At 72.5% G+C, this 57,053-nt stretch carries 52 protein-coding genes, 1 tRNA gene and 1 riboswitch (2 of these 54 only partly in view); of the genes, 17 read left to right on the top strand and 36 right to left on the bottom strand.

Annotated features, from left to right (window positions below):
* A protein-coding gene (locus O7597_RS03270; protein ID WP_281581975.1) for a redoxin family protein crosses the window boundary here: on the top strand, window positions 1–454 show its 3' portion. It extends 134 nt beyond the left edge of the window; the window shows 454 of its 588 coding nt (coding positions 135–588); its start codon lies beyond the left edge, outside the window; it ends in the stop codon at window positions 452–454.
* A 106-nt stretch (window positions 455–560) separates the two neighbouring features.
* Here the strand turns inward: O7597_RS03270 and serS are convergent, their stop codons facing one another.
* From serS to O7597_RS03245, 5 genes are all read right to left on the bottom strand, one after another.
* Window positions 561–1,838 carry a serine--tRNA ligase gene (gene serS, locus O7597_RS03265; RefSeq protein WP_281581974.1) on the bottom strand — a complete coding sequence of 426 codons (1,278 nt, stop codon included), beginning with the start codon at window positions 1,836–1,838 and terminating at the stop codon, window positions 561–563.
* Window positions 1,839–1,939: 101 nt separating this feature from the next.
* Window positions 1,940–3,019, bottom strand: coding sequence for a MerR family transcriptional regulator (locus O7597_RS03260; RefSeq protein ID WP_281583177.1), 1,080 nt, complete (start codon window positions 3,017–3,019; stop codon window positions 1,940–1,942).
* Window positions 3,020–3,086: 67 nt separating this feature from the next.
* Window positions 3,087–4,277 (bottom strand): saccharopine dehydrogenase NADP-binding domain-containing protein, encoded by a 1,191-nt coding sequence (locus O7597_RS03255; protein ID WP_281581973.1) that lies wholly within the window; start codon window positions 4,275–4,277, stop codon window positions 3,087–3,089.
* Window positions 4,278–4,320: 43 nt separating this feature from the next.
* Window positions 4,321–5,475, bottom strand: coding sequence for an alcohol dehydrogenase catalytic domain-containing protein (locus O7597_RS03250; RefSeq protein WP_281581972.1), 1,155 nt, complete (start codon window positions 5,473–5,475; stop codon window positions 4,321–4,323).
* A complete protein-coding gene (locus tag O7597_RS03245; protein ID WP_269737667.1) occupies window positions 5,472–5,975 on the bottom strand; it encodes a hypothetical protein in 504 nt (167 codons plus the stop codon). The genes O7597_RS03250 and O7597_RS03245 overlap by 4 nt, the downstream gene beginning before the upstream one ends.
* A gap of 181 nt (window positions 5,976–6,156) precedes the next feature.
* Between O7597_RS03245 and O7597_RS03240 the strand changes: the two genes are divergently transcribed.
* A complete protein-coding gene (locus tag O7597_RS03240; protein ID WP_281581971.1) occupies window positions 6,157–8,946 on the top strand; it encodes a LuxR C-terminal-related transcriptional regulator in 2,790 nt (929 codons plus the stop codon).
* 105 nt (window positions 8,947–9,051) lie between these two features.
* Here O7597_RS03240 and O7597_RS03235 read toward each other — a convergent pair whose 3' ends face one another.
* The 4 genes from O7597_RS03235 to O7597_RS03220 all read right to left on the bottom strand — a co-directional run bounded on the left by O7597_RS03235 (window position 9,052) and on the right by O7597_RS03220 (window position 11,557).
* Window positions 9,052–9,600: a thioredoxin domain-containing protein gene (locus O7597_RS03235; RefSeq protein WP_281583176.1), complete on the bottom strand. Its 549-nt coding sequence runs from the start codon at window positions 9,598–9,600 to the stop codon at window positions 9,052–9,054.
* A gap of 77 nt (window positions 9,601–9,677) precedes the next feature.
* Window positions 9,678–10,367, bottom strand: coding sequence for a BON domain-containing protein (locus O7597_RS03230; RefSeq protein WP_164449347.1), 690 nt, complete (start codon window positions 10,365–10,367; stop codon window positions 9,678–9,680).
* 433 nt (window positions 10,368–10,800) lie between these two features.
* Entirely contained in the window at window positions 10,801–11,214 is a 414-nt protein-coding gene (locus O7597_RS03225; protein ID WP_164449346.1) for a hypothetical protein, read from the bottom strand.
* Window positions 11,215–11,410: 196 nt separating this feature from the next.
* Window positions 11,411–11,557, bottom strand: a complete 147-nt coding sequence (locus O7597_RS03220) for a hypothetical protein (protein WP_281581970.1) — start codon at window positions 11,555–11,557, stop codon at window positions 11,411–11,413.
* A 335-nt stretch (window positions 11,558–11,892) separates the two neighbouring features.
* Here O7597_RS03220 and O7597_RS03215 point away from each other — a divergent pair, with 335 nt between their 5' ends.
* Window positions 11,893–12,258 carry an STAS domain-containing protein gene (locus O7597_RS03215; protein ID WP_164449344.1) on the top strand — a complete coding sequence of 122 codons (366 nt, stop codon included), beginning with the start codon at window positions 11,893–11,895 and terminating at the stop codon, window positions 12,256–12,258.
* A gap of 28 nt (window positions 12,259–12,286) precedes the next feature.
* Here the strand turns inward: O7597_RS03215 and O7597_RS03210 are convergent, their stop codons facing one another.
* The 6 genes from O7597_RS03210 to O7597_RS03185 all read right to left on the bottom strand — a co-directional run bounded on the left by O7597_RS03210 (window position 12,287) and on the right by O7597_RS03185 (window position 19,829).
* Window positions 12,287–13,111 (bottom strand): 5'/3'-nucleotidase SurE, encoded by an 825-nt coding sequence (locus O7597_RS03210; protein WP_281581969.1) that lies wholly within the window; start codon window positions 13,109–13,111, stop codon window positions 12,287–12,289.
* On the bottom strand, window positions 13,108–14,088 hold the full coding sequence (locus tag O7597_RS03205; protein ID WP_208021003.1) for a PfkB family carbohydrate kinase: 981 nt from the start codon (window positions 14,086–14,088) through the stop codon (window positions 13,108–13,110). The genes O7597_RS03210 and O7597_RS03205 overlap by 4 nt, the downstream gene beginning before the upstream one ends.
* 216 nt (window positions 14,089–14,304) lie before the next feature.
* Entirely contained in the window at window positions 14,305–15,408 is a 1,104-nt protein-coding gene (locus tag O7597_RS03200; RefSeq protein ID WP_164449342.1) for a hypothetical protein, read from the bottom strand.
* 4 nt (window positions 15,409–15,412) lie between these two features.
* Window positions 15,413–15,544, bottom strand: a riboswitch (cyclic di-AMP (ydaO/yuaA leader).
* A 152-nt stretch (window positions 15,545–15,696) separates the two neighbouring features.
* Complete coding sequence (locus O7597_RS03195; RefSeq protein ID WP_281581968.1) at window positions 15,697–16,614, bottom strand: cation diffusion facilitator family transporter; 918 nt, start codon at window positions 16,612–16,614, stop codon at window positions 15,697–15,699.
* Window positions 16,615–16,693: 79 nt separating this feature from the next.
* Entirely contained in the window at window positions 16,694–18,808 is a 2,115-nt protein-coding gene (locus tag O7597_RS03190) for an AAA family ATPase (RefSeq protein WP_281581967.1), read from the bottom strand.
* Window positions 18,809–18,905: 97 nt separating this feature from the next.
* Entirely contained in the window at window positions 18,906–19,829 is a 924-nt protein-coding gene (locus O7597_RS03185; RefSeq protein ID WP_269737658.1) for an alpha/beta hydrolase, read from the bottom strand.
* A gap of 149 nt (window positions 19,830–19,978) precedes the next feature.
* Between O7597_RS03185 and O7597_RS03180 the strand changes: the two genes are divergently transcribed.
* Complete coding sequence (locus O7597_RS03180; protein WP_269737657.1) at window positions 19,979–20,635, top strand: carbonic anhydrase; 657 nt, start codon at window positions 19,979–19,981, stop codon at window positions 20,633–20,635.
* Between the two features lie 76 nt (window positions 20,636–20,711).
* Here O7597_RS03180 and O7597_RS03175 read toward each other — a convergent pair whose 3' ends face one another.
* Window positions 20,712–21,041, bottom strand: a complete 330-nt coding sequence (locus O7597_RS03175; RefSeq protein ID WP_269737656.1) for a hypothetical protein — start codon at window positions 21,039–21,041, stop codon at window positions 20,712–20,714.
* Between the two features lie 304 nt (window positions 21,042–21,345).
* Between O7597_RS03175 and O7597_RS03170 the strand changes: the two genes are divergently transcribed.
* Entirely contained in the window at window positions 21,346–21,837 is a 492-nt protein-coding gene (locus O7597_RS03170; protein ID WP_164449338.1) for a DUF3145 domain-containing protein, read from the top strand.
* A gap of 51 nt (window positions 21,838–21,888) precedes the next feature.
* A complete protein-coding gene (locus tag O7597_RS03165) occupies window positions 21,889–23,622 on the top strand; it encodes a glycoside hydrolase family 3 N-terminal domain-containing protein (RefSeq protein WP_281581966.1) in 1,734 nt (577 codons plus the stop codon).
* 6 nt (window positions 23,623–23,628) lie between these two features.
* Here O7597_RS03165 and O7597_RS03160 read toward each other — a convergent pair whose 3' ends face one another.
* From O7597_RS03160 to O7597_RS03135, 6 genes are all read right to left on the bottom strand, one after another.
* Window positions 23,629–24,264: a lipoprotein gene (locus tag O7597_RS03160; RefSeq protein ID WP_281581965.1), complete on the bottom strand. Its 636-nt coding sequence runs from the start codon at window positions 24,262–24,264 to the stop codon at window positions 23,629–23,631.
* A gap of 135 nt (window positions 24,265–24,399) precedes the next feature.
* On the bottom strand, window positions 24,400–25,626 hold the full coding sequence (gene fabF, locus O7597_RS03155) for a beta-ketoacyl-ACP synthase II (protein WP_281581964.1): 1,227 nt from the start codon (window positions 25,624–25,626) through the stop codon (window positions 24,400–24,402).
* A gap of 2 nt (window positions 25,627–25,628) precedes the next feature.
* Complete coding sequence (locus tag O7597_RS03150; protein ID WP_007072348.1) at window positions 25,629–25,868, bottom strand: acyl carrier protein; 240 nt, start codon at window positions 25,866–25,868, stop codon at window positions 25,629–25,631.
* 83 nt (window positions 25,869–25,951) lie between these two features.
* Window positions 25,952–26,896, bottom strand: coding sequence for a beta-ketoacyl-ACP synthase III (locus tag O7597_RS03145; RefSeq protein ID WP_281581963.1), 945 nt, complete (start codon window positions 26,894–26,896; stop codon window positions 25,952–25,954).
* The gene (locus tag O7597_RS03140) at window positions 26,893–27,873 is read right to left on the bottom strand and encodes an ACP S-malonyltransferase (protein WP_281581962.1); all 981 of its coding nucleotides are present in this window, start codon (window positions 27,871–27,873) and stop codon (window positions 26,893–26,895) included. Before O7597_RS03140 ends, O7597_RS03145 begins: the two co-directional genes overlap by 4 nt.
* Before the next feature lie 78 nt (window positions 27,874–27,951).
* Entirely contained in the window at window positions 27,952–29,286 is a 1,335-nt protein-coding gene (locus O7597_RS03135; protein ID WP_281583175.1) for a helix-turn-helix domain-containing protein, read from the bottom strand.
* 71 nt (window positions 29,287–29,357) lie between these two features.
* Here O7597_RS03135 and O7597_RS03130 point away from each other — a divergent pair, with 71 nt between their 5' ends.
* Window positions 29,358–29,723 carry a hypothetical protein gene (locus O7597_RS03130; RefSeq protein ID WP_281581961.1) on the top strand — a complete coding sequence of 122 codons (366 nt, stop codon included), beginning with the start codon at window positions 29,358–29,360 and terminating at the stop codon, window positions 29,721–29,723.
* 66 nt (window positions 29,724–29,789) lie between these two features.
* Here the strand turns inward: O7597_RS03130 and O7597_RS03125 are convergent, their stop codons facing one another.
* From O7597_RS03125 to O7597_RS03110, 4 genes are all read right to left on the bottom strand, one after another.
* The gene (locus O7597_RS03125; protein ID WP_269737649.1) at window positions 29,790–30,437 is read right to left on the bottom strand and encodes a hypothetical protein; all 648 of its coding nucleotides are present in this window, start codon (window positions 30,435–30,437) and stop codon (window positions 29,790–29,792) included.
* A gap of 311 nt (window positions 30,438–30,748) precedes the next feature.
* Window positions 30,749–32,158, bottom strand: coding sequence for a glutamate--tRNA ligase (gltX, locus tag O7597_RS03120; RefSeq protein WP_281581960.1), 1,410 nt, complete (start codon window positions 32,156–32,158; stop codon window positions 30,749–30,751).
* 50 nt (window positions 32,159–32,208) lie between these two features.
* Window positions 32,209–33,480 carry an MFS transporter gene (locus O7597_RS03115; RefSeq protein ID WP_269737647.1) on the bottom strand — a complete coding sequence of 424 codons (1,272 nt, stop codon included), beginning with the start codon at window positions 33,478–33,480 and terminating at the stop codon, window positions 32,209–32,211.
* Entirely contained in the window at window positions 33,477–34,823 is a 1,347-nt protein-coding gene (locus O7597_RS03110; protein WP_281581959.1) for a GH1 family beta-glucosidase, read from the bottom strand. Before O7597_RS03110 ends, O7597_RS03115 begins: the two co-directional genes overlap by 4 nt.
* Before the next feature lie 185 nt (window positions 34,824–35,008).
* Between O7597_RS03110 and O7597_RS03105 the strand changes: the two genes are divergently transcribed.
* Window positions 35,009–35,455, top strand: coding sequence for an SRPBCC family protein (locus tag O7597_RS03105; RefSeq protein WP_093401307.1), 447 nt, complete (start codon window positions 35,009–35,011; stop codon window positions 35,453–35,455).
* Between the two features lie 102 nt (window positions 35,456–35,557).
* Here the strand turns inward: O7597_RS03105 and O7597_RS03100 are convergent, their stop codons facing one another.
* The 3 genes from O7597_RS03100 to aceE all read right to left on the bottom strand — a co-directional run bounded on the left by O7597_RS03100 (window position 35,558) and on the right by aceE (window position 40,821).
* The gene (locus O7597_RS03100; protein ID WP_269737645.1) at window positions 35,558–36,493 is read right to left on the bottom strand and encodes a hypothetical protein; all 936 of its coding nucleotides are present in this window, start codon (window positions 36,491–36,493) and stop codon (window positions 35,558–35,560) included.
* A complete protein-coding gene (locus tag O7597_RS03095) occupies window positions 36,490–37,779 on the bottom strand; it encodes a choice-of-anchor B family protein (RefSeq protein ID WP_281581958.1) in 1,290 nt (429 codons plus the stop codon). The genes O7597_RS03100 and O7597_RS03095 overlap by 4 nt, the downstream gene beginning before the upstream one ends.
* 297 nt (window positions 37,780–38,076) lie before the next feature.
* Window positions 38,077–40,821, bottom strand: a complete 2,745-nt coding sequence (aceE, locus tag O7597_RS03090) for a pyruvate dehydrogenase (acetyl-transferring), homodimeric type (protein WP_348650786.1) — start codon at window positions 40,819–40,821, stop codon at window positions 38,077–38,079.
* Between the two features lie 175 nt (window positions 40,822–40,996).
* Here aceE and O7597_RS03085 point away from each other — a divergent pair, with 175 nt between their 5' ends.
* Entirely contained in the window at window positions 40,997–41,401 is a 405-nt protein-coding gene (locus O7597_RS03085; RefSeq protein ID WP_269737643.1) for a YjbQ family protein, read from the top strand.
* Between the two features lie 95 nt (window positions 41,402–41,496).
* Here the strand turns inward: O7597_RS03085 and O7597_RS03080 are convergent, their stop codons facing one another.
* The gene (locus tag O7597_RS03080) at window positions 41,497–43,164 is read right to left on the bottom strand and encodes an alkaline phosphatase D family protein (protein WP_269737642.1); all 1,668 of its coding nucleotides are present in this window, start codon (window positions 43,162–43,164) and stop codon (window positions 41,497–41,499) included.
* A 193-nt stretch (window positions 43,165–43,357) separates the two neighbouring features.
* Between O7597_RS03080 and O7597_RS03075 the strand changes: the two genes are divergently transcribed.
* From O7597_RS03075 to O7597_RS03050, 6 genes are all read left to right on the top strand, one after another.
* Window positions 43,358–43,849, top strand: coding sequence for a MarR family winged helix-turn-helix transcriptional regulator (locus O7597_RS03075; protein WP_269737641.1), 492 nt, complete (start codon window positions 43,358–43,360; stop codon window positions 43,847–43,849).
* Between the two features lie 37 nt (window positions 43,850–43,886).
* The gene (locus O7597_RS03070; protein ID WP_281583173.1) at window positions 43,887–46,724 is read left to right on the top strand and encodes a thiamine pyrophosphate-dependent enzyme; all 2,838 of its coding nucleotides are present in this window, start codon (window positions 43,887–43,889) and stop codon (window positions 46,722–46,724) included.
* Window positions 46,725–46,833: 109 nt separating this feature from the next.
* On the top strand, window positions 46,834–47,271 hold the full coding sequence (locus O7597_RS03065; protein ID WP_164449321.1) for a DUF3052 domain-containing protein: 438 nt from the start codon (window positions 46,834–46,836) through the stop codon (window positions 47,269–47,271).
* Window positions 47,272–47,324: 53 nt separating this feature from the next.
* Window positions 47,325–47,789, top strand: a complete 465-nt coding sequence (locus O7597_RS03060; RefSeq protein WP_281581957.1) for a peroxiredoxin — start codon at window positions 47,325–47,327, stop codon at window positions 47,787–47,789.
* Window positions 47,790–47,875: 86 nt separating this feature from the next.
* Window positions 47,876–47,950, top strand: a tRNA-Val gene (locus O7597_RS03055).
* A gap of 438 nt (window positions 47,951–48,388) precedes the next feature.
* Window positions 48,389–49,120 carry an HAD-IA family hydrolase gene (locus O7597_RS03050; RefSeq protein WP_281581956.1) on the top strand — a complete coding sequence of 244 codons (732 nt, stop codon included), beginning with the start codon at window positions 48,389–48,391 and terminating at the stop codon, window positions 49,118–49,120.
* Between the two features lie 510 nt (window positions 49,121–49,630).
* On the opposite strand, the gene O7597_RS03045 is transcribed toward O7597_RS03050, so the two are convergent.
* Window positions 49,631–50,491 (bottom strand): hypothetical protein, encoded by an 861-nt coding sequence (locus O7597_RS03045; RefSeq protein ID WP_281581955.1) that lies wholly within the window; start codon window positions 50,489–50,491, stop codon window positions 49,631–49,633.
* Between the two features lie 144 nt (window positions 50,492–50,635).
* On the opposite strand from O7597_RS03045, the gene O7597_RS03040 reads away from it, so the two are divergent.
* Entirely contained in the window at window positions 50,636–51,433 is a 798-nt protein-coding gene (locus tag O7597_RS03040) for an alpha/beta hydrolase (protein ID WP_281581954.1), read from the top strand.
* Between the two features lie 190 nt (window positions 51,434–51,623).
* On the opposite strand, the gene O7597_RS03035 is transcribed toward O7597_RS03040, so the two are convergent.
* The 4 genes from O7597_RS03035 to O7597_RS03020 all read right to left on the bottom strand — a co-directional run bounded on the left by O7597_RS03035 (window position 51,624) and on the right by O7597_RS03020 (window position 55,373).
* Entirely contained in the window at window positions 51,624–52,505 is an 882-nt protein-coding gene (locus tag O7597_RS03035) for a transposase family protein (protein ID WP_281581953.1), read from the bottom strand.
* Between the two features lie 259 nt (window positions 52,506–52,764).
* Complete coding sequence (locus O7597_RS03030; protein ID WP_281581952.1) at window positions 52,765–53,703, bottom strand: aminoglycoside phosphotransferase family protein; 939 nt, start codon at window positions 53,701–53,703, stop codon at window positions 52,765–52,767.
* 141 nt (window positions 53,704–53,844) lie between these two features.
* Complete coding sequence (locus tag O7597_RS03025; RefSeq protein ID WP_281581951.1) at window positions 53,845–55,191, bottom strand: glycosyltransferase; 1,347 nt, start codon at window positions 55,189–55,191, stop codon at window positions 53,845–53,847.
* Window positions 55,188–55,373 (bottom strand): hypothetical protein, encoded by a 186-nt coding sequence (locus O7597_RS03020; RefSeq protein WP_269737634.1) that lies wholly within the window; start codon window positions 55,371–55,373, stop codon window positions 55,188–55,190. Before O7597_RS03020 ends, O7597_RS03025 begins: the two co-directional genes overlap by 4 nt.
* 372 nt (window positions 55,374–55,745) lie before the next feature.
* On the opposite strand from O7597_RS03020, the gene O7597_RS03015 reads away from it, so the two are divergent.
* Window positions 55,746–56,891 carry a polysaccharide pyruvyl transferase family protein gene (locus tag O7597_RS03015; protein WP_269737633.1) on the top strand — a complete coding sequence of 382 codons (1,146 nt, stop codon included), beginning with the start codon at window positions 55,746–55,748 and terminating at the stop codon, window positions 56,889–56,891.
* An 18-nt stretch (window positions 56,892–56,909) separates the two neighbouring features.
* Here O7597_RS03015 and O7597_RS03010 read toward each other — a convergent pair whose 3' ends face one another.
* A protein-coding gene (locus O7597_RS03010; protein WP_093401294.1) for a hypothetical protein crosses the window boundary here: on the bottom strand, window positions 56,910–57,053 show its 3' portion. Its footprint extends 63 nt past the window's final position; the window shows 144 of its 207 coding nt (coding positions 64–207); the start codon falls outside the window, past its right edge; it ends in the stop codon at window positions 56,910–56,912.

Below are 57,053 nucleotides of genomic sequence, written 5' to 3'. Positions count from 1 at the left end.
CACCGCCGTCGACACCGCGTCCCCGTCGGCCGGGCCGACCGTCTCGGTGCCGGACACCCTGCGGTTCACCGGCACCACCCTGGATGGCGCGGCCTTCGACGCCGCCACCCTGGCCGGCCGACCGGTGGTGCTCTGGTTCTGGGCACCCTGGTGTGCCACCTGCGCCAGCCAGGCGTGGACGATCGCCGAGATCGAGCCCGGTTTCCGGGAGACCGTGCCGATCATCGGTGTCGCGGGGCTCGGCGAACGCAAGGCGATGACCGACTTCGTCACCGAGTTCGAACTGGGCCCGATGCCGCAGATCGAGGACCGTGCGGGAGCGATCTGGCGCCGCTTCGAGGTGGTCGAGCAGAGCACCTTCGTCATCATCGACCGCGACGGCCGGATCATCCACCAGGGCTGGCTCGACGGCGAAGACCTCACCCGCCGAGTAACCGCCCTAGCCACCCCCTGACCCGCCCCACCCCACCCACCGCCCTGTTGATCATGACGTTAGCGGCGCTGTTGATCTCCAGGACTGCCGCTAACCTCATGATCAACACGAGTGGGTGGGGGCGGGGTCAGGGGGTCAGGCGGTCGGTGTTGAGGCGGGGGCGGAGGACTTCGGGGACCAGGACCGAGCCGTCGGGCTGCTGGAACTGTTCCAGGATGGCCGGGAGGAGGCGGCTGGTGGCCAGGGCCGAGCCGTTGAGGGTGTGCACGAAGCGGGTCTGCTTGCCCCCCGGCTCGCGGTAGCGGATCGCCGCCCGGCGAGCCTGGTAGTCACCGCCCCAGGAGACCGACGAGACCTCCTTGTACTTCCCGGTGCTCGGCATCCACACTTCGATGTCCAGCGTCTTGCGCATCGAGGCGCTGGAATCGCCGGCCGCGAGCAGGCTGCGCTGGTAGTGCAGGCCCAGCCCCTCGACCAGGCTTTCCGCGTGGCTGACCATCTGCTCCAGCGCCGCGTCGGCCTGCTCGGGCAGGGTGAACTGGAAGATCTCCACCTTGTTGAACTGGTGGCCCCGTACGGTGCCCCGCTCGTCGGAGTGTGAGCCGGCCGCCTCGCGCCGGTAGCACGGGGTGTACGCGAAAACCTTCAGCGGCAGCTTCGCGGTCTCCAGGATCTCGTCCTGGTACGCACCGAGGATCGCCGTCTCCGCCGTCGGCAGCAGGAACTGCCCGCGCGGCGCGGACTGCTTGTCCAGGTGGTAGACGTCGTCATAGAACTTGGGGAACTGGCCGGCGGCGAAACCGGCGCTGTCCAGCAGCAAATGCGGCGGCAGGAGGAACTCGTACCCGGCCTCGATGTTCCGCTCGATCAGCCAGTTGATCAGCGCCCACTCCAGCCGGGCACCCAGCCCGGTGTACATCCAGAAGCCGGAGCCGCCGAGCTTGACCCCGCGTTCGTGGTCGACCAGACCCAGCATCCGGCTCAACTCGACATGGTCACGGACCTTCTCGATGGCCGGTGGCGCACCGAAGGTCTTCACCACCCGGTTGGCCTCCTTACCGCCGGGCACCACGTCCTCGGCGGGCAGGTTGGGCAGCTCGCTCATGGTGGTGCGCAGCCGCGCCTGCACCTCGTCGAGTTCCGCCTCCAGTTCGGCGACCTGCTTCCGACCGGCCTCCGAGGTGACCTGCGGCTCGACACCGGCCCGTTTCGCCTGCGCGTACGCCCGGGCCTCGGCCTTGCGGCGCTGGCGTTCCCCGTCGATCTCCGTGATCAGCCGGCGGCGCTCCCGGTCGAGCTGCTGGATCTCCTCCAGCGCCCGGTCGACCTCGGCGGCGTCCAGCCGCTTCGCCAGCGCGGTCGCCACCGCGTCGCGATCCTTCCGGATCAACTCCATGTCGAGCATGCTGCTCCGTACGCCTCCGTCCGGGCTCGGGTGGACCTCCAGATGCTACCGTCGCGCCCGAATCGCCCCGCCTCCCGCACCCGCCACCCCGGATCCGGCGGTCAGAGCCGGATCGGCATCAGGACGGAGAAGGCGGCCGGGTCGTCGGGGCGGCGGATGGCCAGCGGGGTGACCGGGCCGTCCAGTTCCAGCACCAGGCGCGGGCCACCCGCCGCGTGCAGGGCGTCGAGCAGGTACTCCCCGTTGACGCCGACCCGCAGCTCGACCTCGGCCCGACCGGTACCGCTGTCGGCCAACTCGTCCGGGCCGAGCAGGCGTAGCGGGTCCCGGCCACCCAGCCCCAGCACGGTCACCGGCAGCGGACCGCCCCCATATTCACGGGTCACCGTGGGGGCGCCGGAGCGCAGCGCGGCGACCAGCCACGGCGCGTCGACCGGCACCCGGCGGGCCGGCGGACCCGTCGTCCCCGGCAACAGGGCGTGGTAGTCGGGGAAGTCGTACGGCAGGGTCGTCACCCGTAACCGACGCCGGGCGACGTCGGCGACGACCTGCCGGCCGACGAGCGTCAGTCGCACCTCGCCGGTGGCCGCCTCGCCGGACAGCCGGCGCAACCGGTCGACGGCGGCCACCGGCAGCAGCGCCCGCACCGCCGGACCGCGTACCGCCGCACCGGCCGTCGCCACCGCCATCCGGTGCCGGTCGGTCGCCACCAGCCGGACACCCTCGTCGGTCACGTCGAGCAGCACACCGGCCAGCCCGGGCAGCGCCGGGTCGGTGCCGACCGCGAACCGGACGGCGTCCACGGCGGCGGACAGCTCCTGCCCGGCCAGGACGAGCCGGGTGACGGGCGGTGCCTGGTCGGCGGCGAGCAGGCGACGGATCCGGGCGGCCTCGGCACGCGCCTCGGCCAGCCCGTCCGCCAGCCGTCCGAGGTGCGCGTCGAGCAGGCGGTGCACCACCGGAGGTTCCGCGCGTACCGCCCGGGCGATCTCGGCGACCGGCAGGCCGATCCGACGCAGCCCGGCCACCAGCTGGGCCGGGGCCAGCTGGGCGTCGGCGTACCAGCGGTACCCGGTGACCGGATCGACCCGGGCCGGGACCAGCACCCCGGCGGCGTCGTAGAACCGCAGTGCGCTCACCGTCAGCCCGCTGGCCCGGGCCAGCTCTCCGATGCTGCGCAGGTCACTGTCCACGACCCGATCCTGCCCCCTCGACCTGGTCGAGGGTCAAGCCCGACCGGCACGGGGGTCAGGACGGCGCCGTTCCTTCGGCCAACGTCCGGAAGGTGATGCCGGCGGCGGTGAGTCGGTGCAGCAGCGCGTCGCCCATCGCGGTGACCGGCGTGACCTGACCGGCGGTGACCGGCAGGTCGTCGCGGGCCAGGCAGAGCGCCGACTCGGCGAGCATCTTCGCGGTCTCGTCGTAGCCGGGGTCACCGCCGGCCACCTCCGTCACCACGCGTCGACCGCCGCCGACGCCGACGAACCGCACCGTGAACCACGACTTCGCCCGCTGCTCGGCGCTCGGACCCTGCCCGGAGGCGAGCCGGCCGAGCAGCCAGCGTCGGGTCGGCGGCAGCTTCACCAGCCCGACCACGGCACCGAGCCCCGCGCCGGCGGCCAGCACCGTCGGCAGCCGCCGCACCGCGGCGAAGTGCCGGTAGCGGAAATCCGGACCGTACTCGGGGCGGGCCGCCGCCGAGCGGCGGACCACCTGCGGGTCGATCGTCGGCAGCGGCACCGCCCAGACCGGCAGGTCCCGCGAACGGGCCAGCCGCCCCGGCACGGCCCGGACCCGGCGGTCGGTGGGGCGAGGCTCGGCGGCGAGGCGTTCGCGGGCCGCCCGCGACGCCTCGGCGGTACGGGAGAAGGCGGTCAGCGCCGAGTGGTACGTACCGGCGGAGAACCGTCCGCCCGCACGTACGTAGCCGTCCACGGTGATCGCGGCGTCGGCGGGGAGCTGTTTGACGGTGAACCAGACACCGAGGTCGTGCGGGATCGAGTCGAAGCCGCAGGCGTGCACCAGCCGGGCGCCGGTGCGTACCGCCTCGGCGTGGTGGCGCAGGTACATCCGGTCGACGAACTCCGGCTCGCCGGTGATGTCGAGGTAGTCGGTGCCGGCGGCGGCGCAGGCGGCCACCAGCGGTTCACCGTGCTGGACGTACGGGCCGACGGTGCTGGCCACCACCCGGGCGTCGGTGGCCACGGCACGCAGCGAGGCGGGGTCGGTGACGTCGGCGGTGAGCAGCGGCAACCCGGCCAGCGACGGATCGATCGTGGCCAGCTGGTCCCGGACCGTGGCCAGCTTGTCGGGGTTGCGCCCGGCGATCGCCCAGCGCAATCCCGGCGGCGCGTGCCGGGCCAGATAGCGTGCGGTGAGCCCGCCGGTGAACCCGGTCGCCCCGAACAGCACCACGTCGTACGACCGTTGGGCAGCCATCCCGCGATCATGCCATCGTCGGCGTCGGTCCGCCCGTCGCCGGTCACTGCGGGGTGAACACCGCGCGCACGCACTCCTGCGGCCGGTCCCGGAACAGGGCGTACCCCTCGGCGGCCCGGTCCAGCGGGAAATGGTGCGTGGCCAGGTACTCGGTACGCAGCTCGTCGCGCGCCATCCGGTCCAGCAGCATCGGGATGTGCTGCTGGCCGTGCTGGCGTCCGCCACGCACGGCCAGTCCCTTGTGCACCACGGCACCGGCCGGGAACGCGTCGACATGACGGACACCGCCGTTGAGCACGAAGACGCGGCCACCCTTGCGGCAGGCGTACACCGCCTCCCGGACCGCCTCCGGCAGCCGGGCGCGGCCGGTGAACCGGTCGGCGAGCGACCGGTGTTCCCCGGCGGGACCGCCGACCGCCTCGACGCACACGTCCGGCCCGCGACCACCGCTGAGATCCCGCAGCTGTGCCGCGACGTCGGCGTTCCGCCGGTCGATGGTCTCGGCGCCGACGTGCTGCCGCGCCATCAGCAGCCGCGCGGGGTGCCGGTCCACGACGACCACCCGTTCGGCGCCCAGCAGCCAGGCCGCCCGGGCGGCGAGCTGACCGACCGCGCCCGCTCCCCACACCGCCACCACGTCACCGGGCCGCACCTCGCCCGCCTCGGCACCCAACCAGCCGGCCGGTGCGGCGTCCGAGGCGAACAGGGCCCGGTCGTCACCGACGGACTCCGGCACCGGGAACGCTCCGACATCGGCGTAGGGCACCCGTACGTACTCGGCGTGGCCGCCGGCGAAGCCACCCGCGGCGCGGGGCTGGCCGAAACAGCCCGCCACCGGATGACCCCACTCCGCCTCGCTCGTGCTCGGATCGGTGCTGCCGTTGTCGCAGCACGACGGCAGCCCCTGCCGGCAGTACCAGCAGGCACCACAGGCCACCGACGCGCAGACCACCACCCGGTCGCCGATCCGGTGCCGGCGTACCGCGGCACCCACCTCGACCACGTCGCCGAGGAACTCGTGGCCGAGCACGTCGCCGGCGGCCAGACCCGGCGCCTGACCGGTGAGCAGCGGCAGGTCGGCGCCGCAGGTGGCGCTGCGCCGCACCCGGACGATCACGTCGTGGTCGTTGCGCAGCTCCGGATCGGGGACCTGGCCTACGGCCAACCCGCCGTCGGCGGTCCAGCACAGCGCTCTCACGGTGACCGCCCGTCCGTCGGCGGTGGGAAGGTGCCGACCGGCACCACGGGCCCGCGCTCGCCCGGCACACGGTCGGCACGCAGCACCTCACCGGTCTCGGCGAGCTGCTTGACCTGCCACAGCGTCCGCCGTACCAGCAGGCCGGGATCGTCGCCCACCAGGTGCGCGGCGAGCCCGGGCCAGGCCGCGTGCGGCCGTGGCCGAGCCGCCAGTTCGGTGCCCCGGCCGCCCGGCGCCCGCCGCACCGCGACCTCGACGGCACCGTCGAGGCGGCGCAGCGGCTCCGGCCAGACCGCGGCGGGCAGCACCTGCTCCGGTGGCCGGTCGATCGTCACCACCTGCCAGCCCGGGGCGCGCCGGGCGGGCCGGGCCCGCCGCCGAAGGACGGCGGTACGCGCGGCCCGGACCGCCGCCACGCCGAGAGTGCCGGCCACCGCGACAACTGTCCCGACCCGTCCCACTCGTACCTCCAGCCCCCGCTCCCGACCGTGTCGTCCCATGACACCGAGCGGCGTCGGCGGTTGATTCGGTGGGATCCGCGACGCGTCCGCCCAGCTCATCGCCAGTGTCGCCACGTTCCGGGTGAACCCGGTTCCCCCGGAAGGGGTGAACCGACGCGGGTCGGGTAACCGCCCGCCGCAGGACCGGGGGAGGAAACACGCGTCCGTGGGGGTGGGCCGGATGCCGGATGACCGCAGCACCGTCCGGGTCGACACGGCGGTCCGAGCACCGGGCGGCCCACCCCTGCTGGCCTCCCGGCTGGCACCCGCCGTGCCGGGAGAACCGATGGTCCTGCGGCCCCGGCTGGCCCGGTTGCTCGACGACGCGGTGAGCCGCCCGGTCACCCTGCTCCGGGCACCCGCCGGCTGGGGCAAGACCACGCTGCTGGCCACCTGGCGGGGGACCCGGCAGGAGGCTGACCCGGGCACCCCGATGCCGGCCTGGGTGTCGGTCGAGGCGGGTGACGACCCGGACCGCCTCTGGTCGTACCTCGGTGCCGCGCTGCGTTCCGTCGTGGACCCGGCGGAAACGCCGCTGCCCGACCGGGCGCCGCGCCCGGACGAGTTGGAGATCCTCGCCGCCGCCCTGGCCGCCCGGGACCGGTCGGTGGTGCTGATCGTGGACGACCTGCACCGGATCACCGAACCGGCGGCGCTGGCCGGTCTGGAGTTCCTGCTGCGCCACAGCGAGCAGCGGCTGCGGCTGGTGGCGGCCGGACGGAGCGGTCCGCCGCTGGCGGTGCACCGGTTGCGGCTGGCCGGGGAACTGACCGAGATCGGTCCGGACGACCTGGCTTTCACCGGCGACGAGATCGCCGACCTGCTCACCGCACACGGGGTGGCGGTACCGGCCGCCGCCGTGGCCCGGCTGCGGCAGCGGACCGGGGGCTGGGCGGCCGTGCTGCGGATCGCCGCACTCGCCCTGCGCGAACGACCGGACCCGGAGCGGTGGATCAGCGAGCTCGGCGCCGACCAGCCGGAGATCGCGGGTTATCTGCGGGCGGAGCCGTTGGCCGGGTTGGCGCCGGGGGACCGGGAGTTGCTGCGCCGAGCGGCGATTGTCGACGCCGTCTGCGCGGATCTGGCCGCCGCGCTCAGCGGTGCCACGGACGCCGAGGAACGCCTGAGCACGCTGGCCGCCGACAGCGGGCTGCTGCACCATGACGGCGGCCGGCCGCTCTGGTACCGGTGTCATCCGCTCGTGGCCGACCTGCTGCACCGCGAACTGACCCGGTTGCCCGTGGACGAGCTGCACGACCTGCACCTGCGGGCGGCCGGCTGGTACGCCGGCAACGGCCGGCCCGCCGCCGCGTTGCGCCACGCGCTCGCCGCCGGTGACTGGACGGCAGCCACCGACCTGTTCGTGATCCAGTGGCCGGAACTGATGCCCTACGAGCGGCCGGCCGGCGTCGGACCGGCGCCCTCGCCACCCCCGCCGGAAGCGGTGGAGCGCGACCCCGAACTCGCGCTGGCCTGCGCCGCCGAACGCGCCCTCGACGGCGACGTCGCAGCGGCCGTGGCCTACCTTCGGCAGGCCGGCGGACACACCCGACGGTTGCCACAACCGCGTCGGGCCCGGTTCGGTCGGCTGGTCGCCGCGGTCGAACTCACCCTGGCCCGGTTGGCCGACGACCCGCAGACCGTACGCGCCGCAGCCGCCGACCTGCTCGCCACGGACGGCGCACATCCGACCGGCGACCGGCAGGTCGGTGGTGCCGTCGTCGGCTCCGACGCGCCGCCAACCGGCGGCGGTGTCGCCGGGATGCGCGGCCACGCCGGTGAGGACGCCGACGTGCGGGCCGTCAGCGGTGCCGCGTTGGCCCTGCTGGCGCTGGACGACGGCGACCTGACCGGCGCGGCGAGCGGTTTCGCCGAAGCTCTGGTGGCCGCCCGTGCGGCGGGACGTCCACGCACCGAGCTGGTCTGCGCCAGCCGATGGTCGCTGGTCGCGGCACTGCGTGGGCACCTGCGCGCCGCGGAGGAGGCGGCCCGGGCGGCGCTCGCCCTGCCGTCCGGGCAGGGCTGGGCGGCGTTGCGCGACTGCGGGTACGCGCAGTTGGCGCTGGCGGTCGTGGCGCTGCACCGGGACCAGCCGGTGGAGGCCGACGCCCACCTGGGGCTGGCCGCACCTGCCGATGGCGATCCGGTGCCCGGCGCGGTCGCCGGTTGGTGCCGCGCGTGGCTGCGTCACGACGAGGGTGAGCTGAGCGTCGGTCACCGGCTGCTGGTGGAGGCCCGCGCCGGGTGGGGTGCGCGCGGTGGTGAGCTGGGCTCGTTGTTGCGCGCGGCCGAACTGGATCTGCACAGCGCGCGGGGTGACGTGCAGACCGCCCGGGAACTGGCCGGCGACCGGACGACCGAGCCGGCGACCGGCGCGTCAGCGGCGCTGGCCGTCGCCGCGGCCCGGACCGAGCTGCGGGCCGGCGACCCACGTGCCGCCGACCGGCTGCTGCCGGACTGGACCGCCGCACCGGCGGCCGACTGGCCGCTGCCGGTGCGCCTCGACGCCGCGCTGCTGGCCACGGTGCTGGCCGTCCGGGCCGGTGACGACCGTCGGGCGGGTCGGATGTTGGAGCAGGCGCTGGACCTGGCCGCACCGGACGATCACCGTCGCCCGTTCCTGCGGGCCGAGCCGGGAGTGCGGGAGCTGCTCGCCGTCCATCTCGACTCCGGCACCGCCCACTGGTCTCTGGTGAGCGACCTGGTACGCGCCGCCGACACCCCGGCCGCGCCGACGGGCGGCGGCGGCACCGCCGACGCGGTGGTGGCACCGCTGGACGAGCCGCTCACCGAGCGGGAGCTGACGATCCTGCGTTACCTGCAGAGCATCCTCTCCAACGTGGAGATCGCGGCGGAGCTGTCGGTCTCGGTCAACACCGTCAAGACCCACGTCCGCAACATCTACCGCAAGCTCGACGCGACCCGCCGCCGCGACGCCGTCCGCCGCGCCCGCCAACTCCATCTCATCTGACCCGCCCCACCCTGACCCGCCCCACCCCGCGACCGTCTCGTCGATCATGAGGTTGTTGTCCCGCCGTTCGGCGTGGCGCGACAACAACCTCATGATCAACCTGGGTCAGGGGGCGGCGGCGGCGTCGACGGCGGCGAGCAGGGTGGTCGGGGCGAAGTCGGCGTCGTGGCGGATGTCGTTGATGAAGAGGGTGGGGGTGGCGTCCACGCCGCTGCGAATGGCGCCGACGAAGTCGTGCCGGATCCGGTCGCCGTGTGCGTGGCGTCCGATCTCCGCCTCCACCTCGTCGACGGGCAGGCCGAGCTGCTCGACGCCGAGCGTCAGGTGCACCGGATCCAACTGGTCCTGGTGGTCGTAGAGCCAGTCGTGCATCTGCCAGAACCTGCCCCGCCGCCCGGCGGCCTCGGCGGCCTCGGCGGCCCGCTCGGCGTACGGGTGCACGTTGGTGATCGGGAAGTGGCGGTAGACGTGCCGGACGGTGTCGGCGCGCTGCCGCAACACCTCCGTCAGGTTCGCGTGGGCCAGGCCGCAGAAGGGGCACTGGAAGTCGCCGTACTGGACGATCGTCACCGGTGCGCTGTGCGGACCACGGATGTGGTCGTGCTCCGTGACGGGGGTGCGCAGTCGCGCGGTGACCTGCAGGGGCGTGGTCAGCTGGTCGGTCATATCCCCCAGCCTCGGGCCCGGTCGGGTGAGCGCGGCTCACCCGACCCGGGTGGTTCCGCCACGGCTCAGCGCAGCACCGGGGCGACCGCGATGTGGTTCTGCACCTCCCGGATGCCGGGAGCGGACCAGACGACCCGTTCCACCTCGGCGCGTTCCGGCATCGAGTGCACCAGCCCGCCCAGCAGCACCGTGTCGCCGTGCACGCGTACCGTCACCTGCTCGGCGTCGGTGGCACGGTTGCGGGCCAGCGCGTCGACGATGCGCCGGGCCAGGAGGGCACCGTCCGGGCGTACCGGCGGCCGTACGGTCATGCCGTCGCTGACCCCACGTACGCCGTTCAGTTGGCCGACGGCCCGCTCGGCGGCGCGGCGCTGGTACTCCCACTCGACCTCGCCGTGCAGGGTGACCCAGCCCTGGGAAACCGTCACGTCGAGCGCGTCGACCGGCACGAACGCCTGCCACTGCAGGGCGTGCTGGACCGCGGCGGCGATCTCCGGGTCGGTGCGTTCGGCACCGGTCACCAGTCGCACCGCGAGGTCGTTGGCCACCGCCCGCACCTGCGTGACCCGGTGCGCGGCACGCTCCGCCGCCCACTTCTTGGCGTAGCTGTCCACCCGCCCGGTCAGCGTCACCACGCCCTCGGTGACGGCCACCCCGATCTCGTGCGGCCGTACCCGGGGCTCCCAGCCGAGTTCGTCGAGCACCGCGGACTGGATGTCCTGATCGGTGCGGTTGATCGTCGAGATGCTGGCCATCGGTCACTCCCTTCTCCGCAGGGGTGGGCGCGGATCGCGCGGCAGGGCCGCCGCGGAACGCACGCCACCGTGGCGCGGTGCGGCGCCGCCACCCACGCGCTGCTGACCCGCGCCGGGTCCGGCGCAGGCAGGCCCGGGCGCAGAACCCGCACCGGGTCCGGCCCAGGCAGGCCCCGGCGCTCAACCCGTGTCGGGCTCGGCAGGCCAGGTCCGCCACGACCGAGCCTGGTGGGTCTCCGGATGAGGCTGCCTCACCCGGATCGGACGAGGGACGGCGTCGACGCCCCTGCCGGCGGCCGAGACAGGTCCGTCGACACACGGTGCGCGGGCCGACGTCCGCGCTCCCCGGGGCAAGAAGCGAGGGTGCCGGCCGGCAGCACGACGGGCCCCGCCCGGCCTGGTCGGTCGGTGGGGCCTGTCGTCACCGGATGCGTCAGTTGACGGGAGCGGTGGGGTCGGCGGGGGAGTCGGGGCGGTCCACGTCGACGAACTCGATGTCCTCCATGGCCCGGTCACGACTTCCGGCGGCGCGTGCGGCGGTGCCGGCCGCCCAGCCGACCGCCGCACCGACCAGGGCGGCGCCGATGAGCAACGTCCACGGCAGCGCCGGCCGCCGTCCGGCGAGCGCGTCGAAGGCGAGACTGGCGCGGTGCCGGGCCTCCTCGGCGGCCGACTCGACCAGGTCTCCGGCGTCACCGGCGAGACCGGCGGAGCTGTGGCGGGCGGTGCGGGCGGTGTCGCGGATGCTGTCGCCCGCGCTGTTCACCGCTGAGACGAGGTGTTGCCACGCCTGGTCCGCGATCCGCTCCGGCTTGCTACGGCGGTCCAGCAGATGTGTTCCGAACATGATGGTTCCCTCCTCGACAGAGCCGGAGCCGGTGCACGCATCAGCTGTCGGCGGCGTTGTCCGGCCGGTGGCGGTTCGCATCGGAGGCTGTGCCCCCACCGGCCCGGCCGCAAACCCTCAGCTGCTGACGTCCGGCCCCGAGGAATCGGCGCGTGCTCCGGGCGTGCTCCGCATGGGGCTCGCCGGCAGGGTGGGGTCAGCCGGTGACCACCGCCACCACCGCCGGCCGGGCGAAGTCGTCGTCGTCATCGTCGTCGTCACCGTCACCACCGCCGAACCCGCAGGCCAGCACGAGGGCGAGCAGGGCACCGACACCGGCGAGCGCGGCGAGTCTGCGAAGCATGATGGTCCTCCCGTCATAGGGGTCACCCGTGATGCTAGGCACACCGTGCCACCCTCGTCCGCCGCGCGCAGGTCAGACCGGTTCTCTCGGGGCACGCCGGCACCGATGGGAAACGACGGGAATGGCCTCGGCCCGCTACCCTGGTTCGGCGGCGTCGGCGTGGCCGAGCGCCAAGTGATAAAGCCAATAAAGTTCGGATATGGGCGATTTACCCTGCCCCTGTCCGTGAATTGCTCATCCCGAGGGGTGGCGACCGAGGTGGTTGAAGGAATACTGTCGGTCGCGGCCCGCGTACTGATGAGGCGCCCGTCGTACGGGCGAGTGGAGGTGCTCGCGTGAGCCTGTCGATCCTGCAGACGGTTCGGCCCGGTGGTGTCATCGAGATCGCCCCTCGGGGCGAGATCGACGTCGACACCGCGTACGAGGTGAAAGAGGCCATCGCCGAGGTGCTGGCCAAGGGGCGGCCGGCCCGGATCGAGCTCAACATGCGGCTGGTCACCTTCATCGACTCGGTCGGCATCAGCGCCATGGTCGCCGGTTTCCAGACCGCCGAGGTCAGCGGAGTGAAGCTGATCGTCACCGAGCCGAGCCGGTTCGTCCACCGGCAGCTCTGGGTGACCGGTCTGCTCGGTCTCTTCGGCGCGCCCGAGCCCTACTACGCCGGGGCCGCCACGGCCTCCGAGGCAGTCCCCGGGGCCTGACCCGCCCCGACTGGCCGACGGGAGCGGATCACTCCCCGTCGAGGCCGGACAGATCCACGTCAGCCACCTCGGTGACCGCCCGCACCGCGGTCACCGAGGCGTAGCCGTCGGCGAGCAGGGCCAGGTCCGTGCCGGGCTGTACCGCCTGGCCCGGCTCTTCCAACGACGTGCGGACGAAGCCGTGTCCGGACTCGGCGACGGTCATCTGCACCTGGCCGAAAGTGGCCAGGGTGGCCCGGCGTACCCCGCGCAGCCGACCCAGCGGTAGATCCGGCGAGTTGACGTTCAGGACGCTCTCCGTCGGCGCCGCGGTCAGCCGGGGCAGCAGGTCCAGAGCGACCCGGGCGGCGGTGGCCCAGTTCCGTTCGGCGTCGCGTACCCGGGCGGCGGCCGCCACCGCGGCACCGCCGCTGGCCGCAGTCGCCTCACCGGCCGAGAGCACGTCCAGCGAGACCGCCATTGCCCGGCAGCCGTTCGCGGCGGCGGTGAAGGCGGCTCCCACCGTGCCGGAGTGCAGCACCGCGCGCCCCGCGTTGGCGCCCCGGTTGATTCCTGACAGCAGCACCGACGGCGGCGGTCCGAAGGCACCGTGTACGGCGATGAGCGCGATGAACCCGGGTGAGCCACCGACGCCGAACGCCGGCACGCCGTCGAGTTCCGGCAGCGGATGCTCGCGGACCACCACCTGCCCGTCCTGCTCCACCGCGCTCATCGCGGCGCTGGTGCCGCTGGCCTCCTCCAACGGGGCGGCCACCACCACGTCCAGGCCCCGGTCGACGGCCGCCCGGGCCAGCGCCTGGATGCCCGGCGCGGCGATCCCGTCATCGTTGGTGATCAGGACCCGTAGCCTCACCGGCCACCCGCCCGTTGCGCCAGCTCGTCGGGGGTGGTCCGCTCCTGCGGACGGCTGCCCGCCGGTTCGAGTCGGACCCGGTCGACGAGGCCGTTGATCGAGTCGAGTCGGCCGGTGCCGAGGCCGTGCCGGGTGACGTTGAGTGCGCCGGCCGCCGCGCCGGTACGGATCGCCGTGCGCACATCGCCGCCCCGGGCCACCACGGCGGCGACCCCGGCGGTCATCGAGTCGCCCGCCCCGCGGGGGTCGGCCGCCTCCAGGCGCGGCATCCGCACCGTGAACACCTCGCCGTCGACGAGTGCCAACGCGGGCTTGTCGGCCCGGCTGACCACCACGTTCTCGGCACCGGAGGCGTGCAGGTCGTACATCGCGCGGGTGAGCTGTTCCTCGTCGTCGCCCTCGGCCCGCCCGTCGGCGATCAGCTCCTCGTGACTGACCTTGAGGAAGAAGACCCCGCTTTCCAGGACGGCCGTCAGGTGCTCGCCGCAGAGGTCCACCACCACCCGGCCGCCGTTGGCGCCGAGATCGGCGGCAAAACGCCGGTAGAGGTCGGCGGGGACCAGGGACGGATGGTTCGGGCCGCTCAACACGCTCACCGGCGCGCGCAGGCCCTCGCCGAGCGCGAGGTTGTACAGCTCGTCCAGCTCGTGCCGGCTCAACGGTTGGCCGATCACGTCGACGACCTCCCGACGGGTACCTTCGCGACGGTCGTGCACGTACCCGCCGGTGCCACCGGAGTCGCGGGCCACCACCTTGAGGTCGACCCCCTCGCTGACCAGCAACGGCTCCAGCACCTGCCCGACCTCGCCCCCGAGTGCCGCGCAGAGCACCACGTCGACGCCGAGGGACAGCACCATCCTGGCCTGCCACACCCCCTGCCCGCCCGGGTGCAGGTGCAGCTCCGGTGCGTCGCTCGGCTGGTCGATGGTGACGGTCAGCAGCGGGGTCGGCGCGAAGATCATGACGCGGCCGCTCATGAACGCACTCCGTGGTCCGTACCGTCGCCGGGCCTGGCGATTCGCTCGTCCATGGGCGTTCCTCCCGCTAGCGGACAAATACCGCTTACTGGTACGACGGTATCCAACGAGACGCGTCGACGCGCGCCGAAGGGACGGTGCCCGGCCGGCCGACGGAAAAACGCAACGCCGGGTGAACCGCTCGTGAAGAGCGGTTCACCCGGCGCGACGAGGAGGTCAGTACACCGACAGGTGAACGTGGTTGGTGTGGTCGCTGGACGGGTCACCGCGGGCACCGCTGTACGACTTCCAGCCGCTGCTGGGCAACCAGATCTGCCTGTACCAGATCACGTAGAGCACCGCGAGCCGGTCGGCGTTGTTGACGAAGTACGCCGCCAGGTTGTTGCCGTAGGTCCGGTCACCTCCGGTCGCGTCCCCGCCGAAGCCCTTCTTCTGGGCCGCGAAGTCGCAGGCCCGACCCTTCGGGTGCTCGCCCGAGCCGCCGGAGCGGTAGCAGGAGACGTACCGGGTGAAGCCGGCCGACTTGGCCTGCTTCAGCGCGTGCAGGGTGCGTGGGGTGATGCAGCCGTTGGCCGGGGTGGGGTCGTTGACGCTGCACGACTCCGAGGGCCACGACCCGTCGGAGTTGCGCGGAGCGGGCTTGGCGGTGGGACTCGACCCGCCGCTACGCGACGGTGACCGGGCGGCCCGTTCGGCGGCCCTGGCCCGCTCGGCCGCCTCGTCCCGCTCGATGGCCACGGTCAACGCCCGCTCGGCCTGGTCCTTGCGCTTGGCCATCACGGCCACCTGCTTGCGCTGTTCCTGGATCTCCGCGTCCAGGGCCAGCTTGGTGGCGCTGACCTCGTCCCGGGCGGTCTGGAGTTCCCGCAGCGCACGGTCCTCATTGGCGGCCACCGCGTCCAGCGCCGCCGCCCGGTCCATGAAACCGGCCGGTGACCCGCTGTTGAGCAGCGCCGACGCGGCACCCAGCCGTCCGGTGCGGTACGCCTGCGCGGCGATCTCGGCGACCTTGGTACCGCGCTCGGCGACCTGGCTCTCGGTCGTCTTGAGCTGCTCGGCCAGCTTCTTCTGTCGCTTCACCGAGCGGTCGAGCGCCGTCTTGGCGTCGAGATAGCCCTTGCTGGCCGCCTCCAACTGGGCCCGTAGTGCCGGGGTGCCGCCCTCGTCGTCCACATCTCCCGGTGCCGCCGCGCGCAACGCCTGCGGTGCGGCGGTCGCTGGGGAGAAGGGAGCCAGCGCGACGCCGAGGGTGAGGGCGAGCGCGGCGGCGATCAGGGCCGCCGTACGGGCGGCCGGTCTTACCGTTGCCACTGCTGGCATGCACATGTCCTTCCGTCAGCCGCCGACCGGGTTAGCTGACGGGTTCGGGACGGAAGATCCCTACCGCTGGCGCGGATACACCCCAGGAACGTGGTTCCCCGGTTCGCCCTGGCGGGCGATTAGGCGGCGGCCGCCGCCGGCACCGGTGGGTGCCGCCTGGCGGTGGCCGGGTCAGAGCCTACCGGTGCGCACGTGACCGGTGCAGCTGCTGTTACTGCTGGTGTTCGGTTGTTGACTAGTAGACCAGAGCAAATCGGACAATAACCTACTTTTCTCCGATTGGCCTGGTCACCACCGCACCGCCCCGCAACCCCCGGGGTCGGTACGCGGCTCGACCTGGAGGGTCGCGTGTTCGATCTGGAAGTCCTCGTGCAGCGCCGAGCGGGCCGCCGCCAGGACGGTGCCGACATCGGCGTCCGGACTGACGGTCAGGTGTGCGGAGGCGACCTCCATTCCGGAGGTCAACGTCCAGACGTGCAGGTCGTGGACGCCGGCCACGCCCGGTACCGCGGCCAGCCGGTCGTGCACCGCGGTGACCTGCAGGTGCTCCGGTGCGGCCTGGACCAGGATGCGTACCGCTGCCCGGCCCAGGCGCCAGGTGCGGGGCAGGATGAACACGGCGATCGCGACCGCCACCAGCGGATCGGCCCACCACCAGTCGGTCACGGCGATCAGCAGGGCGGCCGCGATCACGCCCAGCGAGCCCAGCAGGTCCGCCAGCACCTCCAGGTAGGCCCCCCGCAGGTTGATGCTCTCCCGCGCCCCCGGGCGCAGCAGCGCGAACGCGGCGACGTTGGCGAGCAGGCCGAGCGCCGCCACCACCAGAACCGGGCCGGCGAGCACCTCGGGCGGATCCCCGAATCGACGTACCGCCTCGATCAGCACGTACACCGCGACGCCGGAGAGCAGTACGGCGTTGGCCAGGGCCGCGAGCACCTCCAGCCGGTAGAGCCCGAAGGTGCGTTGTGGGTCGGTGTCGGCCCGCCGGGTGGCGGCCACGGCCGCGAGGGCCATGCCGATGCCCAGCACATCGGTGAACATGTGCCCGGCGTCGGAGAGCAGGGCCAGCGAACCGGTCCGCAAAGCGGTGCCTGCCTCGATCAGCATCAGGGCGCTGAGCAGGGCGAACGCCGCCCACAGCCGGCCGGAGTGGCGGTGTGCGGCGTTTGAGACCGCAGCGTGGTGGTGGTCATGGCCGGCGCCCACCCAGACACCTTGCGTCGTCAGGCGGGCCGGGGACGGACCTATGCCAACATCGCTATGAGTGCAAGCGTCGGCTCGCGACTCAACCGGTCGGGTCGACGGTGGTCAACCGCTGGGTGGCCCGGGACAGCGCGACGTAGAGAGTACGGACACCGGCGCCGGGCTCCGCCCGGATCTCCGCCGGGGCGACCAGCACCACCCCGTCGTACTCCATGCCCTTGGCCTCCAGGCTGGTCACCACCTGCAACCGATCGCCGCCATGGGCTCCCAGCCAGGCCGCGACCTGGTCCCGTCGCGGCACCGGCGTGATCACCCCGACGGTGCCCTCCACCTCGCCGAGCAGGGCGCTGGCGGCCGTCACGACGGTGGTCTCCAACTCGGGCGCCGGCACCACGAGCCGCACCGGATCGACCCCGGTGGAGCGGACCGCGGTGGGCAGCGCGAGATCGGGGTACGCCCGCCGGATCTCGGCCGCCGCCACCGCGAAGATCTCGGCCGAGTTGCGGTAGTTCGTGGTGAGCGTGAAACGGTGCCGACGACGGCGACCCAGCGCCTGGTCGCGGGCCCGGGCCAACTCCTGCGGATCCCCCGTCCACGCGGTCTGCGCCGGGTCGCCCACCACCGTCCAGGACGCCAACCGGCCGCGCCGGCCCACCATCCGCCACTGCATCGGTGAGACGTCCTGGGACTCGTCGACCACCAGGTGGGCGTAGTCGCGGTAATCCTCGGGGCGCTCCCGGGCGGCCTGCCGGGCGGCCCGCTGCCGGTCGGCGAACGTGCTCAGCTCGCGTACCCCACCGGCCAACTGGAACGGGTCCCGCTTCCGGCGGGCAGCGCGCATCGGCTTGCCGAGCAGCGCGTCCAGCTCGTCCAGCAGCGCGACGTCGGCGACGGTCAGACCATCCGTGGCCAACCCCCGGTAGGCCGAGCCGAGCAGCCGGATCTCGGCACCCGAGAGCAGTCCCGCGCCGTACCGGCGCAACCGCTGCGGATCGGCCAACCAGGCGAGCACGTGCCGCGGATGCAGCCGGGGCCACCACGCCTTAAGAAAGTCGCGGAAATCGGTCCGGTCGATCAGCTCGTCCTCGAAGGCGCGCTGCTCGGGCAACCCGGCGATGCCCAGCCGGCGGGCCTGCGCCCAGAGCGCGGCGAGCACGCCGTCGAAGCCGGCCCGACGCACCTCGTTGCGCCGGGCGCCACGAGGCAGCGCCCGCTCCCGGATGGCGTCCAGCTCGGCCCGCTCCAGCCGCAGCAGCGTGCCCCGGTACAGCAGGCGCAGCTCGGGCGGGGCGTCGGGCACCGCGTCCCGGGCGGCCCGTTCCAGCACCCGGCGCATCCGCAGCGAACCCTTGACCGCCGCCACCTCGGGCGGATCGGTGCGGGTGGCCACCACCCCGGGGAACAGGGTGCCCAGCGAGTGCAGGGTGGCGGTGTCCTCACCAAGCGACGGCAGCACCGAGGCGATGTACTCGACGAAGACGGAGGAGGGGCCGATCACCAGGATGCCGCCCCCGGCGTACCGGCTGCGGTCGGTGTAGAGCAGGTATGCCGCGCGATGCAGCGCCACCGCCGTCTTGCCGGTGCCCGGGCCACCGGAGACGATCGTGACTCCCGAGCCGGGGGAGCGGATCGCCTCGTCCTGCTCGCGCTGGATGGTGGCCACGATGTCCCGCATGCCGCGACCGGTGGTCCGGGACAGGGTGGCCAGCAGCGCGCCGTCGCCGACCACCGGCATGTCCGGTGGGGCGGCGTCCGGGTCCAGCAGGTCGTCCTCGATCCGGGTGACCCGCTCGCGGCTGGACTGGATCGTGCGGCGCCGGACGACGCCGAGCGGCTCGGCCGGCGTCGCCTGGTAGAAGGCGGCGGCGGCCGGGGCCCGCCAGTCCACCACCAGGGTGGTGGCGTCCTCGTCGCGGATACCGAGTCGCCCGACGTACAGGGTCTGCCCGTCCCGCAGGTCGAGGCGGCCGAAGACCAGCCCCTCGTACTCGGCGTCGAGCAGGTGGCGTCGCTGCGCGGCGTGGAAGACCATCGCGTCCCGCTCGACGAGCGCACCGAAGTTGCCGACCCGGGCGAGCCGGTAGCCCTCCCGCTCCGCGCGGACGGCGGATCGGCGCAGCTCGGCCAGTCGCGCGTACACCCGGTCGAGATGCCGTTGCTCGGCGGCGATCTCCTGATCCAGGGTGCTCTGGTCCACCGCTCGCTCTCCTCGTGACGCCGCCCGACCAACCGCACGAGATTACGCCCCGCGTCCGACCTGGCCGGAGGGGCACCTTGGCCGAGGTCGTCGGCGGTCAGCCGGAGACGCGCCGTCCGGCCGGGAGATCATCGAGAACCCGGCGCAACACGCCGGCCAGGGCGGCGTTCACCTCCTCGGGCCGCTCCATCATCAGCATGTGTCCGGCACCGGGGCAGACGGTCAGGTCGGTGGCCGGCAGCGCGGCGGCGATCGACTCCGCGCACGGCGGCGGGGTGAGCCGGTCACGGTCACCGACCAGTGCCGCGGCCGGCAGGTGAGCCAGCGCGGTGAGCGTGTCCAGCCGGTGCTGGGTGCCGATGGAGGCCCGGAACCCGCCGATCGACCGCAGCGAGGCGCGGGCGACGGCCGAGGTGACCAGCCGGATGTCCGTGGGGTCGCAGCGGTCCCCGAAGAGCATCCACCGGATGCTCGGGCGCAGCGCCCGCAGCAGCGCCCGGGGCGGTCGCCAGGCGCCGCAGCGGGCGAGGACTCCCGCGCCGGTGGTCTCGGCCAGCCGGATGATCCGGGCGATCCGGGGAGAAAGGCCGTAGACGGTGTGGGTGTGGCCCTCGGCCGTGGTGGAGACGAAGACCAGACCGGCGGTACGCCGGGAGAAGTGGTCCGGGTGGCGGTGTGCGTACTCCATGATCGTCATGCCGCCCATCGAGTGGCCGACCAGCACCACCGGGCCGGTGGGCGCCACCGTGTCCAGCACCGCGGCCAGGTCGTCACCGAGCTGGGCCAGGGTGGCGGTGGGTAGGGCCATGCAGCTGGACCGGCCGTGCCCACGCGCGTCGTAGGTGACCACCCGGACCGAGCCGAACGTCTCGCGGATGGCGGCCAGCTGCCGGTGCCAACTGCGTCCGTCCAGGGTCCAGCCGTGCAGCAGCACGGCGGTCACCTCGGCGTCGGTCGGGCCGGTGGTCTCCACGTGCAGGCGTACGTCGTCGCCCAGCCGTACCTCGGTCGGCTCCGGCATTGCCACCTCCCCACGGCGCACGGTTGCGTAACACCGGGGATACCCGGTGGTAACACCGGCTACCCGTCATGACAACACGCCAACCGGGGTGTTGAGAAGATCTCGTCGATCGGCTCCGCCGGGGCGACGACCCGGCCAGGCTGAGAGGCATGGCAACCAGGAGTGGCACACCCGCCGGCTCCGCGCTCGCTGGCCAGGCCCGCGGAGGCACGCCGCGCGCGGCCCTGGCCGAGCTGCTCGCCGGCAACCGGCGGTTCGTCAGCGGGCAACCGGTGCACGGCCACGACGTCACCGCGGCGGCCGCGACCGCCTCGGGCGACCAGCAGCCGTACGCCGTGGTGCTGGGCTGCATCGACTCGCGGGTGCCGTTGGAGGCGATCTTCGACCAGACCTTCGGATCGATCTGCGTCATCCGCACCGGGGCGCAGGTGCTGGACCGGGCGGTGCTGGGCTCGATCGAGTACGTGGTCGAGGTGTTGGGCGTACCGCTGGTGATGGTGCTGGGTCACGAGCGGTGCGGCGCGGTGCAGGCGACCATCGACTCCCTGCGCACCGGTCGGCGTCCGGCCGGCGCGCTCGCCCATCTGGTCGACCGGATCGTGCCGGCGGTCACCGAGGTGGGGTTGGACGAGAAGAACCTGCTGCCGCTCGCCGTCCGCCGGCACGTGGTCCGTACCGTGGCCGCGCTGCGCGCCGACCCCAGGCTGACGCCGCCGGTCGCCGCCGGCCGGCTCGCCGTCACCGGAGCCGTCTACGACCTCGCCACCGGCGAGGTGGCCCTGCTGGACCCGCCGGAACGGCCATGAGACGGTGCACGCCCGCCGGGGTGACCCGACGGGCGTGCACAGGTGGTACGGGCGGGCGCGGCGCGCCCTCGGCCGATCAGGCCTCGAAGACGCCGGCCTCGACCAGGCGCTTCTCGGTGGCGTCCCAGCCGTCGCCCGGGTGGGCGGCGTTGAGACCGTTGAGCTCGGCCCGGATCTTGGCGGCGTGGCCGGCGGCGGCCAGCACCCGGATCTCCTCGACGAAAGCCTCGGAGTCGGTGCGCAGGTGCGCCGTCTTGCCGTTGGTGAGGTTCCGCACGTAGGCGTGCTTGCCACCGTTGAGCGGGATGAGGTACTTGAACTCGCCCAGCACGCTGAGGGCGCCACCCTGGCCAGCCTGGCCGGCCCGGACTGACGCGCGCGCGGTCTTAGAGGTGTTGCTCGCCACGGAGGTACTCCTTGCAAGACGTACGGAGGACGGAACGTCCGGGGGCTGGTGCGGGCGCCGTCAAGGCGAGACCCGCGGAGGCTTACGCGGCACAGGCCGCCGATGGAACTGTACACGACCCACGATGCCGGCTGGTCATCGCGGCGTCACGAGGTGGAACCCCGGTCACCTGTCCGGGTATTCCGGGCGGCGGATTTTCCGATTCCCTGGCGTACCATCCGTCACAGCAGCCATCATGTGTTCCACAAGCCCGGATCGGGCGAGGTCGTAGGGGAAGACGCACCTCGCACTCCGGGAGGTCACCGTGCCAACGCGTGGCGTCGTATACGTCCACTCGACCCCGCTCGCCGTGTGCTCGCACGTCGAGTGGGCGATCGCGCGCGTCCTCGCCGCGCCGGTCAACCTGCAGTGGACGGCCCAGCCCGTCGACCCCGGCGCCCGCCGGGCCGAGTGCGGGTGGTCCGGTCGCCCGGGAACGGGCGCCGAACTGGCCGCTGCCCTCCGGCAGTGGCCCATGATCCGTTTCGAGGTCACCGAGGAGCCCAGTCCGGGCGTCGACGGTGAGCGCTTCATGCACGTGCCGGGCCGGGGACTGTTCCGGGCGACCGTGGGCGCCGCCGGGGACATCCAGCTCGGCGAGGACCGGCTGCGCAGCATCATGGCGGGCGCGCGGGCGCCGGAGGCCCTGGCGCACGCCCTCGACAAGGCACTCGGCACCGCGTGGGACGCCGAACTGGAGCCGTACCGTCACGCCGGGGACGGTGCACCGGTGACCCTGCTCACCCGGGTGGGCTGACCGGGGGCGCGGGCAGAGGTCAAGTTGCCCGGTACGCGGTGAACTGGTGGGATGGTCCGCGTGTCGACTACCCCTCGGCGCGTCGCCACCGCGCTCGGCCTGGCGACCGCGCTGCTCGTCGCCGGCTGCTCCGGGGCCGGTCAACGTCCCTCGGCGGGCCCCGCCTCGACCCCGGTCCCGCCGCCCGCGCCGCCGTCGAGCGCCCCGCCCGAGGATCCGGCCACCCTGGCCGCGACCCTGGTCGGCGAACTCGCCGACGAGGACCTGGTCGGCCAGGTGCTGATGCCGTACGCCTACGGCGACCACGCGACGAAGGTGTCGGCCGGTTCGGCGGCCGGCAACCGGGCGCTGGCCGGGGTGGACACGCCCGCCGAGATGATCGCGAAGTACCGCCTCGGTGGGCTGATCCTGGTGGGTTTCAGCGCGGACGACCCCACCCAGGGCAACCAGGAGACCACCAACGTCGACAATCCGAAGCAGGTCCGCAACCTGACCACCGGATTGCGCGAGGCCGCCGGGCGGCTGCCCGCCGGCGCGGCGCCCCTCCTGATCGGCACCGACCAGGAGTACGGCGTGGTCACCCGGATCACCGACGGGGTCACCATGCTGCCCAGCGCGCTCGGCGCCGGCGCCGCCGGTGACCCGGACCTGACCGAGGCAGCCTGGCGTGCCGCCGGCACCGAACTGACCGCGATGGGCATCAACGTCGACTTCGCGCCGGTCGCCGACGTGCTGGTGACCCGCAGCGCGGTGATCGGATCCCGGTCCTTCGGTTCGGATCCCCAGCGGGCGGCCGACCAGGTCGGCGGCGCGGTACGCGGGCTGCAGTCCGCCGGGGTGGCCGCCACGCTCAAGCACTTCCCGGGGCACGGGCACAGCGCCGTCGACTCCCACACCGACCTGCCCCGGCTCCCGCAGTCCCGGGGCGAGCTGGCGGCCGAGGCGTGGCCGCCGTTCTCCGCCGGCATCGAGGCCGGCGCGCTGGCCGTGATGTCGGCCCACCTCGACGTGCGCTCGATCGACCCGGGCGTGGCCGCCACCTTCTCGTACAAGCTGCTCACCGAGGTGCTGCGCGGGGAACTCGGCTTCCAGGGTGTGGTGATCACCGACGGGATGAACATGGCGCCGGCCCGTCGCTTCCCGCCGGGCGAGGCGGCGGTGCGGGCGCTGAAGGCCGGCAACGACCTGATCCTCATGCCCCCGCACGTCGGGCAGGCGTACGACGGGCTGCTGACCGCGCTGCGCGACGGCACGCTGCCCCGCGGCCGGCTGGTCGAGGCGGCCACCCGCGTACTGACCATGAAGTTCACCCTGGGCGACCCACCGACACCGGCGTTGTCCACGCTGGGTGCACCGGCACACCGCGAGGCGGCCGGGGCGTTGGCCGCCGGGGCGGTGACCGTGCTGCGTGGCCGGTGCGGCACGGCCGGCGTCCGTGGTCCGGTCACCGTCACCTCGTCGGGTGGGCGGGCGCACACCCGGGCGGCGCTGACCAGGGCGCTGACCGAGGCCGGCGTGAAGGTGGTGCCCGAGGGCGGCACCGTGGTGCATCTGGTCGGCTACGGCGACGGCGCGCAGGACCTGCGGACCGGCGCGGCCGTCACCGTCGCCATGGACACCCCGTACGTGCTGGCCAAGGCGAAATCGGCCACCCTGCTGGCCACCTACTCGTCCAGCCGGGCCTCGATGACCGCGCTCGCCGACGTGCTCGCCGGAAAGGCCCGCCCGGCGGGCCGCTCGCCGGTCAAGGTGCCCGGACTGCCCACCACCACCTGCGCGGACTGACCCCGGTCAGGGCGCCGCGACGAGGGTGTCGCGGGCCAGCCGGTACGCCGGCAGCACGTCGACCGGCTCACCGAGGCTGGTGCTGCTCGCCTCGACGAGCACTGTCCGGTCGGCCACCGTCACGGCCAGCGCCCACTCCCGCACGTCGGAGTCGGTGAGCGCCCGCCGGCTGAGCCAGGTCGCCTCCACCACGTCGAGGTCGCCGGTGCGGGTCTGCCGGTACTGCGGCCCGCTCGACTCCGGCTCGGCGGTGACGAACGCCTCCAGCGCCTGCCGGGCCGGCGTGCCCGCGTCGTCGGCCGTCCAGACCCGCAGGAAACCCGGCACCACGGCACGACCGTCCAGCTCGCAGCGCACTGTCGAACCGCCACGACGGGTCAGCGCCTCCGCCATGAGGTCACCCAACTCGTCGGTGGCCGCCGGAGTCTCGATCGGCTCGGCGGCCCAGCCGTCGGCCAGCCCGAAGGTGACCGGCAGCGGGCAGGGCGCGCCGCCACCGACCGTGTCCACGGCCGCCGCGGCGACCACCTCGTCGTACCACGGCTCGCCGGTCGCGCCGCCGGCATCCTCCCCGGTGCCGCCGCAGCCACCGAGCAGCCCGATGGTCAGCGTCGCCGCCGCCGCGATCGTCAGTCGTCCCACGTACCAACCCCCGTCATCGATCGACAAGGGAGCCAGCAAAGCGGTGTGGCGAGCGGGCGTCAAGTCGTCGGGCCAGCGGTCCTGGAGTGTCGGAAAACGCCGCAGGTCACGGCGTTTCCCGACACCCGAGTCGGCTCAGGGTCGGGTGAAGACCAGCGCCACGTTGTGGCCACCGAAGCCGAACGAGTTGTTGAGCGCGGCGGGCACCTCCATGTGCCGTGCCTTGTTGGCCGCCACATCCAGGGTCAGGCCGTCGTCCGGGTCGTCCAAGTTGATCGTCGGCGGCACCACGCCGTCCCGGATCGCCAGGATCGTGGCGATCGACTCCAGCGCCCCGGCCGCGCCGAGCAGGTGACCGGACATGGACTTGGTGGCGGTGAGCACCGGGTGGTCGCCCAGCGCGGCTCGCAACGCCGTGATCTCCGCGATGTCGCCCACCGGGGTCGAGGTGGCGTGCGCGTTCACGTGGACGATGTCGGACTTCGCCACGTCCGCGTCGGTGATCGCCTTCGCGATCGCCCGGATCGCGCCCGCGCCCTCCGGGTGCGGCTGGACGATGTCGAAGCCGTCGGAGGTGATGCCCGCGCCGGCGAGCCGCGCGTACACCCGAGCGCCCCGGGCGGCGGCGTGGTCGGCACGCTCCAGCACGATGACGCCGGCGCCCTCGCCGAGCACGAAGCCGTCCCGGCCCTTGTCCCACGGGCGGGAGGCCCGCTCCGGCTCGTCGTTGCGGGTCGACATCGCGCGCATCGAGGAGAAACCGGCGATGGGCAGCGGGTGGATCACCGCCTCGGTGCCGCCGGCCACCACCACGTCGGCACGGCCGGCACGGATCATGTCCAGGCCGAGCGCGATCGCCTCCGCGCCGGTCGCGCAGGCACTGGCCACGGAATGCACCCCGGCGCGGGCGCCCAACTCCAGGCCGACCCAGGCGGCCGGGCCGTTCGGCATCAGCATCGGGATGGTGTGCGGGGAGACCCGCCGTGGACCGGACGCCTCCAGCACGTCGTCCTGGGCGAGCAGGGTCAGCGCCCCGCCGATGCCCGAGCCGACGCTGACGCCGAGCCGCTCCGGGTCGAGCCCGGAGTCGGCCAGGCCGGCGTCCGACCAGGCCTGGTGGGCGGCGATCAGGGCGATCGCCTCGGAGCGGTCCAGCCGGCGCAGCTTCACCCGGTCCAGCAGACCGGCCGGATCGACCGCGAGCTGGGCGGCGATCCGGACCGGCAGTTGCGCGGACCACTCCTGGGCGAGCGGACTCACCCCGGAGCGGCCGGCGAGCATGGCGTCCCAGGTCGACGCGACGTCCCCGCCCAGCGGGGTGGTCGCGCCGAGCCCGGTGACGACGACGTCGATGCGACTCATGATCAGGACTGCGCCTCGATGTAGCTGACGGCGTCCCCGACGGTCTTGAGGTTCTGCACCTCGTTGTCGGGGATCTTGACGCCGAACTTCTCCTCGGCGGCGACCACGACCTCCACCATGGAGAGCGAGTCGACGTCCAGGTCGTCGGTGAAGGACTTCCCCTCGGCCACGTCGTCCGGGTTCACCCCGGCAACCTCTTCGAGGATCTCGGCGAGGCCGGCGGTGATCTCGTCACGGGTCATTGCGGTGGGTTCCTCTCATCGGGTTCTCTCGACGGGGCGGCGACGCCGCCCGTCGCTCCTCGGCGTCGCGCGCCGTGGGGGTATCAGGGGCAGCGGACGACCTGACCGGCGTAGGTGAGGCCGCCGCCGAAGCCGAACAACAGCACCGGGGCGCCGGAGGGCACCTCGCGGCGCTCCACCAGCTTGGACAGGGCCAACGGGATGCTGGCCGCGGAGGTGTTGCCGGACTCGACGATGTCCTTGGCGATGATCGCCTGGCCGATGTTCAGCCGCTTCGCGATGCCGTCGATGATGCGTGCGTTGGCCTGGTGCGGTACGAAGGCGGCCAGCTCCGACGGGGCGACACCGGCCCGTTCGCAGGCCTGCAGGGCCAGCGGCGCCAGCGCCGTGGTGGCCCAGCGGAACACCGTCTGCCCCTCCTGGGCGACGTACGGCCGCCAGCCCTCGATGCGCACCGCGTCGCCGCGCTCCGGCACCGAGCCCCAGACCACCGGGCCGACCCCCGCCGGCTCGTCCTCCGCGGCGGCGGTGACCACGGCCGCGCCCGCGCCGTCGCCGAAGATGATGCAGGTGGAGCGGTCGGTCCAGTCGGTGAAGTCGGACAGCTTCTCCGCGCCGATCACCAGGGCGTTGCGGGACGCACCGGCACGGATCGCGTGGTCGACCGTGCCCAGCGCGTACGCGAAGCCGGAGCAGGCGGTGTTGACGTCGTACGCGCCCGGGGCGTTGATCCCCAGCTTGGCGGCGACCCGGCAGGCCACGTTCGGGCTGCGGTCGATCGAGGTGCAGGTGGCGACCACGACCAGGTCGATGTCGGCGGCGGTCAGGCCGGAGTTCGCCAGCGCCTTGTCGGCGGCGGCCGCGGCCATGTCGGCGACCGTCTCGTCACCGGCGATCCGGCGGGTCGCGATGCCGACCCGGTCGCGGATCCACTCGTCGTTGGTCTCCACCAGCTGGGCGATCTCGTCGTTGGTCACCACCCGGGACGGCTGGTAGTGCCCGAGGGACAGGATCCGGCTGCCCGTCATGACGAGGCCTCCCCAGCGTGGTTGTCGTCGCGAGACATGTGCGTACTGGTTTCGTCGACCGTGCCGTGCCGGGCGATGAGATCCCGGGCGGCGGGCAGGTCGTCCGGGGTCTTCACGGTGACGATCTCCGGTGCGTTCGCACCGGCGAGTTCCCGCTTGACCAGGCCGGCGAGCGTGCCGGCGGGCGGCAGCTCGATCACGCCGGTCACCCCGAGGCGGTTGAGAGTGGCCATGCAGAGGTCCCAGCGGACCGGGGCGGTGACCTGCCGGACCAGTCGGTCGAGCAGCTCCCGGCCGGTGTCGACGGCCATCCCGTCGAGGTTGGACAGCAGGATGCGGTCCGGATCGTTCGGGGTGGTCCCGGCGGCGACCGCGGCCAGCGCCGTCTCCGCCGGAGCCATGTACGGGGTGTGGAAGGCGCCGGCCACCTGCAACCGGACGACCCGGACCCGCTGCGGGGGCTCGGCGGCCAGCTTCTCCAGCCCGTCGAGCGCGCCGGCGGCGACGACCTGGCCCTTGCCGTTGCGGTTGGCGGCGTGCAGCCCGTGCGCGCTGATCGCGGCGAGCACCTCGTCCGGGTCGCCACCGAGCACTGCGGCCATGCCGGTCGGCTCCAGCGCGCAGGCGGCGGCCATCTCCCGGCCGCGTACGCCGGCGAGCGTGATCGCCGCCTCCGCCGGCAGCGCCCCGGCCAGCGCCGCCGCGCCGAGTTCACCGACGCTGTGTCCCGCGGTCACCGCGACCTGGCGCATCGGCAGGTGCTCGGCGGCGAGCAGCGCGGCGGCGACCAGCAGCGGCTGGGTGCGGGCGGTGTCCCGGATCTCGTCGGCGTCGGCGGCGGTGCCCAGGTGCACCAGGTCGACGCCGGCCAGCTCGGACCACGAGCGCAGTCGGGACTCGGCGTCGGGCAGGTCGAGCCAGGGGGTCAGAAAGCCGGGTTTCTGGGAACCCTGGCCGGGGCAGAGTACGGCGAGCACGTCTATGACTCTCCTGGATACCCACGGGTTGCGCTGTGCCGGCTGGCACCAAACCGCACTAGGACAGTTGGAGGGATCCTACAAAGACTGACGCTGGTCATCACCATGCTGTGATCTTTTACTGACTGGTGGGGCCAATGTCTGGGTCGGTACCACCGGGTCGAGCCGGCCGACGGTCAGCGCGACCCGCAGCGCGAACGCGTCCCGGGGCGCCAGCGGGCTGAACCCGGTCACCTCGGAGATCCGCCGCAGCCGGTAGCGCACGGTGTTCGGGTGCACGTACAGCGCCCGGGCGGCGCTCTCCAGCGTGCCACCGGCGGCGAAGAAGGCGTCCAACGTCTCCAGCAGTTCACCACCGGCGCGGACCAGCACCGCGTACACGTCGTGGCGCAGCCGCCGGCGGGCCTCGGTGTCGCCGGCCAGGGCCCGCTCGGGCAGCAGGTCACCGGCGTGCACCGGGCGTGGTGCCGCCGGCCACGCCGGGGCGGCACGGTATCCGGCCAACGCCGCCCGCGCCGACTCGGTCGCCTCGTCCAGGCTCGGCACCGCCGGACCGACCACCACCGGCCCGTCGCCGAAGGCGGTGAGCAGCTTGCCGGTGGCCGCGACCGGGTCCGCCGCCCCGCCGAGCACGATGACCAGCCGGTCGCCGTGCACCCCGCCGATCACCTCCACCCCGATCCGGCGGGCCTGCCGGTAGACGGTGTGCAGGACCGCGGCGACCTCGCCGCCGGGGGAGTGACCGACCGCCACCGCCACCGGCGGCGCGTCCGTCCAGCCCAGCGCGGCGGCCCGGCTGGCCAGCACGTCCGGCGAGTCGCCGCGCAGCAGCGCGTCCACCAGCAGGGCCTGCAACCGGGCGTCCCAGGAACCGCGCGATTCGGCGGCCCGGGCGTAGACCCGGGCGGCGGCGAAGGCGATCTCCCGGGAGTACCGCAGCACCGCCTCCCGCAGTTGCGGCTCCTCACCGGGGGCGGCGAGGTCGCCGACCTGCTCCTCGACGACGTCGATGGTGACCTTGATCAGGGCGACGGTCTGCTGGAGGGTGATCGAGCGGGCCAGCGCCTGCGGCGCGGTGGCGAACACCTCGTCGGAAACCTCCTGGGTGCCCTCGGCGGCCCCGCCGCCGGAGCGCAGCCACTGGACCAGGGAGCGGGCACCGGCCTGGGCCACCAGCATCACCCAGGAGCGCTGGTCGGCCGGCAGTTCCCGGAACCAGGGCAGGGTCTCGTCCATCCGGACCACGCTGGCGGTGGCCAGTGCGCCGGCCGCCCGCTCGATCCGGCGCAGCGTGGCCGACAGGTCCGTACCGCCCGACTCGCTCACCCGCTTAGCCTGACATGCGCTGAGCTGGACCTCGACGGCAGGCGTCGGCCCCGACGGTCGACCGGTACGCGCTGCGCGGCCGGTCAGAACCGGCCAGTACGGTGACAGGGCACGTCGGGTGGGCGCCGGCGGGTGAGGGCGAGCGTGAGGAGACGCCGATGGCGTACGGGGAGGCCGACCACGGCTGTGCCCAGGGGGAGCCGTGCCGACCCGGCCCGCACGAGCAGCCGGCCCTCGCCAAGCACCACCGCCGGCCGCCGGGCCTGGCGCATCCGGCCGAGCCGGTCGCCGGTCGCGTGCCGGAACGTCCGGAGGACGACCCCGCGGCCAACCGGCAGCTCGGTGCCGAGCCGCCGGTGCCCCGCCAGCGCGGCGTCGAGCCGGCCAACGCCGGGCCGACCGATTCGGCGGCCGACGGGTGTCGCAGTGACCTGCCCGGTTGGGCCGGGGCGCACCGACACGGTCCGGTCCGTCCGGCGCACCGCAGCCTGCGGCGGCAACGCCCGCCCGGTCGTTGGTGCTGAGCGGAGGGACCGGGCCGGCCCGGCCGGCGACGTGGTCGGCCGCACCGACCGCGGCCGCGCCGTGGCTCAGTGGGTACGGCGGCGGATCAGTAGCGCGATCCCGGCGAGCCCGACGGTGATCACCATTACCACCGCGACGTTGAGCAGGAGCAGGCGGCGCAGATCGCTGAACGCCTCGTTGATGTCCTGCGCGGGGTTGAGCGCTTCCTCGGGGATGATGCGTTCACCTCCGCCGACGCCCCCGCTGACCGCCTCGTAGGTCCGCTCCAGCGGCACACCGGCGGTTCGCAGCGTCTCGGACATGCTCACCCGGCCGAGATACCAGGCTGCGCTGACCTTACGGTCGGGCTGCTTGGCGGGGCGGTAGACGCGCGGCCCGCCGACCGCCTTCGGGTACAGGTCGTAGGTCTGCTTCGGAGCGTCGCCGGCCAGCACCAGGACCGTGTACTTCGGACCGAGGTCGGCCTTCTTCGGGCCACCGGACTGGCGGACCAGGCCCCGGTGATTCACCTGCTCGATGACGGCGACGACATGCGCGGGGTGGGTGTCGGCTCGCAACCGCAGCGGCTCGCCGAGCCCGTGCCCGGTGATGTCCACGCCGGCCGGCGGTGTCTTCGGTGCCGCCCCGGCCGTCGTGGCGGAGGTGAGCGACAGCAGCAGCGCCGCCACCGCACCCACCGTCGCTCCGGTCAGTCGCCTCATCCGTCGGACCATGCCGCCTCCTCGCCCCGTTCGATGGTGGCCGTGCTGCAGGGGTCACACGTTGGCAGGCTGACGGTGGTGACCCTGCCCGCAAGACAGGTACCCACTCAAAGACTCCGCGGAACGCCGATCGGTTGCAGCTGATGGAACACTAATTGGAACTGTCTGCGATTGCGACTCGCTCAACGGCCAGCCGCGAAGCAGCGGGCGGATTTTACCTTTGCGGAGGCCATGTTGGGGGCAGGATAACGCGGGTGTCGTGGTCCTGGGCAGGGCTGTTCGGCGTGTCGTTATCGATACCGGCGGCGCCGTCCACCCCCGAGTCAGACCAGGCGGACCCGGGCCGCGCGCATCCGCGTCAGGGCGCGTTCGCGGCCGAGCACCTCCAGCGACTCGAACAGCGGCAGGCCGACGGTACGGCCGGTGACTGCCACGCGTACCGGCGCCTGGGCCTTGCCGAGCTTGAGCCCGCGCTCCGCGCCGACCGCCTCCAGCGTGGCCTTGAGCGTCTCCGCGTCCCAGGACTCGACCGCCTCGAAGGCGGCGACGGCGGCGTCGAGCAGCTCCGCCGACCCCTCCTTCATCGCCTTCGTCCAGGCCGCCTCGTCGATCAGCGGTGAGTCGACGAAGAGGAAGTCGACGTTCGGCACGATCTCGCTGAGCACCGCGATGCGGGTCTGCGCCAGCGGGGCCACCGCGGCGAACACGGCTGGGTCGAACTCGGCCGGCTGCCAGGGCGGCGGCGCGATGGTGCCGGTGCCGGTCAGCCAGGGCTGGCAGGCCTCGACGAACTCGGCCACGGGCAGCGCCCGGATGTACTCACCGTTGAACGCGCGCAGCTTCTTCTCGTCGAAGAACGCCGGTGAGGGGTTGACCTCGGTCAGCCGGAACTCGTCCTCGATGACCGACCAGGGGACGATCTCCCGGTCGCCGGAGGGCGCCCAGCCGAGCAGCATCAGATAGTTGCGCATCGCCGCGGCGAGATACCCCTCGTCCCGGTACGCCTCCAGGGCGACCTTGTCGCGGCGCTTGGAGAGCTTCTGCCGCTTCTCGTTGACCACCACCGGCACGTGCGCCCAGATCGGCGGCTTCACCTCGAGCGCGTCCCAGAGCAACTGCTGCTTCGGGGTGTTGGGCAGGTGCTCCTCGGCCCGGATCACGTGGGTGATGCCCATTGTCATGTCGTCGACGACGTTGGCCAGCAGGAAAACCGGCGAGCCGTCACCCCGGGCGATGACGAAGTCCTCGATGAGCTTGTTCTCGAAGGTCGGCTCGCCCCGGATCAGGTCCGTCACCACGGTGGCGCCCTCGTCGGGGGTGCGGAAGCGCAGCGCCCGGCCGTCGCCGGGCGGCAGCCCTCGGTCGCGGCAGTAGCCGTCGTAGCCGGTGTACTGGTTGCCGGTGCGGGCCTGCACCGCCTCGCGGGTGCAGTCGCAGTAGTACGCCCGACCCGCCTCGTACAGCCGCCGCGCGGCGTCCCGGTGCTCAGCGGCGTACGAGGACTGGAAGTAGGGTCCTTCGTAACTGCCCCGTTCGATGCCGATCCAGTCCAGCGCGGACAGGATGCCCTCGGTCCACTCCGGGGAGTTACGGGCCGCGTCGGTGTCCTCGATGCGCAGCACGAACACCCCGCCCTGCTGCCTGGCGTAGATCCAGTTCTGGAGTGCCGAGCGGGCACCGCCGACGTGGAACATACCGGTCGGGGAGGGGGCGAAGCGCACACGTACCGTCACGACCTCCAGCCTACGGCGACCCGCTACCGCATTCGGCCAAGGGGTGCGCCTCAGGGCACCGAGCGGATCTTCAGGACCAGGACGCTACCGAGCAGGGTCACCGCCGCGGTGGTCGCGTACAGCGCCGGGTATCCGCCCAGGTGCACCACGATCGGCGCGGAGACGGCCGGACCGAGCACCTGCGGCGCCGAGTTGGCGATGTTGATCACGCCGAGATCCTTGGCCCGGTCGGTGGCTCTCGGTAGCACCTGGGTGATCAGCGCGGCGTCGACCGACAGGTACACCCCGTAGCCGGCGCCGAGGACCAGCGCGGCGACCACCGCCACCGGCCAGGTGGGCGCGGCGGCCAGCAGCAGCGCGGCCACGGCCATCACCACGCCCGCGGCGATCACGAACACCTTCCGCCGGCCGGAGCGGTCGGAGAGCCGGCCGGCGATGACCGTGGTGGCCATCAACCCGGCGGTGTAGAGCAGGATCAGCACCAGCAGCCCGCCCTCGGGGTCGGCGACGCGGACCTCGTCGGTGAGGAAGTAGAGCAGGTAGAGCGTGCCGAAGGCGTTGCCCAGCTGGACCAGGAACCGGGTGATCCACGCCCAGCCGAAGTCCGGGTACCGGCGCGGTGAGACCCACATCCCGGCGAGCAGGCCGCGCAGCGCCGGCCGGTGGGTGCGGGGCAGCGGATCGTCGACCGTGCGCAGGGCGAACGGCAGGGCGAGCAGCAGTACGGCGGCGGCCACGGCCAGGTAACCGGCGGTGTTGCCGGTGACCAGGACGGTGACCAGCACGACGCCGAGGACCAGCCCCAGCGCCTGCGGGATGCCGACCCAGCCGGAGACGCCACCCCGCTGGGCGACCGGAACGCGGTCCGGCACCGCGGCGGTCAGGCTGGCCAGCATCGCGTTGAAGCAGACCTGCGCGGCCACCCAGCCGACGGTCACCGCGAGGACGGTACGCGCCTGGGCGAGCAGCACCAGGGCCAGCGCGCCGAGCACCGCGCCGCCGAGGGTCCAGACGTGCCGGCGGCCGAACTCCCACCGGCCCAGGCGCAGGCAGGTGCGGTCCGACAGGGCGCCGGCGAGCGGGTTGGCGAGCACCGCCGCGAGGGCGCCGAACCCGGTGACCACGGCCAGCATGGTCTCCTTGTCCGTCGGTGCGATCCGCCCGATCTGCTGCGGCAGCAGCACCTGGATCGGGGTGAAGAAGGCCATCCAGACGCCGAGGTTGGCGGCGAACAGCAGCGCGACCCATCCGCGCCGGACCGGCACGGTCGGCTCGGCGAGCGCGGCCGGCAGCGAGGCCGGGGTGGGGTCGACGGTGGTCACCGGGACTCCCGCCGGCTGGCCGCGATCACCTCACGCAGCCAGGCGTACGACGACTTGGGCGTGCGCCGCCCGGTCTCGAAGTCCACGTGCACCAGGCCGAATCGCTTGGTGAAGCCCTCGGCCCACTCCCAGTTGTCCAGCAGCGACCAGACGAAGTAGCCCGTCACGTCGACCCCGTCGTCGATGGCGGCGCGGACGGCCCGCAGGTGACCGTCCAGGTAGGCGATCCGGTCCGGGTCGGCCACCTGCCCGTCGGCGTCGGGCGCGTCGTCGTAGGCGCAGCCGCTCTCGGTGACCTGGATCGGCGGCAGCGCCGCGCCGTAGCGGTCCCGCAGCCCGCCGAGCAGCTCGCGCAGTCCGTCCGGGACCACCGGCCAGTCGAATGCGGTACGCGGATAGCCGGTGAGCGGCACCAGCTCGAAGGGCAACGGCGAGCCCTCCTCGGGGGCGCGTACCGCGGTGGGGTTGTAGTAGTTGACGCCGAGCACGTCGATCGGCGCGGCGATCACCTCCAGGTCGCCGTCGCGGACCACGGCGGTGTCGAAGCCCAGCTGCCCCGGGTACCCGCGACCGAGCAGCGGGTCGGTGAAGAGGTGGTTGTGCAGGGCGTCGTAGGTCGCCGCCGCGGCGGCGTCGGTCGGGTCGGCGCCGACGACGCGCACCGGGGAGTAGTTGTTGGCGATGGCCACCGGGCTGGTGCTGCGGGCGCGCAGCGCGGCGACCGCGAGGCCGTGGCCGAGCAGCTGGTGGTGGGCGACCGGGAAGGCGTCGAAGAGCAGCATCCGACCGGGGGCGTGGACACCGGTGGCGTGCCCGAGGCTCATGTGGATGAACGGTTCGTTGAGGGTGATCCAGAGCCGCACCCGGTCGCCGAGGCGGGCGGCCACCAGGTCGGCGTACTCGGCGAAGCGGTGCGCGGTGTCCCGGTTCAGCCAGCCCCCGGCGTCCTCCAGCGGCTGGGGCAGGTCCCAGTGGAAGAGGGTGGCGACCGGATCGATGCCGTGCGCGAGCAGGTCGTCGACCAGCCGCTCGTAGAAATCCAGCCCCGCGGGGTTGACCGCACCGGTGCCGCCGGGCAGCACCCGGGGCCAGGCGACCGAGAAGCGGTACGCGCCGACGCCCAGCCCGGCCATCAGGGCGACGTCCTCGGCGTACCGGTGGTAGTGGTCGCAGGCCACGTCGCCGGTGCTGCCGTCGAGGATCCGGCCGGGCGTGTGGGCGAAGGTGTCCCAGATGGACGGTCCCCGTCCGTCGGTGCCGGCGGCGCCCTCGATCTGGTACGCGGACGTGGAGACACCCCAACGGAAGCCGGTGGGGAACTCGGGTATCGGTGCGGTCGACATACGCCCTCCGATAAACGCGAAACGTGCTCGGAACTCTAGGGGGCGGCGGGACCGTGCGCCATAGGCCGCCGAGCGGCCAGGGGCAATACCTTTCGGCGTGTCTTTTACGAACCCGTCCATATACGTCCGTTTTTGCGCATAGAGTGCCGAATATCGTGGGATGTCCTCACTGGAGGAAGACGGAAATGATCCTCGTGGAACGCAGCGCGCACGTGGCGGCGCCGGTGGAAGCGGTCTGGGACGTGGTGCAGCGGGCCGAGCAGTTGCCGGCCTGGCTGGCCGGGGTCCGTGCGGCCGAGGTCCTCTCGGGGGAGGGCTTCGGTCGGCGGCAGCTGGTCCAGGCCGGACGCGGAGCCGCGCATGAGGCTGAAGTGATCGCCTATCAGGAGCCGACCCTGATCGGCTGGCGCGAACGCGCCAAGGGCGCCGGTGCCCGAGCGGAGGCGCGCACCGAGATATACGTCCAGCTCACACCCGACGAACAGGAGGGTGGCACGGTGGTACGGCTCATCGTCGTGCGCTGGCCGGCCGGCCCGGTCAAGGCCGCCCTGCTCCGGCTCGGCCTGCGTCGGGTCGGCGCCGACCTGGAGGACTCGCTGGCCCGGCTGACCGACCTGGCCGCCGTCGGCTGACGGGCCGCGTCCCGGCGTCACCCGCGAAGGTGGCGGCCCCGGTGCCCCCTCCAGAGGCACCCGGGCCGCCACCGCTCGTCGGAGTCCCGGCGTGGGGTCGACTCACACGACCACGGTGAACGCGGCGACGCGTACCTCGTCGAGGTGCCGGAACTCGAAGAACAGCCGGTAGGTGCCGGCCGACGGCACGGTGACACCGAACGCCACCACGGAACTGGGCTGGCTGGCCGCCGCCGGGTGCACGTGCAGGTACGCCAGGTCGCCCTGGCGCAGCGCCACCAGGTGCCCGTACGCGCCCAGGTGCCGTTGCAGGTCGTCGACCGGCCGCCCGTCGTGGCCGAGCCAGACGAGCACCTGGTTGGACTCGCCCGCCCGTAATCCACCGTCGAGGGTGACCGTGTAGCCGTCCACCAGGATCGTCTCCTCCGGTGGTGCCAGCGGGCCGGCGGCGTACCGCCCGGGGACCGGCACGTCGACGCCGAGCGTGACGCCCGCGGGCGCACCCTGCGGCCAGAAGTCCGCGATGGCCCGCAGCGGGCCGGGCCCGGCCGGCGTGACCGTGACCCGCCAGGTGCCGTCGGCCGACATCTCCGGATGCACGTGCTGGTAGCCGGAGAGGTCCCGACCGACCAGGATCAGGTGCATCCGGCGCTCGTGGTTCTCCTGGAACGTGGTGAGCGCCGCGCCGGCCGCGTCGGTGATCCGGAAGGCCAGTTCGCCCGGCCGGCCGGCGGCCAGGCTCGGGGTGTCCAGGGCCAGCGTCCAGCCGTCGCGGGACACCTCCAGTCCGCCCGGGCCGTGGCCGAGGTGCGCGGTGGACGCGGCCCGGGGCGCCGGCGCGGAGGCCGGCGTGCCGGCGCGACCGGCGAAGAAGCCGACGGCCAGGGTCAGGCCGAGCACCAGCGCGGCGGCGGCGTACCGCCACGCCGTGCCGCCCGCCGGTGCCGCCGGCGACAGGTCGGGGCGGGGGCGCCCCGGGTGGGACGCCCCCTCGACCTGGCCGGCGGCCGTCGCCGGCCGATGGTCGATGCTGGTCATGACAAGCGGGGCTGGAGGACGAACAGCCCCTGCTCGATGCCGCTGACCACCACGATGCCGCTCGGGTAGTACGGATAGGTGCTCCACGCCCCGTTCATCGAGGCGCTGTTGCTGGACGGGTAGATGTCGAAGTACCCGGCCTCGGTGGCCTGACCGCTGGCCACGTTACGCAGGTCCAGGATGCGCAACCCGGCGCGGTAGTTGGCCTGGTAGCTGTAGCTGCCCTTGACGTACTGGTTGTGATCGGTGGCCTGCACCCCGGACGGGGCGCTGTAGGTGCCGATGTGCCGAGGTGCGTCGAGGTCGGCCAGATCCCAGATGTAGGTCTGCGTCCGCACCCCGCGCCGGGTCTCGTCCAGCTCGTCGTCCAGCAGGAAGTACCGCTGGTTGTCGGTGAACCAGCCCTGGTGGGTGTACGCCCGCCCGCTGTAGCCGATGCGGGACAGCTGCCGGGGCGCCGACTTGGTGGTCACGTCGACCACGGTCACCGTGTCCTCGTTCGAGCTGACGCAGATCTCCCGCCCGGTGTAGGTGGTGTCCGGACCCCGGTAGACGACGCACTGGGTGTCGTGGGTGTAGCCGTCGTTGCTGACACAGCCGGCGTACACCGGGGACTTCGGGGTACGGATGTCGATCATGTGCAGGCCGCCGCTGCACGTGTTGGTGCCGACCGCGTACGCGTACCCGGTCTGCTCGTTGATGGCGATGTTGTGCGAGTTGCCGAACCGGCTGTAGTGCGTGTTGGCCGTCCAGGTCTGCGGCGCGGTGACGCCGCGGAGCCGGGTCAGGTCGAACACCTGCATGCCGTGCCCGGAGACGTCCGCCACCACGTACGCGTGGTCCCGGTAGACCTTGATGTCCCGCCAGATCGCGGTGCGGTTCTGGTACGCGGGCAGGTTGCCCAGGTAGACCGGAGCGGTCGGGTTGGACACGTCCACGAACGAGGTGCCGTTGCGCCGGCCGACGAGCGCGTACTCCTTGCCGGTCTGCGGATCGGTCCAGCCCCAGATGTCGTTGGCCTGGCTGCCGCCGATGCTGGACAGCGGCAGGAACGACAGCAGGTCCACGTTGCGGCAGGGGTAGCCCGACGCCTGGCCGTTGGTGCAGGTCGCGGCGGCGGCCGCGACGAGTTGCTGAGTGGGTTCGCGCTGGGCCATGAACTCCTGGGCCGACGCGCGTCCGGCCGGGGTGGCCGGGTCGTGTGCCACCGAGGGCGAGCCTGCCGGGAGCATCGACACCACCAGGGCGCCGACGGCCAGGGTGAGGCCGATCCGGACGATTCGCATGAACGCTCCCTCCCGTCGCGCGCCGAGGCGGCGGTGACGTCCCGGCCGGCGGTGGACGGGCGCGACGGGGGTAGGTCCACCGGCCGGCCTGGTGTCCCCGGGTACCGCTGAAACACCTATCGGCAATTGTGGATGCGTTGTGTTACACGAAACAGATGCTCATCGATACCGGATGGGTCATATCTGCGCACCGCCGCGGCGCGGGGCCCACCGCGCCGGGCTCCGGCGGCGCATGCGGAAGGGCCCGGCGCGGCGTGACACCGTGCCGGGCCCCTCGATGGGAGACCTTCCCCTGGTTCAGCTGTCGCCGCCGGTCTCACCGACCGGGGCGGCGTTGACGTCGTCGATGGCGTACTTCTTGGCCGCCTCGGCCGGCACGTGGGCCGGCACCGCCCCGCGCAGCGCGAGCTGCCGCAGCGTCGCGACCGCGACCGACTCGGCGTCGACGTGGAAGTGCCGCCGCAGCGCGTGCCGGGTGTCGGACAACCCGAACCCGTCGGTGCCCAGCGAGGTCCAGTCACCCGGCACCCAGCGGGAGATCAGGTCCGGTACCGCGCGCATCCAGTCGCTGACCGCGACCTTCGGGCCGTCGGCGTCGGCCAGCTTGCGCTGGATGTACGGCACCCGCTGCTCGGCGCCCGGGTGCAGGAGGTTGTACTCCTCGCACTCCACCGCGTCCCGGCGCAGCTCCGTCCAGGAGGTCACCGACCAGACGTCGGCGGCCACCCCCCAGTCCTGCGCCAGCAACTGCTGCGCCTTGAGCGCCCACTGCATGCCGGTGCCGGAGGCCAGCAGGTTCGCCCGGGGGGCGTCCCCGTCCAGCGACGGCGCGGGGGAGTAGCGGTGGATGCCCTTGACGATGCCCTCGACGTCCACGCCGTCGGGTTCCGCCGGCTGGTGGATCGGCTCGTTGTAGACGGTGAGGTAGTAGAAGACGTTCTCCTGCTCCGCGCCGTACATCCGGTGCAGGCCGTTCTCCATGATGTGCGCGATCTCGAACGCGAACGCCGGATCGTACGCGACGACCGCCGGGTTGGTGGCGGCCAGCAGCAGGGAATGCCCGTCCTCGTGCTGGAGGCCCTCACCGTTGAGCGTGGTGCGTCCGGCGGTGGCGCCGAGCACGAAGCCCCGGGTCATCTGGTCCGCGGCGGCCCAGAAGCCGTCGCCGGTGCGCTGGAACCCGAACATCGAGTAGAAGATGTACATCGGGATCATCGGCTCGTCGTGGGTGGCGTACGACGTGCCGGCCGCGGTGAACGAGGCGACCGAGCCGGCCTCGTTGATCCCCTCGTGCAGAATCTGCCCGGCGGTCGACTCCTTGTACGACAGGAACAGCTCCCGGTCCACCGAGGTGTACCGCTGGCCGTGCGGCGAGTAGATCTTGGCGGTCGGGAAGATGGAGTCCAGGCCGAAGGTGCGTGCCTCGTCGGGGATGATCGGCACCCAGCGCCGGCCGAACTCCTTGTCCTTCATCAGGTCCTTGAGCAGGCGGACGAAGGCCATCGTGGTGGCCACCTTCTGCTTGCCCGAACCGCGCTTGACGTCGGCGAAGCGCTCCGCGCCGGGGATGGCCAGCTTCTTGGCGCTGGTCCGCCGGGTGGGCAGGTAACCGCCGAGCTGCTTGCGCCGCTCGTGCAGGTACTGCATCTCGTCGGACTTCTCGTCCGGCCGCAGGTACGGCGGCAGGTAGGGGTTCTCCTCCAGCGCCGAATCGGGGATGTCGAGGTAGAGCCGGTCGCGGAAGGTCTTCAGGTCCTCCAGCGTCAGCTTCTTCATCTGGTGCGTGGCGTTGCGGCCCTCGAAGTGCGAGCCGAGCGTCCAGCCCTTGATCGTCTTGGCCAGGATCACGGTCGGCTGGCCGGTGTGCTCGGTCGCCGCCTTGTACGCCGCGTACAGCTTGCGGTAGTCGTGGCCGCCCCGCTTGAGGTTCCAGATCTCGTCGTCGGTCAGCCCCTCGACCATCTTGCGGGTGCGCGGGTCACGGCCGAAGAAGTGCTCCCGTACGTACGCGCCGGACTCCGCCTTGTAGGTCTGGTAGTCACCGTCGGGCGTGGTGTTCATCAGGTTGACCAGCGCGCCGTCGGTGTCGGCGGCGAGCAGCGGGTCCCACTCCCGCCCCCAGACCACCTTGATGACGTTCCAGCCGGCGCCCCGGAAGAACGCCTCCAGCTCCTGCATGACCTTGCCGTTGCCGCGTACCGGCCCGTCCAGCCGCTGCAGGTTGCAGTTGATGACGAAGGTGAGGTTGTCCAGCTCCTCGCGGGCGGCCACCCCGATCGCGCCCAGCGTCTCCGGCTCGTCCATCTCGCCGTCGCCGAGGAAGGCCCAGACGTGCTGGTCGGAGGTGTCCTTGATGCCCCGGTGGTGCAGGTACCGGTTGAACCGGGCCTGGTAGATGGCGTTCAGACCGCCCAGACCCATGGAGACCGTGGGGAACTCCCAGAAGTCCGGCATCAGCCGGGGGTGCGGGTACGAGGGGAGGCCGCCGCCGGGGTGGGACAGCTCCTGCCGGAAGCCGTCGAGCTGGTTCTCGCTGAGCCGGCCCTCCAGGTACGCCCGCGCGTACATGCCGGGGGAGGCGTGCCCCTGGTAGAAGATGTGGTCGCCGCCACCAGGGTGGTCCTTGCCCCGGAAGAAGTGGTTGAAGCCGACCTCGTACAGCGAGGCCGAGCTGGCGTAGGTCGAGATGTGACCACCGACGCCGATCTCCGGCCGCTGCGCGCGGTGCACCAGCATCGCCGCGTTCCACCGCACGTACGCCCGGATCCGGCGCTCGACGTGCTCGTCGCCGGGGAACCACGGTTCACGCTCCGGCGGAATGGTGTTGATGTAGTCGGTGGTGGTCAGCGACGGCACGCCGACCTGACGCTCCCGGGCGCGCTCCAGCAGCCGCAACATGACGTAGCGGGCTCGCTTGGTGCCACGGTCGCCAATGACACCGTCGAGCGACTCGACCCACTCGCTGGTTTCTTCGGGGTCGATGTCCGGAAGCTGGCTCGGCAGGCCGGCCGTGATCACCGGGCGCTTGCGTTCCGTAGCCACAGGCGTTCCCTCGGTTGTGTGTGGGATAGGTCTCTAGCGCCATCCTGCCCCGTCGTGGCACTCGCCGTCACGTCCACCCGGCCTAAGGGCGACGCTCGACACAGGTACCAACCAGTAACTTTGCCGTCCCCCGGCGGTCGCGGCGGGCCGTCGCCCGGTGCGGAAGAATGCGGGTGTGCGCAGCGAACTGATCACCGTCCGGACCGGTTCCCGGCCGACCGTCCGGGACATCACCGCCGAGGCCGAGCAGTTCGTCGCCGGCTGCGGCGACGGGCTGCTGCACGTCTTCGTGCCGCACGCCACCGCCGGCGTGGCCATCATCGAGACCGGGGCAGGCTCGGACGACGACCTGCTCACCGCGCTGGACGCCGTGCTGCCGACCGACGAGCGGTGGCGGCACCGGCACGGCTCACCGGGACACGGTCGCGATCACGTGCTGCCCGCCTTCGTCGCCCCGTACGCGACGCTGCCGGTGCTCGGTGGGCGGCTGGCCCTGGGTACCTGGCAGTCGATCTGCCTGGTCGACACCAACGGTGACAACCCCACCCGGCAGGTCCGGTTCTCCTTTCTCTCCGGCTGACGCCACCCGCGGTGTCCCGGGCAGGACCGCGCCGTCGCCCCCCGGGGCAGACGGCGCGGTCGCGGAAGCTGCGGCGTTCCCGGCCGAGCGGCCGGTCAGGGCCGAACGGTCTCGGTCTCCACGGTGCGTTGCCCGGCGTCGACGTCCGCACCGGCGGCCCGCGCGGCGGCCGGCGGGTCGTCCCGGGTCAGGTGCAGCCCCGGGACACGGTCCTCGATGACGAACCGGGCGCGGGTCCGGGCGGGGGCACCCGGGCTGCTCACGAACGGCAGCACGTCGAAGTCGGCGGTGAGCTGTTCCCCGGTCAGCGTGGTCCGGACGTAACCCCGCAGGTTGTTGTGGAAGCGCAGGTGCGGATTCCAGGCCAGCCACGGGTGCGTCCCGGTCGCCGAGTCCGCCCCGTCGCCACCCGAGGTGATCGAGGAGCACACCAGCTCGCTGCCGACGGTGCGTGAGGTCGGATCGGCGTAGTCGAGCTTCAGGTCGCTGGCCCAGTGCGCGTGCACGTCGCCGGTGAGCACGACCGGGTTGCGTACCCCGGCCGCCAGCCAGCCCCGGGTGATCCGGTCCCGCGAGGCGAGGTAACCGTCCCAGGCGTCCATGCTGGTCACCGTGAGTGGTCCGGAGTCGCGGTCCCGCTGGGCGAAGAAGACCTGCTGGGCGAGGAGGTCCCAGCGGGCCGAGGAGCGGCGGAACCCGTCCAGCAGCCACGCCTCCTGCCGCTCGCCGAGGATGGAGCGGCTCGGCTCGGCCGCCTCCGGGCACGACTGGTAGCCGTCACCGCAGGCCTGGTCGTCGCGGTACTGCCGGGTGTCGAGCAGGTGGAAGGTGGCCAGCCGGCCCCAGTGCAGCCGCCGGTAGAGCTGCATGTCGACGCCGCGCGGCAGCGAGGTGCGGCGTAGCGGCATGTTCTCGTAGTACGCGCGGAAGGCGGCCGCCCGCCGGGCCGGGAAGTCCGGGTCGGGTGCCTCCGGCACGTCGTCGGCCCAGTTGTTCTCCACCTCGTGGTCGTCGAAGACCACCGCCCACGGCGCGACGGCGTGGGCCGCCTGAAGGTCCGGGTCGGTCTTGTACTGGGCGTGCCGCTGCCGGTAGTTGGCGAGCGTGCGGGTCTCCGGACCCTCGTGGTCGCGCGGGTTCCCACCGGGTGCGGTGTAGGTGTCCCGGGCGTACTCGTACTGGTAGTCGCCCAGGTGCAGGACGAGTTCCGGTTCGGTCTCGGCCAGCCGCCGGTACGCGGTGAAGTACCCGTGCTCGTACTGCGAGCAGGAGGCGAAGGCCATGGCGAGCGTCGCGGGCAGGCTCCACGGTGCGGGTGCGGTGCGGGTCCGCCCGACCGGCGACAGGTGCCGCTGCACCCGGAACCGGTAGAAGTACTCCCGGCCGGGCAGCAGGCCGGTGAGTTCGACGTGCACGCTGTGCGCGCTCGCCGCGTGCGCGTCGACGACTCCCCGCCGCACGACGTGCCGGAACCGCTCGTCGGCCGCGAGTTCCCAGAAGACCGGCACCATGCGGTCGGGCATGCCGCCGAGACCGTCCTCGGCCAGCGGCTGCGGCGCCAGCCGGGTCCAGAGCACGAAGCCCTCGTGGTCCGGGTCGCCGGAGGCGACACCGAGCGTGAACGGGTAGGCCAGGGCTCTCCCGGGCGGCCGGGACGGAGCCGGCGCCGCGCTCGCGGGCAGCGCGCCACCGGCGATTCCGGTGGCACCGGCCGCGCCCGCCGCCAGGCCGGAGAGCAGGATGGAACGTCGGGACAACGACACGATTTGCCTCCCCAGGTCGGTACGTGGTCCACGGGGAGACTCGCTTCCGTCGATGAATCGGGGGTGAAAGAAAGAACCCTTTCCCGCCGCTATTGCCCGAACAAGGGCCGAGCGCGGCAGATCCGGCGAACCTTCCGGCCGCCGACACCGATCGGACGAGGTCGGCGGGGGTCCGCCGACCTAGGATGTGACCATGTCACGGCCGATCATCGCCCCGGTCGGCCGGGAACCGGTCGACCGCGCCGGGCTGGCCGGTGACGCGGTACGCCGGATCATGCACGTCGCCGCCGCCCTGCGGCACCACCAGGATCTCGACATCGCCGCGCTGGGCCTGACCCCGGCCGTGGCCCGTGCCCTGTACCAACTCGACCCGGACCGTCCGCTGCCCGCCCGCGACCTGGCCGAGCAGCTGCGCTGCGACCGGTCCAACGTCACCGCCCTGGTCGACAAGCTGGAGCAGGCCGGGCTGGTCGAGCGCCGGGTCGACCCGACCGATCGGCGGCAGAAGACGCTCGTGGTGACCGACGCCGGGCGGCGGATGCGTGATCGGGTCCATCTCGTGCTCTCCGACTCGCGGCTGCTGACCGCGCTCGACGACGAGGAACTCGCCGCGCTGCGTGAGCTGGTGTGGAAGGTCTCCGACGGCGGCTGTCCCGAGGACTGCGGCCCGACCGGGCGGGCGTGAAACGCACTCGACTGTGCGATGCGTGCCCCGGTCGGTAATGCTGTCGGACGTGACCACCCCGCAGGATCTCGATGACCGGTTCCGGGAGAGCCTGGCCGCCCTCGCCACACCGCCGCATCGTGGCGACCCGACGCGCCCGGTGGCCGAGGGCAGCGCGCTGACCGGTACCCAACTCCTGGACCTCTTCGACGCCCAGGTCACCAGCCGGCAACTCGACCTGGCCGCCCGCTGGCTGCGCAGCTTCGGCGAGGGCTACTACACCATCGGCTCCGCCGGTCACGAGGGCAACGCCGCGGTGGCGGCGGCCCTGCGGCCCACGGATCCGGCCCTGCTGCACTACCGCTCCGGCGCCTTCTACTGCGTCCGCGCCGCCCAGGCCGACCCGTCCACGCCGCCCATACCGGCTGTGCCTCCCGCGCCGGTCGTGCCGCCGACACTGTCGCCGGCCGTGGCGATCGCCGGCGCCGGTCCGGCCACGGAGGCGGCGGAGGCTGGCCAGCCCGTCGAGGTCGACGCCTCCGGCCGGCAGTCCGCCCTCCCGGACCGGGCGGAGACCGGCGAACGACAGATCGCCGGTGCGCCGGACGAGCCGGCGAGCGGTCCGGCCACGACGGCAACCGACCCGCCGAGCGGTGCGAGCGCACCCGGTGACAGGCCCGACGCGGCGGAACCCAACCCGCCGGGCGGCGCGGGCGCGCCCGACGACGGGTCCGACGCGGCGAACGACCGGACGGACGCGGCCGCCGACGACCCCGCCGTCGACCCGGCGGGAAAGGCAGCCGGGGCCGCAGACCGACCGGCAGCAGTGCCACTGGCCGACCCCAGGCCCGCCGCCGTGACCGTGCCGGTCACCGGGCCGGGCGACGGCGTCGGAACCGGCAGCGTCCGGATGGCGGTGGTCAAGCGGCCGGTGCCCCGGGCGTACGCCGAGGCGGCCCGGGACGTCCTGCGCGGCATGGTGGCCTCCAGCCAGGAACCGATCGCCGGTGGCCGGCACAAGGTGTTCGGCCGGGCCGATCTCGCGGTGGTCCCGACGACCTCCACCATCGCCTCGCACCTGCCCCGCGCGGTCGGGATGGGTCTCGCGGTCGAGCGACTGCGCCGGCTCGACGCCCGGGGGGAAGCGAACCGAACCGGTGCGGAGCCCGAACCGACGCCCTGGGCGGCCGACGCCATCGTGGTCTGTTCGTTCGGCGACGCCTCGATCAACCACGCCAGCGCCACGGCCGCGTTCAACACCGCCGGCTGGTACGACCACACCGGGTTGCGCATCCCGGTGCTCTTCATCTGCGAGGACAACGGGCTGGGCATCAGCGTCCGGTCGCCGCAGGGATGGGTGGCGACGGCCCTGCGGTCCAAACCCGGCATCCGGTACTTCGCCGCCGACGGCACCGACCTGGTCGGCACCTACGAGGTGGCGGTCGAGGCGGCGGCCTGGGTACGCCGGCACCGACGCCCGGCCGTGCTGCACCTGACCACGGTCCGGCTGATGGGCCACGCCGGTGCGGACGCCGAGAGCGCGTACCGCCCCGCCGCGGAGATCGCCGCCGACGTGGCCCGGGACCCGGTGGTCGCCACCGCGCGGCGGCTGGTCGACGCCGGACTGGCCAGCGGAGCGGAACTGCTGGACCGCTACGACGAGATCGGCTGGCAGGTCCGCCGGATCGCCGAGGAGGTGCTCGACGAACCGAAGCTAACCGACGCCGCCGAGGTGATCGCCCCACTGGCACCGCGCCGCCCGGTCCGGGTGGCCCTGGCGGTCGCGGACGCGGGTGCCCGCGCCGCCGGCCCGGACGCCGGGGCGCGGGCCGAGGCGTTCGGCGGCAAGCCGCCGGAACTCGCCGGGCCGCTCACCCTCGCACAGAGCCTCAACGCGGCGCTCACCGACGGGCTGCTCAACCACCCGCAGATGGCGGTCTTCGGCGAGGACGTCGCCGCCAAGGGCGGGGTCTACGGGGTGACCAAGGGGCTGCGTGACCGGTTCGGTGCCGCCCGGGTGTTCGACACGCTGCTCGACGAGACCTCGATCCTCGGCCTCGGTCTCGGCGCGGGCCTGGCCGGCATGCTGCCGGTGCCGGAGATCCAGTACCTGGCGTATCTGCACAACGCCGAGGACCAGCTGCGGGGCGAGGCGGCCACCATGCGGTTCTTCTCACAGGGGGCGTGGCGCAACCCGATGGTGGTGCGGGTGGCCGGGCTGGCGTACCAGGAGGGCTTCGGCGGGCACTTCCACAACGACAACTCGGTGGCCGTACTGCGGGACGTGCCGGGCCTGGTGATCGCCGTGCCGGCCCGGCCGGACGACGCGGCGGCGATGCTGCGGACCTGCCTGGCCAGCGCGGCGGTGGACGGCAGCGTCTGCGTGTTCCTGGAGCCGATCGCGCTCTACCACACCCGCGATCTCTACACCGACGGTGACGGCGAGTGGCTCGCCCCCTACGCCGAGCCGGCCGCCTGGGCCGGTGGTCACGTCCCGGTGGGGCGGGCCCGGGTGTACGGCGTCGGTTCGGCCGAGGACGTCACGATCATCACCTTCGGCAACGGCGTACGGATGGCCCTGCGGGCCGCCTCGGTGCTGGCCGACGAGGGCATCGGTACCCGGGTCGTGGATCTGCGCTGGCTCGCGCCGCTGCCGGTGGCCGACCTCATCCGAGAGGCCGCCGCGACCGGTCGGGTGCTGGTGGTGGACGAGACCCGCCGGTCCGGTGGGGTGGGCGAGGGAGTGATCGCCGCGTTGGTGGACGCCGGATATGTCGGGGCGGCACGCCGGGTGGCGGCGGTTGACTCTTTTGTGCCCCTGGGTCCGGCCGCCCGCCAGGTCCTGGTGTCCGAGGAGGCCATCACCCAGGGTGCCCGTACGCTGCTGGCACGGTAAATTTCGTTCCACCCGGTGCGCCACTTGCGCAGGAGGGCACAACTGTGTGGACTTTGCCTGACGGCGTCGAGCAGACGCCGGCTCGGACGAGATGAGGAGGCACGCGACAGTGAGCGCGACCGCTGGTCAGGCTGCTGACGGGGTACGCAGCCTGGCGGACCGGTTCGGCATCGAGCCGGGGATGGTCGTCATGGAGATGGGCTACGACGACGACGTCGACTCCGATCTCCGGGACGCCCTGACCGACCGTTGTGGAGATCTGGTCGACGAGGACACCGACGAGGTCGTCGACGCGGTGCTGGTCTGGTACCGGGACGGCGACGGTGATCTTTTCGAGTTGCTCGTCGACGCCCTCGGCCCGCTGGCCGACAACGGGGTCGTGTGGCTGCTGACGCCCAAGGCCGGCCGCGAGGGCCACGTCGAGCCGAGCGAGATCGCCGAGTCCGCACCCACCGCCGGCCTCCAGCAGACCTCCACGGTCAACGCCGGCAAGGACTGGAGCGGTGCCCGACTCGTGCTGCGTCGCGGCGCCAAGGGCAAGAAGTAACCCGACCCACGGCGAGCGACCGAGGCCGTCCCGAATCCACCCGAGGAGTTCGCATGCCCATCGAGGTTGGCGTCGAGGCGCCCGACTTCGTGTTGAAGGACCAGAACAACCAGCAGGTCCGGCTCTCCGACTTCCGCGGCCGACGCACCGTCCTGCTGGTCTTCTACCCGCTGGCGTTCACCGGCGTGTGCCAGGGTGAGCTGACCGAGGTGCGGGACAACCTCGACGAGTACGTCAACGACGAGATCCAGGTGCTGACCGTCAGCGTCGACTCGGTGTACGCCCACAAGATCTGGGCGGAGCGGGAGGGCTACGAGTTCCCGCTGCTGTCGGACTTCTGGCCGCACGGCGCGGTCGCCCAGGCGTACGGCGTCTTCAACGACGTCGCCGGCATCGCCAACCGCGGCACCTTCGTCATCGACCGGGCCGGCCTGGTCCGCTTCGCCGAGATGAATCCGCCCGGCGAGGCCCGCGATCAGCAAGGCTGGCGCAAGGCCCTGGCGGAGGCCATGGCCTGACCCGACCCGTCGGGTGCGAGGCGTCCGTCCGGGCCGGCGGCTGGCAGGGTAAGCTTGCCAACCGCCGGTCCGCCGTACGGCGTCCCGGGCGCGTAGCTCAGTGGGAGAGCACTCGCCTTACAAGCGAGGGGTCGCAGGTTCGAAACCTGCCGCGCCCACCACACATCACCAGCACCAACGACGGCCCGGAGATCAATTCTCCGGGCCGTGACAGTTACGGTGACGGCAACGGTGGTCACGACAGCCGGCCGTCGAGCTTGCCGAGCGCTTGGCGCATGGCGTCGAGGTTGGCGTGCGAATAGATCTTCGGGCTCAGCTTCACGTCCGCGTGCCGGGCGATGGCCTGGACGACGTGGGGCGCTCCGGCTCCAGCATGGCTGGGTCGCGGTCCGTGGGTGGCTGCGGTGGGTAGTAATCCCGCCCACCGTCGACCCGGACGAGTCGAGCAGCCACCGTCCGACCCGCCAGCGTCCGTACGAGCCGTCAAGGTCCGCTTGACACGGCGGGCCGGGCGGCGGCCCGCTTCCCGGAGGGCGGTTCGGTGACAGAAGGGTGGCAAGCAAGGCGACAGCGACGACGATCTCAGTAGGCTGCTGAAGGTGTCTCAACCAGTGATTTTCGACCTCTTCCATACTCTGATCCATGGTGCCGACGAGGAGCGTGACCGGGTGGTCGGCGAGATGGCGGTCATGGTCGGAGTGGCTCCGGTCGCGCTGGTCGCCGCCTACCACGCGACCTGGCGGGACCGACTGGTCCGGTGGGACGTGGAGGAGACCGTCCGCATCCTTGCCGGACGCCTTGGCGGCACACCGACCAAAGAGCAGGTGTCACGTGCCGGTGAGCATCGGCGAGCCCTCGGGCGGCGAGTGCTGGTCAGTGTCTCGACCGCCACTCTGGACGTGCTCGACGCACTACGCGACGACGGGCATCCACTGGCCCTGATCAGCAACGCCACCTCGGACACTGCCGAGGCATGGCCGCAGAGTCCGCTCGCCCAACGGTTCGACGCCGCGGTCTTCTCCTGCGACGTCGGGCTGGCCAAGCCCGACCCGGCGATCTATCACCTTGCTGCCGAGCGCCTAGGCGTTGGGCCGGCGGAGTGCATCTTTGTTGGCGACGGCGCAGACGGTGAGCTGGCCGGGGCGGCAGCAGCCGGAATGACCGTCTTCCGAACCACGGAGCACAACGACACCGATCCCAGCTGGGGCGGACCGGCTTTCGCTACCCTGGGCGACCTGCCCGCCATGCTGCGACAGCCGTTCAAGGTCATGGAGCCGTCCGGGCACATACGGGGCACAAGCGTGAAGCGTCGGCAACCAGCGACCAAATGACGTGAGCCCAAGACGGGACGTGACTAGCGTTCCGAGCAGGCTGCCGCAGGTCACGGGAGGGCGCACCATGTTCCGCTTCCTATCGGACTGCGTCTGACAGAGATCCACCGAGTCCGGCCTCGAGCCCTCCTCAACGTGATTCCCAATCTGTGCGTCATCAACGACGATGCCGGCGTGCCTCTTGACGATGAGCGATACCTCGAAGCGCATGTCGACTTCGGCAACATCACAGGCTTCTTCGTTCGGTTGGACGTCGAGCTGCCGCCCGAGACTCTGACACGCGATCTGCCTGGTCCAGGCGATGACGCGCCTCACGGGTGGTTGGCACTGTCTCCGGAGCGAGCGGAGGCGTTGGCGGCTCAACTCGTCGAGCGCGCTCAAGCCGTACGTGCTGCTAGGGCTCGCTGGCCCCGGAGCAACCAGAATCGAGTGCCGGGTGACTGACTCGGTGACGAGAGCGTCGCACACGCTCGGTCGCAGGTGCGAAACCTGCCGCGCCCACCACACCCTCTACTCGGTTCGTCCGCTCAGGTTGAGGATCGCGGGCAGCAGCGTCAGCCCGAACAGGATCAGCATCACGCCCGACCCGAGGTCGAGCACGCCGATCAGGCTACCCACCGAATTGTGCGTGGTGAAGGGCGACTCGCCCAGGAAGGACATGCTCGACGCGGTGTGCAGGCAGGCCGCGGCGACGGCGCTGGGACCGTAGCCGACCGCGCTGCCGTCGAGGTATCGGAAGGAGCCGAAGGAGACCGCTGCCGTCAGGCAGAGCATGGAGTTGGCCAGCACCATCGAGGCGGCGAGGTAGATGTAGACGCGCAACTCCGCGAGGTTCTCCCCGGTCGAGTCGACCCGGGTCCGGTGAAAGCCCGTGGTGAGGAACCGGCGGGCGTAGCCGCGTACGGTCAGATACCAGGTCAGGGCCTCGAAGAACATCGCGATGACGATGGCGGCGGCGACGAGTGCGGCGGCGAGAGTGAGCCAGCGGGCGCCCGGCGGCCGGGGGAGGAGGAAGGCGGGCCCGGCGGTGCTGAGGACGGTCAACGCGACCAGTCCGGGCGCGGTGAAGCAGACCGTGGCCCAGAGCCGCAGCGCGACGGCCGCCGCCCGCCACGGCCGGGATCGTCGCTGCCACCGCAGGTACCGTCGCCGGATCCGGTGATCTTTGGCGCCGAACGGAAAGAAGGTGCCGCCGCACTCGTCCAGCAGGCGAAGCTTGGCCGCGTCGTCGGCGGGCGGCATCCGGTCGTACGCGAGCCGGTAGTCCCGGCCCCGTTCGCTGATCCAGCGGATCGCATTCGTGATCGCGGTCACCTTCAGCAGCCCGTGCAGGATGATCGTGATGTTGAGCAGGTCGACGACGACGGCCACCGCAGCTCACCTCGTCCGGGTGGGCACCTACTGAGAGGATCGAGTCCCACCGATCGTATCGGCGTCGACCCACTCGGCCCTGGTCCGCTCGGACGGGATTCGGCGCGGCGTGGTCGGTCCCGACCCGGACGTGGAAGGAGTCAGATGGGCTACGCGCGGCTCGACGGCGTCCGACTCTGGTACGAGACGCAGGGTGCCGGTCGACCGCTGGTGCTGCTGCACGGCGGGTTCGGCACGGTGGAGACCTTCGCCGCGATCCGGCCGGCGCTGGCGCGACGTCGCCTGGTGGTCAGCGTCGATCTTCCCGGTCACGGCCGCACCCCGGACACCGGACGCCCACTGCGGTACGAGTCGATGGCCGACGACGTGGCGGCGCTGATCGTGCACCTCGGCCTGGCCGAGGCCGAGGTGCTCGGCTTCTCCCTCGGCGGTGGGGTCGGGCTGCGGATGGCGGTGCAGCACCGGCAGTTGCTCCGTCGTCTGGTGGTGGTCTCCGCGCCGTGCCGGCGGCAGGGCTGGTTTCCCGAGGTGCTCGCCGGCATGCCCGAGCCCGACGAGGCGGCCGCCGAACGGATGCGCGGCACCCCGCCCGAGCAGCTGTACCGTCGCGTGGCACCCCGGCCCCAGGACTGGCCACTGCTCTGGACCAGGACCGGTGAGCTGCTGCGTCGTGACTACGACTGGTCCCCGGAGGTCGCCTCGATCACCACCCCGACGATGCTTGTCTTCGCCGACGCCGACTCGGTCCGCCCGGCACACATGGTGGAGTTCTTCGGCCTGCTCGGCGGCGGGCACCGGGACGCCGGGTGGGACGGCACCGACCGGCCGGCCGCTCGACTGGCCGTCCTGCCCGGACTCACCCACTACGACATCGTCGACTCACCCGCCCTGCCCACGGCGGTTCTCCCCTTCCTCACCCACGTCTCCACCCCACCCACCTGACACCCCCGACCCCGCCACCCCCGCTGGCGCGTGTGGGGTCACCGCGACATGCGGCAGCAACTTCGGGGAAGTAGTTCCATCCTGTTTGGGCTGGTAGGGGGGTCTTGACTGTGGGGTTGGTGGTGGTGGGTGGGCTGGTTGCGGGGTGGGTGATCTTTTGGTTGATCGTTTGGCGCGTCTCGTTTGGTTGTTAGCGGGTGATGTGGCTTTGGGTGAGGACGGTGAGGGCGCGTAGCAGGGTGGTGGCGTGGCGGTGGTTGCCGCGTAGTTGGTGGAGGATGCGCCAGTTCTTCAGGTCGGCGAAGCCGTGTTCGTTGGTGGCGCGTTCGCCTGCGATGAGGTTGTTGACGGCGTGTTGGTAGCGGGTCAGTGGGTGGGCGCGGGCGGGTCGGCGGCCGGTGATGATGGTGGGGTGGTCGTCGGGTCGGCCGGGGGGTTGGCGGCGTGGTCGTAGGCCGGGGTAGGGGCCGGGTTGGTCGTCGAGGTTGGTGAAGCCGAGGTCGCAGATGGCGGCCAGGTCGTGGTGGCGTAGGTGGGCGGGGATGCGGTGGCGGCGGGCTGCGGTGATCTCGGCGGTGCGGCCGGGGTAGGCGGCGGAGATCCACAGCAGGTTTCCGGTCAGGTCGGTGATGGCGAGCACTGTCAGGCCGAAGGTTTTGTGTTTGCCGTTGTAGTGGGCGTGGCGGCGGCGTCGGTCGCGGGGGCGTTGGACGGGGATCAGGGTGCCGTCGAGCAGGACCACCTGTGTGTGGTGGCGGGCGCGGCGCAGGATCCGGGACAGTCGGGGCATCTGGGCGGCGAGGGTGGTGATCACCTGGTTGACCCAGCGGCGGACGGTGTTGGCGGAGATGCCATTGGCGGCGGCCAGGTCGACCGGGCGTTGGTCGTGACGCAGCACGGCCAGGACGATCGCTGCTGCGCTGTGGTCGGGTAGCTTGCGCCATCGTGAGCGCACCTGGGCTCGGTGACGGCGGATGGCGGTGGTGACCGTGGTCAGTGTCTTCGTGGACAGCGGCAGACGGGGCTGGTAGACAAGCGGCGAGCCCTCGGCCGGCGGGTTTTTGTGTGTCACGACCGAACACCCTGGCCGAGGGCTCACCTGTATGTCATGCAGGCCACGCTGGTGCCGGGCAAACGATCAACCCGGAGATCATCTCTTCGTGGACCTGCTCAATCACCCACCACCGCCCAACGGTCAAGACCTACTGACCAGCGGATTCAGGATGGAACTACTTCGGGGATGTTGCGGTGTCACTTTCGCTGGAGGCGGCAGTTTCGGGGATGTTGCTGCCTCGAAGATCGGGCGGGGCGCGGGTCCGGCGGGGCCGACGTCAGGTGTCGGCGCGCTCGGCCAGCCAGGTGAGCAGGGCCTCGGCCTGTGCGTGCTGGAACTCCCGGAGGGTGGGGATGCCCGGCGGCGGGGGCAGGCGGGCCCGGTCGGTGAAGAAGCCGGCCAGGCCGGCGTAGAGGCCGGTCACCGCGTCAGGGTCGGCTGCGGCGGTCAGCGGCAGGCGGCGCAGCAGGGCCTCGGTGTCGTGCCCACCCTGCAGGCGTACGTCGAGCAGCAGCATCGCGGTGTCCAACCAGGCCGGGCCGCGGGCCGCCCAGGGCCAGTCGACCACGGTGACGCGGCCGGTCCGGTCGACGAGCAGGTTGTCCGCGCGGAGATCCACGTGGCACAGGGTGTCGCCGGTCAGCGACGCGAGGCCACGGTCCGCCCAGGAGCGGAGTTCGTCGAGATGGGCCCGGGCCCACGGGTTCATCTCCGGTGGCGGGTCGTCGACGATCCGCCACCAGCCGGCGAACTCGTCGGCCAGCCGCTCGGCGATGAGCGGTACTTCCGTCACCGGGCTGGGCGTGAGTGCCGTCGCCATCCGGTGCAGGGCGTCCAGCACCGCGTCGAGTTCGTCGGTGCGCCACGGGGTGACCGGGTGGCGCCCGTCGACGTCGGTGAGTACCAGGGCCACCCAGTGGCCGTCGTCGTGACAGCCGAGTAACCGGGGCGTCGGGGCGTACTCGGGCAGCCTGGCGGTGATCCGCGCCTCGGCCCGGTGCATGTCGGGGGTGTCCGGGTTCTGCGCCGGGCTTGCCGCCTTGACGAAGGCGCGCCGACCGTTGGCGGTGCGTACCCGGTCGGCGGTGCCGGGGGAGTATCCGCCGGGCTGCGACACCGCTTCGACCACCCGGTCGCCGAGGATCTCCTCCACGGCGGATCGGACATCGGGGGGCAACTGGGCCCACCGCAACCGATTCCTCGTCTGCGTGCGCATGGCCTTCACGCTGCCCGGCGGGCACCCGAGCGGGCAAGGCGTTTCCCTCGTCGAAGGGTCCGCCAGGACTGCCGGGCGTAAGCCGTGCGGGCCGGCGGTCGGCAGGGGTGAGGTTGCCGACCGCCGGCCCGCGTACGGCGGTCAGCGCGCCAGCACGACCTCCACCTGCTGCCGGGTGCCCCAACCGGTCCGCCAGCACGTCGCCGCCCCGTACCAGCGGATCACTCGCAACACCACCGCCGCGAACACCACCGCCACCGGCGCCAGCAGCCACGTCCACACCCGGCGGCCGGTCGATTCGTCAGAGCGGCGGACCGTCAGATAGCGCAACGTCTGTGCCCACCCGACGATGAAGGTCACCGACAACAGCCACGGCAGTGCCGTGAGCGTCGGTTCGACCACCGGGGAGACGAACACGACGGTCACGAACACCACCGTGGCGACCACCATCGACGCCCAGCGCAGCAGATGTGCCCACCAGGCGTACGACCGCAGCGGCAGGTACCGCACCCGCCACCAGGAGCGGATGAAACTGCCCCGCATCCACCGCAGGTACATGCGGCACAGGTGGCCGAACCGGTCCGGCATCAACGCGAACGCGAACGCGGTCGGCTGCTGCACGGTGCGCCCCCTGACCATCGCGTACAACGTCAACAGGGAGTCGTCCGAGAAGGCCACGTTCCGGCCGAAGAACCGTTCCGTCAGGTAGCCGTCAAGGTTGTCCCGGACGACGTCAGCCCGATAGGCGGCGATCGGGCCGGAGTTCACCCACAACGCTCCGAACACCGACAACGACGACCGGTCGGTGAGCTGACCCGTGACGAACCACAGGTCGGTGATCCGGGCGAGAAACGACGACCCCACGTTCGCGGCCATCACCACGCCGGCCACCGACTGCACACGAGGATCAGCGAACGGCAGCAGCAACTCGTCGAGCGCCCGCGGATCGGAGACCGTGTCCGAGTCGACCGTCCAGTAGATGTCCGCGTCGCCGGTGGTGCGTACCGCCACGGCCTGCGCGTGCCGCTTGCCGGCGTTGGCCTGGACATGCCACGACACCGCGATGCCGTGCCTGGGGGCGGTGGCCATGAACCACCGCCGCACGGTGTCGTAGCCGCCGGTGTCGGTCGAACCGTCGTCCACGACGTAGATGACGTCAGGGGTGCGGGTCTGCCTGACCATGGATTCTAGGCAGGCACGCAGCGCCGCCGGGTCCTCGTTGTAGACGGGGACGATCGCCACCACCCGCAACCCGTCGAGATACTCGCGGGCCTGGCCGGTCGCCGTCGCCGGCCGCTCCAGGTAGGCGCCGCCGATCTGCCACAACAGCAACAGGAACAAGCCCGCGTACACGTAGGTGAAGCGGTGCCCGGCGCCGTCGAGAGCGCCCGAGACCGCGAACACGTGGTGTATCGCCCACACTGCCGCGGCGGCCAGCACGACCGCCGCCGCGAGCAGCACCCGTCGGGGTCCGATGCGCGCGCTCATCCGTCGATCGGCCGTCCGCGTCGGAACGTCAACCGGATCATGCAGGCACCGGTGACCACCATCAGCACACCGACAGCGGCGATGACGAGCGGCAACGACAGTTGCACGACGCCGACACCAGCGGTGCCGCCGATGGTGACCACGTCGAGTCCGGTGCGGGGCAGGGTGCTACCTGACGACATCGAGTTCTCCGCTCGGGGCTGCGGGGGCTGTGGCGGCGGGCAGGGTGCAGCCCCAGTCGTGCCCCGGCCGCCGCGTGGATCAGCCGCTCGGGGTGCGGGATCCGGTCGACACCCTCGCAAAGCCGCCAACCAGGGTCAACCACGCTCTGTCACCCCATCGAGCTAATCTGTGACCGCCTGACGCGCGCCGCAGCCGACCGTTGCCGGGGTAGTCGGCTTGTCGACAGCGGCCCCGCGTGGAATGCCGCAGTCTGTCCGGTCGGCCAGGGCGCCGGCCGCACCCATTCGTCAACCGCCGCCGAGCAGACCGCGAGGACTGTTCACCGGCGCAGCGGGAAACCTCGAACGGACGCACCTGGGGAGGAGCGACGGATGACGCGTGCCGGACTGACCATCGGCGTGCTCGGCTCGTACGGTGGGCGCAACCTGGGCGACGAGGCGATCCTCACCGGTCTGCTGACCGATCTGCGTCAGCAGGAGCCGCACGCGCGGATCATCGTGTTCTCACGGAATCCGGCGCACACCGCCGTCGCCCACCCGGACGTGGAGGCGGTGCCGTGGGAGGGGGTCAGCCGCACCGACTCGGCCCTCGTGCTGTCCCAGCTCGACCTGCTCATCCTGGGCGGCGGCGGCATCCTCTACGACAAGGAGGCACGCCGCTACCTACGGGTGGTCCGGGTGGCGCAGGAGCGGGGTCTGCCGCTGCTGACGTACGCCGTCGGCGTCGGGCCGCTCAACGAGATGGTGGACACCGGCATGGTCCGGGAGACGCTGGCCGGCGCGGTCCAGGTGACCGTACGCGACCAGGAGTCACGGATGGTGCTGGAGGAGGCCGGCCTGCTGAACCCGATCACCGTCACCGGCGATCCGGCGTTCCTGCTGGAACCGGAGGACTTCCCCGCGCAGTTCCTCCGCGAGGAGGGTGTGCCGGCCGGCAAACGGCTGGTCGGGATGAGCGTGCGGGAACCGGGCCGGGCGGCGGAACGGCTGGACGTGGACGGATACCACCGGCTGCTGGCCCAGATCGGTGACTTCCTGGTGCACCGGATCGACGCGCACGTGCTGTTCGTGCCGATGGAACGCGACGACATCCGGCACTCGCACGGCGTGCTGTCGCACATGATCGCCGCCGAGCGGGGGCGCATCCTGCACGGCACCTACTCACCGCAGCAGATCCTCGGGCTGATGAAGCACTTCGACCTCGCGGTCGGTATGCGCCTGCACTTCCTGATCTTCGCGGCGATGATGGGCACCCCGTTCCTGCCCCTGCCGTACGCCGGCAAGGTCTTCGACCTCGCGCAGCGACTCGGGGTGCCGGCGTTGCGTGGCGTGGAACGCGAGGTGGAGGGCCCGCTGCTGGCCGAGGTGGACCAGTTGTGGGACGAACGCGAGCAGCGGGCCGAGGTCACCGCCCAGCGGGTGGCGCGGGTGTGCGACGAGGCCAGGGGCACCTCCCAGGTCACCCGGGCGGTGCTGGAGAGCCTGCGCAACCGGTCGCTGGTCGAGGTCGGCGCCTGACCGGCACGGGGGTCGGGGTCAGACCGCCGGCCCCCGCCAGCAGTAGCGCCACTGCTGCCGGTCGGTGTCGACGGACTCCAACTCGTAGATCTCCGCTGCCGCCAGCCCTTGCGGCCCCAGGTGGTGGTGGGTCAGTGGGGGCCGGCCGTTCGGGTCCAGCTC

Source organism: Verrucosispora sp. WMMC514, assembly GCF_027497295.1.
Classification (GTDB): Bacteria; Actinomycetota; Actinomycetes; order Mycobacteriales; family Micromonosporaceae; genus Micromonospora; species Micromonospora palythoicola.
This window is presented reverse-complemented; position numbering and strand designations above follow the sequence as displayed.

Excerpts from the sequence above, each read along its gene's own strand:
- serS (WP_281581974.1), bottom strand. The coding sequence starts at position 1,838 with ATGCTCGACATGGAGTTGATCCGGAAGGATCGCGACGCGGTGGCGACC.
- O7597_RS03255 (WP_281581973.1), bottom strand. The coding sequence starts at position 4,277 with ATGGCTGCCCAACGGTCGTACGACGTGGTGCTGTTCGGGGCGACCGGG.
- O7597_RS03245 (WP_269737667.1), bottom strand. The coding sequence starts at position 5,975 with ATGGGACGACACGGTCGGGAGCGGGGGCTGGAGGTACGAGTGGGACGG.
- O7597_RS03240 (WP_281581971.1), top strand. The coding sequence starts at position 6,157 with ATGCCGGATGACCGCAGCACCGTCCGGGTCGACACGGCGGTCCGAGCA.
- O7597_RS03230 (WP_164449347.1), bottom strand. The coding sequence starts at position 10,367 with ATGGCCAGCATCTCGACGATCAACCGCACCGATCAGGACATCCAGTCC.
- O7597_RS03225 (WP_164449346.1), bottom strand. The coding sequence starts at position 11,214 with ATGTTCGGAACACATCTGCTGGACCGCCGTAGCAAGCCGGAGCGGATC.
- O7597_RS03220 (WP_281581970.1), bottom strand. The coding sequence starts at position 11,557 with ATGCTTCGCAGACTCGCCGCGCTCGCCGGTGTCGGTGCCCTGCTCGCC.
- O7597_RS03205 (WP_208021003.1), bottom strand. The coding sequence starts at position 14,088 with ATGAGCGGCCGCGTCATGATCTTCGCGCCGACCCCGCTGCTGACCGTC.
- O7597_RS03200 (WP_164449342.1), bottom strand. The coding sequence starts at position 15,408 with ATGCCAGCAGTGGCAACGGTAAGACCGGCCGCCCGTACGGCGGCCCTG.
- O7597_RS03185 (WP_269737658.1), bottom strand. The coding sequence starts at position 19,829 with ATGCCGGAGCCGACCGAGGTACGGCTGGGCGACGACGTACGCCTGCAC.
- O7597_RS03180 (WP_269737657.1), top strand. The coding sequence starts at position 19,979 with ATGGCAACCAGGAGTGGCACACCCGCCGGCTCCGCGCTCGCTGGCCAG.
- O7597_RS03165 (WP_281581966.1), top strand. The coding sequence starts at position 21,889 with ATGGTCCGCGTGTCGACTACCCCTCGGCGCGTCGCCACCGCGCTCGGC.
- fabF (WP_281581964.1), bottom strand. The coding sequence starts at position 25,626 with ATGAGTCGCATCGACGTCGTCGTCACCGGGCTCGGCGCGACCACCCCG.
- O7597_RS03150 (WP_007072348.1), bottom strand. The coding sequence starts at position 25,868 with ATGACCCGTGACGAGATCACCGCCGGCCTCGCCGAGATCCTCGAAGAG.
- O7597_RS03145 (WP_281581963.1), bottom strand. The coding sequence starts at position 26,896 with ATGACGGGCAGCCGGATCCTGTCCCTCGGGCACTACCAGCCGTCCCGG.
- O7597_RS03130 (WP_281581961.1), top strand. The coding sequence starts at position 29,358 with ATGGCGTACGGGGAGGCCGACCACGGCTGTGCCCAGGGGGAGCCGTGC.
- O7597_RS03125 (WP_269737649.1), bottom strand. The coding sequence starts at position 30,437 with ATGGTCCGACGGATGAGGCGACTGACCGGAGCGACGGTGGGTGCGGTG.
- O7597_RS03110 (WP_281581959.1), bottom strand. The coding sequence starts at position 34,823 with ATGTCGACCGCACCGATACCCGAGTTCCCCACCGGCTTCCGTTGGGGT.
- O7597_RS03105 (WP_093401307.1), top strand. The coding sequence starts at position 35,009 with ATGATCCTCGTGGAACGCAGCGCGCACGTGGCGGCGCCGGTGGAAGCG.
- O7597_RS03100 (WP_269737645.1), bottom strand. The coding sequence starts at position 36,493 with ATGACCAGCATCGACCATCGGCCGGCGACGGCCGCCGGCCAGGTCGAG.
- O7597_RS03095 (WP_281581958.1), bottom strand. The coding sequence starts at position 37,779 with ATGCGAATCGTCCGGATCGGCCTCACCCTGGCCGTCGGCGCCCTGGTG.
- O7597_RS03075 (WP_269737641.1), top strand. The coding sequence starts at position 43,358 with ATGTCACGGCCGATCATCGCCCCGGTCGGCCGGGAACCGGTCGACCGC.
- O7597_RS03070 (WP_281583173.1), top strand. The coding sequence starts at position 43,887 with ATGCTGTCGGACGTGACCACCCCGCAGGATCTCGATGACCGGTTCCGG.
- O7597_RS03060 (WP_281581957.1), top strand. The coding sequence starts at position 47,325 with ATGCCCATCGAGGTTGGCGTCGAGGCGCCCGACTTCGTGTTGAAGGAC.
- O7597_RS03040 (WP_281581954.1), top strand. The coding sequence starts at position 50,636 with ATGGGCTACGCGCGGCTCGACGGCGTCCGACTCTGGTACGAGACGCAG.
- O7597_RS03030 (WP_281581952.1), bottom strand. The coding sequence starts at position 53,703 with ATGCGCACGCAGACGAGGAATCGGTTGCGGTGGGCCCAGTTGCCCCCC.
- O7597_RS03025 (WP_281581951.1), bottom strand. The coding sequence starts at position 55,191 with ATGAGCGCGCGCATCGGACCCCGACGGGTGCTGCTCGCGGCGGCGGTC.
- O7597_RS03020 (WP_269737634.1), bottom strand. The coding sequence starts at position 55,373 with ATGTCGTCAGGTAGCACCCTGCCCCGCACCGGACTCGACGTGGTCACC.
- O7597_RS03015 (WP_269737633.1), top strand. The coding sequence starts at position 55,746 with ATGACGCGTGCCGGACTGACCATCGGCGTGCTCGGCTCGTACGGTGGG.